The organism is Xenorhabdus vietnamensis (assembly GCF_002127535.1).
Taxonomy (GTDB): domain Bacteria; phylum Pseudomonadota; class Gammaproteobacteria; order Enterobacterales; family Enterobacteriaceae; genus Xenorhabdus; species Xenorhabdus vietnamensis.
Genome location: NZ_MUBJ01000002.1, coordinates 350484 through 408154, shown reverse-complemented (window position 1 = coordinate 408154; position 57671 = coordinate 350484). Strand labels below are relative to the sequence as shown.

Here is a 57671-nt window from a genome sequence, read left to right as displayed (position 1 = left end):
CTCTAAGGGCATGGCCGACGATGACCACTTTATTGGTCTGGCCATTGATGAGGATCGTCAACCAGAATTGACAAGTGAGCGCGTTGGGGCTTGGGTACAACAAATTAAGGTTGAGATGAGCCTGTCAGAAATTCTGGGTGCATAAGGGGAATAAAACCCTTTCATGCAGGATTATTCTTGCATAATGTGTCATGATATCCGGATAGGTATGGTTTTCATTTTGAATATCCATGCCTATAATCAACAACGTGAAACAGAATCATGATTCCCTCACGATACCCCCAAGTATCATAAGTTTACTTAACTCAAGTTACAGGACTGAATCCGCATGACCGACAACAATAAAGCATTGAAAAATGCTGGACTTAAAGTAACACTTCCACGCCTGAAAATTTTGGAAGTGCTACAGGACCCAGAATGCCATCATGTCAGTGCGGAGGATCTCTACAAAAAACTGATTGATATCGGTGAAGAGATTGGCCTCGCCACTGTCTATCGCGTGTTAAACCAGTTCGATGATGCCGGCATTGTCACACGCCACAATTTTGAAGGCGGTAAATCGGTTTTTGAACTCACTCAGCAACATCACCATGACCATCTGATTTGTCTCGACTGCGGTAAAGTCATTGAATTTAGTGATGAATTCATTGAAGAGCGTCAGAAAAATATCGCTGAGCGTTATGGAATTAAACTCTCAAACCACAGTCTTTATTTATATGGCCACTGTACTGTTGGTGATTGTCGCAAAGATAGCGCGTTTCATGATGAAAAAGCATGATAAACAAGCGTAATGAAGTGATTGAAATAGTAATCCACTTCTGCTTCATTTAGTCTGAATAAGCTTCTGCCGATTAGCCTGAGCTAATCGGCAGGTTGCTTTAAGCGTTAAAATTTTACTTCATCCATGCGGCTAAAGCGTTTTCCATCAGTACTGACTGAACGAATTTTCACATTGCTACTGACATGAGGTCGCAATCTATCATTGTAAGCTTGCCATGTTTTTCCATTATCCAATGAGTATTGGATAACAACTCCCGGTAATGCGATATTTGCTTCAAGTGTTTCAGAAACAATTCTGCCACCCGGCACCGGCAGACGATATGAAATGTTGGCTTTATCTAATTTAGCCAATTCACGCTGCCCCATCAGATTGGCAAAGCGTTCCCAGTCATGTTGAAGAAGATCTGCATCAACATAGTGTGTTATTCCTCCTTTATATTCCCTGCCCTGTTGATAATTTTGTTCCCAAGCCGCTTGGTGCCATGCTCTTTCCGCCAACGGCAATAAACGTGGATAAATCATATATTCCATTTGCTCATCAGTACGCACGGTTTCACTCCATGATAGCCCCGATATCCCATAAGCTCCCGGCCAACGTTTATTACTATGGGTGTTAAAATGGTTGCCATCACGATCTACCGAAGTCTCAGCATTTTGTGGCATGTTGTTTGGAGCAAAGCTGAAAATTTTTGCTTCATCATTAAAACGAGTAGCCCAATAGTAACCCCGCTCTTTCGGATGCACTTCATATGGCATATCCAGATAGACATAATCAGGGCTCGAAACAATGACTTGATAGCCCTTATTTGCCCAATCATTGGCGGAATCATAGCCTCCCCAATAAAGAGTATCCCAGAAATTCACCGCAACATGCTTAGTGGCAAAATCGTTTACCGATTTAACGTGTTTCAAACCATCCTGCCATGCCTGCATGGTGCTGATACCGTGGGCATTGATAATTTTACTGACTTCAATGGCAAAGTAACTGTCAAGTTCATCAACATCTTTAATGACTCCTTGCGCAATCATTTTCTGGCAAACCTGAGATTTGGCCCACGGTTTGTCCTCGATTTTTTGGTTGATACTCCCTTTGCCTGGCACTATCGGCCCATCTTTATCCTGATATCCTGCGCCCAAACGGATATTTTTTGCCTCATCCCCCCCAAAATGCCAAGTATTCAACGGCAGTCCGGCTTCTTTGTGCATGGCAGCAACTTCGCTGATAACTTTATCAATAAATCGTTTTGATGAATCCATGCACGGATTAAGATAACTATGGCGATCATAGAACTGGACAGATGTTGTATTTGAGGTATCTGTCGGATCAAGCAAGCGATATTCATTAGCCTCCTGCTCTTTGCCCTGTGCCATGAGTTTCTTATAACGCGCTTCCATTGACACAACTGCGGCACGAGCATGGGCTGGTATATCAATTTCTGGGATAACTTCTATCTGACGGGCTTTAGCATAGTTCAGAATATCAATATAATCCTGACGACTAAAATAGCCACTTCCCATATTATTACTATCTGGCCCTGATCCCAATTGTGGCAACAAACACTGAGTTTCACTTAAATCATGACAACGTTGACTGCCGATCTCTGTCAATTCCGGTAAACCGGGTATCTCCAAACGCCAGCCTTCATCATCACTCAAATGGAAATGGAATTTGTTCAGCTTATAGTTAGACATTTGATCGAGCAGACGCAGAACAGCTTCTTTGCTATGAAAATTTCGCCCAACATCAAGGAATACACCACGATATTCAAACCGTGGGGCATCTTTTGCCGTCAATGTAGTAATCTTGGGAATACCATCAGCGGGAAGCAAGGAAAACAATGACTGTAGGCCATAGAATACGCCAGATTGATCAAACGCGACGATTTGTGTGCCCTTGGTGGTAACCTCCAACGAATATGCCCCTTTGATTCGCCAAGGCCCGGTAAATTGGTTTGCATTTATTTGCGTTGCTACTCGATAACCGCCATCTGTTAAATTAATGTCATGGGCTTTGAAACGTTCCCTGATCACCTTAATAGATTCGCTGCTTAACCCTCCCAACTCTAATTTCACTCCACGGGATAAATCCACATCCTGAGAATGAATGGAAAGCTCTTTCGGTGTCGGGATAATCTGCCCTCGCAGTTTATCTTCATCGATTCTTGCCACCTGCTGGTTTTTTGCAAAACGGTTTTCAGGTGTCATCAAAATATTGTTATCCGCTGTAGTACGTTTCCACTGTTCACCTTCCAGATCAGATAAAAATTCGCTGATGTTTTCAGTATCAGTATTCAACAATATTTTTGGGGTAGCATCACCAGAAGTCGCATACCAACGTGGCATAAAATCTGTACTGAAAATCTGCCAATATTCACCAACAATTGGTAGTACGATTTTTTCATTGGCCTTAATGCCTTTGAAATTCTTCGTCGGTTCCAGCCTATGTAAATCTCCCGTGACATGGGTAATTTTGTACTGATCATTGTCCAGTTTCAGGATTTGGCGAATACTGTGAAAATAAAGTGCCCAATCAGAAGAATTGATCGCCTGATTGCCATTGCTCAAGATAATGTTGACCCGATTACAGGCAGCCGAATCCGCACCAAGAATGGCGCAATCTGTACCATGTGAACCAGCTTGATTGTCAATGACTTTAAAATTGACTTTTAACTGACTCAGTAAATCCACAATTTGCTGTGGTGACATTGATTGCTCTGGTGACATTGATAATGTCGCTTCTGCATGGGGGCTGCCTATAAATCCAACTGCCGTTATGAGTGCTGCCAAGGTACGTAATTTAATGATTTTCATAAATTACCTCGTCCGAATTTATTATTTTTTTCGATGGGCAAACTTTGGGTAAATAATGTACAGATTTGGCTAGCCAATAACCCTACATAATATAGGACTATAAGGCAATTTTTAATCTTAGCAGGAAGAATTAATTTTCATTACGATTCTATTAAGCATAAAAAAAGCGTGAAAATAATCACGCTTTTAGTGTATGGATTAATAGTGCATGGGCTAAATAACCTGAGTCACATTATCTTTGTGAACTTGTTATTCTTGTGAAATTTTTGCCCAAGTATCACGCAGACCAACTGTGCGGTTAAAGACCAGATGTTCAGCACTTGAGAGGCGGCTGTCAGCACAGAAATAACCTTCGCGCTCAAACTGATAGGTTTTTTCTGGCAAAGCACTTGTCAGCCCTGGTTCTACAAACCCTTTACTGACCACCAGCGATTCCGGATTAATAGTAGACAAAAAGTCATCTTCTGCCCCCGGGGTTGCCACACTGAACAGACGGTCATACAAATAGAATTCTGCTGGTACGCCGTGTGCAGCACTTACCCAGTGAATGACACCCTTAACCTTGCGACCATCGGCTGGATCTTTGTTCAGGGTTTGCTCGTCATACTGGCAATAAATCGTAGAAATATTGCCTTCTGCGTCTTTTTCAACACGATCAGCTTTAATCACATAAGCATTACGCAGACGTACTTCTTTACCCAAAACCAGACGCTTATATTGACGGTTTGCTTCTTCACGGAAATCCGCACGGTCAATGTACAGTTCGCGACTGAACGGCACTTCACGGCTACCCATTTCTGGTTTATTCGGATGATTAGGCATCGTCAGAATAACTTCACCTTCCGGCATATTCTCAATCACCAGTTTCACCGGATCAAGAACTGCCATAGCACGCGGTGCGTTTTCATTCAGGTCATCACGGATGCAGGATTCCAATGCCGCCATTTCAACGTTGTTATCCTGTTTGGTCACGCCAATGCGACGGCAGAATTCGCGGATGGAAGCTGCGGTATAACCACGACGGCGTAATCCCGAAATAGTTGGCATACGTGGATCATCCCAACCATCAACGATATTTTCCACCACCAGCTGGTTAAGTTTACGCTTTGACATCACTGCATATTCCAGATTCAGGCGAGAAAACTCGTACTGGCGCGGATGGCTGTCAATTGTGATGTTATCCAATACCCAATCGTACAAACGACGGTTATCCTGAAACTCCAGCGTACAGATGGAATGGGTGATCCCTTCCAGCGCATCAGAAATACAGTGTGTGAAATCGTACATCGGATAGATGCACCATTTATTACCTGATTGGTGATGTTCTGCAAATTTGATACGGTAGATTACCGGATCGCGCATAACAATGAACGGGGATGCCATATCAATTTTGGCACGCAGACATGCTTTACCTTCAGCAAATTCGCCAGCACGCATTTTTTCAAACAGAGCCAGGTTTTCTTCTACGCTGCGATCACGATACGGGCTGTTTTTACCTGGTTCTTTTAAAGTACCGCGATATACACGGATTTCTTCAGGACACAATTCATCTACATACGCCAGACCTTTATTGATTAATTCAATAGCGTATTGATACAGAGTATCGAAATAATCAGAAGAGTAGCGAATATTCCCGCTCCACTGGAAACCCAACCACTGAACATCAGCTTTAATCGACTCAACGTACTCGATATCTTCCTTGACCGGATTTGTATCGTCAAAACGTAGGTTGCATTGTCCCTGATAGTCTTGAGCGATGCCGAAATTCAAGCAGATCGACTTAGCATGGCCGATATGCAGATAACCGTTAGGCTCAGGTGGGAAACGGGTATGTACTGATGTATGTTTACCGGTTGCCAGATCTTCGTCAATAATCTGACGAATAAAGTTTGTCGGGCGGGCATCTGCCTCACTCATCGTTTTTTTCCTCAATGCAAAAAGCGCTTTAACATAACCTTCTATAATCCAATAAGCTGAACCGAGAAACAATACTTTGTTAGTGGGAAATGGTGGAATGGGTAAAGTTAGTGCGGAAAAGCGGAAAATAGCTTTCATCTTATCCGACTGAATAAGTCAAATAATGACAGGTTGAATTTGTCCTCGTGATTGAGTCTCAGGCTATCAATTAACCGATACTTTGTTGGTTGCTCTCACTCACCCCCGATTACCGTTGTTATAAACTTAGAGTTATCTATGTTCTCGGGGATTAGCTCCCTTAACCGCCTCAACGCATCTTGAAATTCATTAGGTATATAAAAGATAACATACATTTTATATATAATATTATTTAATTTTATTGATTACATGAGTATATATTAAAGACATCAAATCCCCAGACACATAATGAATAGAACAGGGAATTGATTAAAGAGAAAAGATCATTATCTGGTTTAATTTCATTCAGAAAATGAATGAGCGGCTACTTGATTTTTATACCTTTCAACATATCCACACGACTGGAAATTTTTCCTTTATATTATCACCCACCAATATCAAAATATATCATATATATCAACAGAGAATGAAAATGAAGAATCTATCATCAGGTAATAAAAAGATGATTATAGCAATAGTCATTAATGAAAAATATATATCAAATCACTATACAGATGGATTTAAGGTAGGAGCAACATCATTCACATTAAAAATGGCCAACTACTTTATTAAACAGCAGGTTTTTGCTGGATTTATCTTATATAAAAGAGATGAATCACTATTGGTTCCCAAAATTGAACAATTAGAGATAAATGAAATAAAATATATAAAAATTTTCTTTAATTTTTCGATGAACTCAGAAGATATCAGAGAAGCCTTAGCTAAAAGCCTATCATTCCTGTCTATAAACAACAACCAAAAATACAATATTTTCGCTTATTATCAAACAGATACAATATTATCTTATCATCCATCAAACATCCCATGTGGTGTAACACATCATGGACCTTTTGTTGAAGATTTTCAGAGGAATTATTCACAAGAAGAAGCTTATCAAGCATTTGAAAATAAAGATAAGGCGGTTCATCTTTATAAGCAACAATCTATAGGAATTAATACCTTAATCGATAAAGGATATTTTGTTATACAACACTCTAAACTACAAGGTGATTATCTAGTAAGCAAAGGCGTTCACCGAGAAAAAATAAAACAGGTTAATCCACCTATGTTCTCCAGTGAAAATAACGAATGTAGTTCATTAAATTCCAATATAAGTAATTTTCTAAACACAAATAAAGATGAAATCTTGTTATTCACTGCTGTTGCTAGATTAGATTATTTTAAAAATATAGAATTCCTGATTAATTCCTCAATTAATTTATTAGAAAAAGGCATTCCAACAAAAATATTAATTTTAGGTGATGAAGAAAAACAGGGCCACAGAAGAGATATACTAAATTTCATGATCCCCGTGGAGTATAGAAAACACTTTTTAATTTCACATAAACTATCGCACAAAAAACTATTTAGAATTTTTAATGAAATAAAAAGAAAAGCTATTTTTGTATGTACGTCACGTTATGAAACTCTGGGAATTACTCCTTTAGAAGCAGCACTAAATGGGATCTATACAATTGTTCCAAATTTAAGCTCAGTGGAAGCTTCAACTTATTTTTCACCGGAAGATAAGTTTAATTATGACATCGCGTCACTGACGAAAAAAATAATTTCCATATACGATAGAAATTTATTTATGTCCGATACACAACAACAAAAACTCAGAGTGTTACTGTCAAAAGATATCTTCGAAGAAAGTGTCGATAAAATTTATAATGAAATTTCAAAAAGTTACATACTCCCACTTCCATCAGCTATCTAAATAGCGTTTACAATAACATGTATAAATAATTTCAAGTAAATGAGCACATTGCGGTGCTCATTTTAATTTTATCAATATCGTTACAATGATCACAATTACTTATTTATCTGTGGCTTTTTCTTATTTTTCAATTAAAAATAAGTCATATCAATTGTGAAAAGTCTCCAATAATATTTACTACAATAGGTGAGAGCCATGGGTATATTTAACTATTTACAGCGTTTGGGAAAAGCACTCATGCTTCCAATCGCTTCACTTCCAGTCGCCGCGTTACTACTTCGGCTCGGTCAACCAGACGTATTCAATATCGCTTTTATTGCTAGTGCAGGTGGAGGAATTTTTGAAAATTTGCCTTTATTATTTGCGCTGGGAATTTCTGTCGGCTTGGCGAAAGATAATGGCGGAGCCGCTGCACTCGCTGGTGTCGTTGGTTTTTTCATTCTGACAAAAGCAACCGCCGTTATTGATCCTAAAATAAATATGTCATTTTTTGCAGGTATTATTTCGGGGATCGTTGCCGGACACTGCTATAACCGCTTTTCCGAAACCCAATTACCCGAATTTTTAGCATTTTTCGCGGGTAAACGTTTAGTACCCATTATAACCGGAATTATTTGCCTTTTCCTTGCCTGGATTTGTGGACATATCTGGCCGTATATACAGCATGGTATTGATCATTTCAGCCTTTTAGTATCAAAAAGTGGTATGGCAGGGTGGTTTACTTATGGTGTTCTTAATCGTGCCCTGATTCCGTTCGGCCTACACTATATCCTGCATTCCGTTTTCTGGTTCAGCTTAGGTGATTGTATAAAAATGACTTACGATCTGGCAGGATCAATACATAACATCTGTTTGGCGCCTGATGTAGCACGCTCTCTCACTATTGGAGCTGCCATACCCGGAATAGAAGGTTCAAACATTACTCAAATAGCGAGTGATCTCGCTCGTGGTGATTTAAATCGCTTCTTTGCTGGTGATCCCAACGCAGGGGTCTATATGGCATGGGCCTATCCAATATTTATGGGTGGATTACCTGGCGCTGCTTTAGCCATGTATTTAGCTGCACCAAAATCACGTCGCCCTCAAATTGGTGGGATGTTATTTTCTGTCGCCTTAACTTCATTCCTGACGGGTATCACTGAACCGATAGAGTTTTCATTCTTGTTTTTAGCACCCGCATTATATGTTTTACATGCAATTCTTGCGGGCGTTAGCATGGTAATTACAAACTCTTTAGGTGTCTTACACGGATTTGGCTTCTCTGCTGGTCTTATCGATTTAGGATTAAGCTGGGGACTGGCAACAAAACCATGGATATTGATTCCACTTATTATTCTATTCTTTGTTATCTATTTCGTTGCCTTTACCTTAATAATTCGCATTTTCAATCTGAATACGATAGGCAGAGAAGAGACAAATTCAGACAAAGCAACTTCTGCATCTCAAGATAAAGAAGCTATTATACATTATATCAGTGCCCTTGGCGGGCCTAGCAATATTCGTACCGTTGATGCTTGTATCACTCGGCTCCGTCTGACTGTAGAAGACAATACCCAATTAAATGAGGCTCAATTGAAGAAATTAGGGGCTAAAGGAGTCCTAAAAATAGGTAAACAAAGTATTCAAGTCATCCTCGGCCCACAAGCTGAAAACATCGCTGAACAAATAAAAGCTCAGTTGAAATTAAGTCACGCAGATAAAACTGAATAATTTATACTGTTCAAGATAAAAAGGAACGTAATTACGTTCCTTTTTATTACTATAAAACACCATATTTATCTGTTTTTTAATGAAAAATAACAAAAAACTTATTTAAATATATAAAAAAACATCCTTATAAATCCTATTGTTTAGTCATAAAATGCACTATAAAAGCTAAAAAACTAGCCATATCACTAATCTTATTTTAAAATAAAAAATATCTTCCTGTATAAAATGGAACTAAGTCCTATACAGGACAAGTATGATGCGCAATTTTATCCTACTGCTATCACGTATCATATTGATATATCAGCTATCGTATGTGCGTGAATAGCCTTACATAATTAAATTATTGAATGATTTTTTAAGAGGTAATCATGAGGCTGATCCCCCTAACTACGGCAAGTGATGTCGGTCGATGGTCTGCTCACTATATTGTAAGTAAGATCAATCAGTTCAATCCGACTAGTGATCGCCCTTTCGTGCTTGGGCTTCCCACCGGTAGCACACCGCTGGCAACCTATAAGGAACTTATTTCCCTATATCAAGCTGGGAAAGTAAGCTTCAAGCATGTGGTGACATTTAATATGGATGAATACGTCAGCCTGCCGGAAGATCACCCCCAAAGCTACCATTCATTTATGTACCAAAATTTCTTTAATCACATTGATATTTCGAAAGAAAATATCAATTTGCTAAACGGAAATGCAGAAAATATTGATGTTGAGTGCCAACGTTATGAAGGTAAGATCAAAACCTATGGCAAAATTCATTTATTTATGGGCGGTGTCGGTAATGATGGACATATTGCCTTTAATGAACCGGCATCTTCTCTTTCTTCACGCACGCGAATCAAAACACTGACCATTGAAACACGGACTGCCAATTCCCGTTTTTTCAATAATGATGTGGAACAAGTTCCCAAATATGCATTAACTGTTGGTGTGGGTACTTTAATGGATGCTGAAGAAGTCATGATTCTGGCAACCGGTATGAATAAAGCACAAGCTCTGCTTGCCGCAATAGAAGGGAATATCAATCATATGTGGACAGTCAGCTGTCTCCAGATGCATCCGAAATCACTTATTGTCTGTGATGAACCCGCCACCATGGAATTGAAAGTGAAAACAATGAAGTATTTCCACCAGTTAGAGGCCGATATTATCAAGGAATTCGCCAGCTAAACTGATTTAGGAGTTAAGATATCAATGTACGCATTAACTAATGGGATTATTTATACGGGATATGACAGGCTTGACAACCATGCTGTCATCATTGCAAATGGTTTGATTAAACAGATCTGCCCGATAAGCGAGTTGCCAGAAGAAATTGAAAAACACGATTTACATGGCGCAAACCTCGCACCAGGATTTATTGACCTACAAGTTAATGGTTGTGGTGGAGTCCAATTCAATGAACGATTGGAAGATCTTTCAGAAGAGACGCTGCATACCATGCAGAAAACTAATCAGCTCTATGGCTGTACTAGTTTCCTGCCTACCCTCATCACCAGCCCCGATGAATTAATGATAAAAGCCATCGAAGTGATGCGCACCTATCTGAAAAAAAATCCCAATCAGGCATTAGGGCTGCATCTGGAAGGGCCTTATATCAATCCAATAAAAAAAGGGACTCACAATACAGCTTATATCCGTAAGCCCACTCCCGAAATGGTTAATTACCTGTGCCTGAACGCTGATGTTATTACCAAGATCACCCTCGCTCCTGAAATGGTAGAAAGCAAATATATTCGAAAATTGGCCGAAGCGGGTATTACTGTTTCTGCTGGTCATTCCAATGCTACTTATGAAGAAGCTCGTCATGGCTTCCAAAATGGCATTACATTCTCTACCCACTTATATAATGCCATGCCTCCGATTTCTGGCCGCCAGCCCGGACTGGTCAGTGCCATTTATGATTCTTCAGAAGTCTATGCCGGCATTATTTGTGATGGAATGCATGTATCATGGCCAAATGTCCGTAACTCCAAGAGATTAAAAAATGAAAAACTTATCTTGGTAACGGATGCTATTGTTCCTGCCGGGCTTTCGCCCGATGCCATGGAGCAATTTACCTTTGCTAATAAAACAATATATTATCGAAATGGTTTATGTGTTGATGAAAATGGAACACTGAGCGGCTCAGCAATCACAATGATTGATTGTGTTAAAAATAGTGTGGAACATGTTGGTATTGCTTTGGATGAAACGTTGCGAATGGTGACGCTTTACCCAGCCCGAGCAATCGGTGTTGATAAATACCTCGGCACGATTGAATCTGGCAAGGTAGCGAATCTAACCGCATTTACTCACGATTTCAAGATCTGCAAAACCATTGTTAACGGGAATGAAGTAAAACTATCGTGAGTATACAGATTGATGAGTAATGAAAACGCACAAAAGCAAATCGGTAATATTGATCTAGTCAAACAGCTAAATAGTGCTGTGGTCTATCGGTTGATTGATCAGCATGGGCCAATATCACGTATTCAGATTGCAGAAGAAAGCCAGCTTGCTCCTGCTAGTGTAACCAAAATTACTCGTCAGCTGTTGGAACGTGGCCTGATAAAAGAAGTCGAACATCAGGCTTCCACCGGAGGAAGACGCGCGATCTCCATCATTACTGAAACACGTCATTTCCATACCATTGGCATACGGCTCGGGCGCCATGATGCAACCGTGGCGCTGTTCGATATGAGCGGCAAAACGCTAGTGGAAGCGCACTATCCTGTGCCGGAAAATACTCAGCAGGAAGTCGAGAAACGGATTATTGATGCTATTGAAAGTTTCATTGCCAAAAACCAGCGTCGAATCCGTGAATTGATCGCAATTTCAGTCATTCTTCCCGGTCTGGTTGATCCTGACCAGGGCGTCATCCGCTATATGCCACACATTAAGGTAGATAACTGGCCCTTGGTTAAGAATCTCAAAGAACATTTCAATACCTTCTGTTTTATTGGACATGATATTCGCAGCCTTGCATTAGCTGAAAATTATTTCGGGGCTACTCGCGATTGTGAAGATTCGATTCTGGTACGTATCCATCGCGGCACTGGGGCTGGTGTCATCGTTAGCAACAATATCCTGCTCAATAAACGGGGCAATCTTGGTGAAATTGGCCACATCCAAATCGATCCTTTGGGTGAACGCTGCCATTGCGGTAATTTTGGTTGTCTGGAGACTATCTCTTCGAACTCAGCCATAGAAGCCAGAGTACAGCATCAATTACGTCAAGGTTTCCCAAGCCAGCTTGCCTTGAACAATTGTAATATCCATGCAATTTGCCTTGCAGCCAATGCGGGTGATCCTCTTGCAACAGAAGTCATCAGGCAAGTAGGAAACTATCTTGGTAAAGCTATTTCAATAGCAATTAACTTATTTAATCCTCAGAAAATAGTTATTGCAGGGGAAATCACAGAAGCAGAACAGGTATTACTGCCTACCATTAAGAGCAGCATCAATACCCAAGTGCTACAGGCATTTCGCGAAGACCTTCCAGTCGTAGTTTCTGAATTAAATCACTGCTCAGCGATTGGCGCATTCGCACTAACGAAACGGGCAATGCTTAATGGTGTACTGTTGCAACATCTTCTTGGAGGATAATTCCAACCATTTTTGCCGAGTTTGTCGACAAAATGATTACGGGACGAACAAACAAACAATTTTGTGCGTATTTATTTAAAAAAGCAGTTGACGCATCTGTCTGATATACGCATAATTCGCCCCGCACCGCCGATGAAGGCAAAGCGAAAAAAGATGGCTACGTAGCTCAGCTGGTTAGAGCACAGCACTCATAATGCTGGGGTCACAGGTTCGATTCCCGTCGTAGCCACCATCTTTGCGGGAGTGGCGAAATTGGTAGACGCACCAGATTTAGGTTCTGGCGCCGCAAGGTGTGCGAGTTCAAGTCTCGCCTCCCGCACCATTTCCTTTGTCGGGTTGTACTTAGAATATGTTTTAGTGATTGTTTTAAGTTTTTGTTTCAGGTGGGGTATCGCCAAGCGGTAAGGCACCAGGTTTTGATCCTGGCATGCCCTGGTTCGAATCCAGGTACCCCAGCCATTTAACCGAAGCAATAAGTTAAAACCGTATAGCCTTAACTAAGCATTCTGAGGATAACAAAGGTTGCAGTGGTAACACTCAGGTGGGGTATCGCCAAGCGGTAAGGCACCAGGTTTTGATCCTGGCATACCCTGGTTCGAATCCAGGTACCCCAGCCATTTAATTGAAAGTTATCGCATTTCTTACGATAATCGTAAATGGCTACGTAGCTCAGCTGGTTAGAGCACAGCACTCATAATGCTGGGGTCACAGGTTCGATTCCCGTCGTAGCCACCATTTGCAAATCCAGTTGGGGTATCGCCAAGCGGTAAGGCACCGGATTCTGATTCCGGCATTCCCAGGTTCGAATCCTGGTACCCCAGCCATATTTGTCAATGTGTTACACAAAATATGTGTTGTTAAAGAATAGAAAAAGAGTATACAGGAAGAATATTTCTGATATAGAGGCCACCAATTAAAGGTGGTTTTTTTGCTTTTGAAATATCCAAAATATCCTCACAAAAACCACGCCAACGATTACCAAGCAAGCATTCAGGTACCTACATTTCCAATGAAGCGGCGTTTAGCCCCATATAGGGGCAGTTTATTTTCAACCCAAGATCAATATCACGTAATCAAACTACACAAATAACAGGGCATTGTTCTACGCAATAAATTGTTCTACCCAATAAGAGGAAACATCAATCACAACCCCAATGCATATTTCAGAGCTAGATTTTTCACCATTCCTGAACGTTGTGCTGCCACCAACACCAGATTTCGGGCCATTTTCAATCCCAGCAAATCATTACTGAACGCTGTATGGAAAAGATCCATCCCCGCTTGCATTACCAAATTGTCCGGCATCCTGCGACGTTGATAACGCAGCAAGACGGTCAAAGAATCCCACTCTTCCAATAACTCTTTAGCATTAGTCAGTACCTTGAGTAAAACATCAACATCCCGATAACCTAAATTCACCCCCTGCCCCGCCAAAGGGTTAATAGTATGAGCTGCGTCCCCCAGTAAAACTAATCCTTCTTGCACATAGCGGTTAGCATGATGGCGAGTCAATGGGAATGAGCCAGCAGCAATCGGAGTAACTTTACCTAAACGAGTAGGGAATGCCTGAAAAATTTCTCGCTCAAGCTGTGCCATCGTCATCGATTGTAATTGGCGAATTCGGGCAGGAGAATCATACCAAACCAATGAAGCCCATTGATCAAACAACGGCAGGAAGGCTCTGGGGCCAGAAGGAAAAAATTGTTGCCATGTTGTATCTTGTTGAGGCTGGTCAGTTTTGACTGTTATCAACATGCACGACTGTCGGTATTGCCACCCTTTACTGCCAATACCTGCCAATTGACGAACTTGAGAATGGGCACCATCTGCACCAATAATCAGCCGGGTATCAATTTCTGTGCCATCAACCAATGCCAACAGCCATGTTTTATTTGCATACTGACGCTGTATAAATTTCAAAGCTGTGGGACAAAATAATGTCAAGTTTGGATAACGCTCAAACTCCTGCCACAATGCCAATTGTAAGACACGATTTTCAATCATGTGCCCTAACTCCGGCAACCCCAAACTTTCGGCGTCAAAAATGACGTTAGAATCATTTTGCTCCCATGTTTCTAACTTTCGATATGGAGCACTGCGCATCCGCAATACGTTTTCCCATGCCCCTAATTGTTTCAATAAAGCCACCGAAGCACAGCTAATCGCAGAAATGCGCACATCGGGTTCACTACCTGCATCGTAAGATGCAGGGAGCTGATGCTCCAATAATGCAACTCGCCAGCCTTCCTGCGCCAATCCCAAGGCTGTCGCAGCGCCAATCATACCCGCGCCCACGACAACAATATCGAATTTTTGTTGTGGATTACTCATCTTCATCACGTCATTAACTTATTGATTAAAATAGTGTACCGGAATTTTCCCTTTCCGGCTGTGAATATCCGATGTTACAGTCTGGTCACTGGTCCCTCAAATGACTACAATAGCCAACAATATTATGCTAAATACACTATGTGCAATACATTGCGCTTTTTCAGTGTTGAAGCATCATTCCACTGGAAACACCGGATACACAAAATGTCGACGATAAAAAAACTGTACATCAAAACCTGGGGCTGTCAGATGAACGAATACGATTCATCCAAAATGGCCGACTTGCTGGAAACCACTCACGGTTATCAGTTAACCGATGTCGCCGAAGAAGCTGATATCTTACTCCTGAATACTTGTTCAATCCGTGAAAAGGCTCAGGAAAAAGTCTTTCATCAACTCGGTCGCTGGAAAGGTCTGAAAGATAAAAAACCTGAAATCATCATTGGCGTAGGTGGTTGCGTCGCTTCTCAGGAAGGCGATTACATTCGTCAGCGCGCACCTAGCGTCGATATTATTTTCGGACCACAAACCCTGCACCGCCTGCCAGAAATGATTAATCATGTAAAAGGCACCCACAGCCCAGTCGTTGATATCAGTTTCCCTGAAATTGAAAAATTCGACCGCCTTCCAGAACCTCGTGCAGAAGGCCCAACAGCATTCGTTTCCATCATGGAAGGCTGCAATAAGTACTGCACATTCTGCGTCGTACCTTACACTCGCGGAGAAGAAGTCAGCCGCCCTTGTGACGATATTTTATTAGAAATTGCACAACTTGCTGCACAAGGTGTACGTGAAGTTAATTTGCTCGGTCAAAACGTTAACGCTTATCGTGGTGCAACGTTTGATGGCGATATCTGCACATTTGCAGAGCTGTTGCGTCTGGTGGCGGCTATTGACGGCATAGACCGAATCCGCTTCACCACCAGCCATCCAATTGAATTTACTGATGACATTATCGCGGTCTACGAAGATACACCTGAATTGGTCAGTTTCCTGCACCTGCCAGTCCAGAGTGGTTCTGATCGCATTCTTACCCTGATGAAACGTGCCCATACCGCACTGGAATATAAAGGCATTATTCGCCGCTTGCGCAAGGCTCGCCCTGATATTTTGATCAGCTCTGACTTCATTGTGGCTTTCCCAGGTGAAACACAGGATGATTTTGAAAAAACAATGAAACTGATTGCCGATGTTAACTTCGACATGAGTTTTAGCTTTATCTATTCAGCGCGCCCAGGGACACCGGCAGCCGATTTGCCAGATGACGTAAGTGAAGAAGAGAAAAAACAGCGTTTGTACCTGCTTCAGCAGCGCATAAATCAACAAGCCATGAGCTTCAGCCGTGCAATGCTTGGCAGCACACAACGCATTCTGGTTGAAGGCCCATCGCGCAAAAATATCATGGAACTCTCTGGCCGTACTGAAAATAACCGAGTGGTTAACTTTGAGGGAGCACCGAACATGATTGGCCAGTTTGTTGATGTCGAAATTGTTGACGTATATGCCAATTCCCTGCGTGGTAAAGTCATCCGTACTGAAGATGAGATGGATCTGCGTATCCATGAGTCACCTGAATCAGTCATTGCCCGTACTCGTAAGGAAGACGAAATCGGCGTTGGCTTTTATCAGCCTTAATAGGCCCTAACATAGAGATAATCAGTGACACAAATAAACCCACAAGTAGCAACACAAGAAATTTTTCTGGAACCTGCGGATAATCAACGTCTGATGAGCCTGTGTGGACCACTGGATGACAACCTGAAACAACTTGAACGTCGTTTGGGCATTGAGATTAGCCGACGCGATAACCGTTTCAAACTGGTAGGTAAGCCACTGTATGTTAGTGCAGCGGCAGGAATTCTACGTAACCTTTATGTCAATACGGCCCCCGTACGCGGCGTGATACCCGATCTTGAGCCTGAACAAATTCATCTCTCCATCACCGAAAGTCGAGTACTGGAACAAGCAGCAGAAAGCGTTCCTGAATACGGTAAGGCCGTGAATATCAAAACCAAGCGGGGTGTTGTAAAGCCCCGTACTCCCAATCAGGCGCAATATATTGCTAACATCCTCGATCACGACATCACGTTCGGGGTTGGGCCTGCAGGCACAGGAAAAACTTATCTGGCCGTTGCCGCTGCGGTTGATGCACTAGAACGCCAAGAGATCCGTCGCATCCTGCTGACTCGTCCTGCGGTTGAAGCCGGCGAAAAACTGGGCTTCTTGCCCGGCGACCTGAGTCAGAAAGTCGACCCTTATCTGCGTCCGCTTTATGATGCCCTTTTTGAGATGATGGGATTTGAAAAAGTTGAGAAGCTGATCGAAAGAAACGTTATTGAAGTGGCGCCACTGGCTTATATGCGTGGACGTACTCTTAATGATGCCTTTATTATTCTTGATGAAAGTCAGAATACCACCATCGAACAGATGAAGATGTTCCTGACCCGCATTGGTTTTAATTCCAAGGCGGTCATTACAGGTGACGTGACTCAGATTGACCTGCCAAGAGGCCAAAAATCAGGTCTGAGCCATGCAATAGAAGTTTTATCCGATGTTGATGATCTGAGTTTTAACTTCTTATATAGTGAAGACGTTGTTCGCCATCCGGTGGTTGCAAAAGTTGTTATCGCCTATGAAACATGGGAAGCAGCGGAGCAAGAACGCAAAAAAATGCTCAATGAGAAACACAAACAGGAAGTAAAATGAGTTCAGTCATATTAGACTTGCAGATTGCATGTGAAAACCCCGAAGGGCTTCCTGAGGAAGCCCTTTTCCAGCGCTGGCTGGAAGGTGTTTTGCCACAATTTCAGGTAGAAAGCGAGGTCACCATTCGTTTGGTTGATGAAGCAGAAAGCCATGATTTAAACCTCACTTATCGCGGGAAAGATAAACCAACTAATGTGTTATCCTTCCCATTTGAAGCTCCGCCTGAAGTTGAATTGCCTTTACTTGGTGATTTAATTATTTGCCGTCAGGTTGTTGAAAAAGAGGCAGAAGAGCAACAAAAAACCGTTGAGGAACACTGGGCACACATGGTTGTTCACGGCAGCCTCCATCTTCTGGGATATGATCATATCGAAGACGATGAAGCGGAAGAGATGGAATCTTTGGAAACAGAGATTCTAAAAAAAATGGGTTATTCTGATCCCTACTTAATAGAAAAAGAATAACTATTTCCAACATTTTTATGTTAAACATAAGAATCTACGATTTTATTAATGAGGAAGTTTCATTAAAACGCCATGAGCGACGACCATCCTTCAAGTAACGATAGCCCTGGCCCTAAAAAAGGCTTCTTTGCGCTTCTTAATCAGCTTTTTCACGGTGAACCCAAAAACCGTGATGATTTGGTTGAACTGATCCGTGATTCTGAGCAGAACGACCTAATCGATCCCGATACCCGAGAAATGCTTGAGGGTGTAATGGATATTGCTGATCAACGCGTGCGTGACATCATGATCCCACGCTCACAGATCGTTACCTTAAAACGCAACCAATCTCTGGACGAATGTCTGGATGTTATTACCGACTCGGCCCACTCACGCTTTCCTGTGATCAGCGAAGACAAAGATCACATCGAAGGCATATTAATGGCGAAAGATCTGCTACCTTTTATGCGTACAAATGCAGAGCCTTTCAGCATTGATAAAGTACTTCGTCAGGCTGTTGTAGTGCCGGAAAGTAAACGTGTTGACCGTCTGCTGAAAGAATTCCGTTCCCAACGCTACCATATGGCGATTGTGATCGACGAATTTGGCGGTGTTTCAGGGTTGGTCACCATTGAAGATATCCTTGAACTGATTGTGGGTGAAATAGAGGACGAATACGATGATGATGAAGATAACGATATTCGTGCTTTAAGCCTCCACTCTTATTCAGTGCGGGCACTGACTCAGATTGAGGATTTCAATGATATTTTTTGCACCAATTTCAGCGATGAAGAGGTTGATACCATTGGTGGACTAGTCATGCAGGCATTTGGGCATCTGCCTTCCCGTGGAGAATCCATCACCATTGATGGCTACCTTTTCAAAGTAGCAATGTCTGATAGCCGTAAAATTATTCAGGTACATGTAAAAATACCTGATGATGCTGACATTCCTAGCCTTGACAAACAATAATAGGATCTGAATGAACAAAGCCTCATTCATGAGTTGCCAGCGACTGCGTGCTGTACTGGCACTTTTCTTCGGAGCCAGCGGAACGCTGGCTTTTTCACCTTTTGATTTCTGGCCAGCAGCACTTATTTCTCTTTTCGGCCTACAAATCCTTTCCTTAAACCGAACAACCCGTCAGGCTTGCTTTATTGGTTTATTCTGGGGCCTTGGCTTATTTGGCAGTGGTGCAAACTGGGTATATGTCAGTATCGCCGATTTTGGAGGTATGCCTACCGCCATTAATATCTTTTTGGTGATCTTGCTCTCTGCCTATCTTGCTCTTTATCCTGCGCTATTTACCGGTTTATTAAACCGCTTTTTCCCAAGCACCAACAGTATCAGACTGGTTATTGTCAGCCCGGCACTATGGCAAGTCACCGAATTCTTGCGTGGTTGGATACTAACAGGATTTCCTTGGTTACAATTCGGCTATAGTCAGATTGATGGTCCGATGAAAGCCATTGCGCCCATTCTGGGTGTAGAAGGTATTACCTTCCTGCTTATGATGATCAGCGGGCTGCTGGTGATTGCCACTGTTCACAAAAAGCTATCAACGGCCATTATTGCCATTCTGCTGCTACTGTCGCCATGGCCAATGAGACACTACCAGTGGTACACTTTACAGCCGGAAAAAACGACCGATATCGCACTGGTTCAAGGCAATATTCCCCAGTCCATGAAATGGGATCCTATCGTTCGTGATGAGACACTGGATATCTATTTAGAGAGCAGCATCCCTTTTATTGGTAAAGTACCAATCATCATTTGGCCGGAAGCTGCCATTCCTGATAATGAATATAATCAACGTTATTTTCTGACCAAATTGGACACCCTGCTGAGGAGGCACAATACTAGCTTGATCACTGGTATTGTAGGTATCCAACCACCGTTGGAAGATAATAAAATCTATAACAGCATTATCGTCTTGGGGGATAAGACACCTTACCAATATCCAGCACTCACCCGTTATGACAAACACCATCTTGTACTTTTTGGTGAATTTGTTCCGCTGGAATCGATATTGCGCCCATTGGCACCTCTCTTCAACTTGCCGATGTCTTCTTTTAGCCAAGGCAATTATATCCAGCCACAGCTTTCTGTTGCAGGACACAATATTACCGCTGCTATCTGCTATGAAATTATTTTGGGTGAACAAGTACGTAATAATTTCAAGATTGATACGGAGTTCCTCCTGACCGTTTCTAATGATGCTTGGTTTGGGCGTTCTATTGGCCCATGGCAGCATTTCCAAATGGCTCGAATGCGCTCCCTTGAACTGGGTCGCCCTCTACTAAGAGGAACAAATAATGGTATTACAGCGGTAATCAACCCAGACGGTTCTATTCAGGCCGAACTTCCACAATTTACCCGGCAGGTATTAGAAGCCAAAGTCACGCCAACTACAGGGATAACCCCCTATTTTCGCTTGGGAAATTGGCCGGTATGGGGAGCAAGTACCTTGTTTTTCATCTTTGCTTTTATAAGAAAGCGTCAAAAAATTTAATTTCCTATAATTGATAAAACGTTAATAAAAGTCAGGGTATATTACTTATACCCTGACTTTATATATTTGTTATCAAATTCCATAGACAAGTTCAGAAAATCCCCCCTAACCATCGCCTTCATCACCGAAACAACGCAATTTTATAATACATATAACCAAAGATAGCGCTAAATAACAGAGAATTATTCCAAAAAGTGCAAAGTGTGAACAGCATTCAATATTATCGCTTTTTAAGCATACATAAATGAAATTGTTTATTTATAGTGCGATGCAAGTCTCGAAATTGAAACATTATGGTTTCAAAAAAGTAACATTATGAATTATTTTTTTACGACATATAAACAAAATAACTCAGAAAATCGTTTCTATAGGCAGCGTTATTCATCCAAATAGAAACACAATTATCTGTAAATAATCCAATCGCACAAAAAAACAACCCGATACAGGAGCTATGTATGCGTAAGTTGATGTTAACCATGATGTTGCTTAGCGCGGTAGGAACTGCTCATGCTGAAGAATTGACTGGAACATTAAAAAAAATCAAAGATAATGGCATTATCGTTGTTGGGCACAGAGAATCTTCTGTTCCATTCTCTTACTACGATAATCAGCAAAACGTCGTCGGTTATTCCCAAGATTATTCCAACTTAATTGTCGATGCTGTTAAGAAAAAACTGGATATACCTAACCTACAAGTCAAGTTGATTCCAATTACCTCACAGAACCGCATTCCCCTGCTGCAAAACGGTACATTCGATTTTGAATGTGGATCTACAACCAATAATCATGAACGACAGAAACAGGCCGCATTCTCCAATACCATCTTTGCCGTAGGTACTCGCCTGCTGACTAAAGAAGACTCAGGCACCAAAGGATTTGATGATCTGGCAGGGAAAAACGTTGTAGTGACTTCCGGTACCACCTCTGAAATATTGTTGAATAAACTTAATGATGAAAAGCAAATGAAAATGCGCATCATTAGTGCCAAAGACCATGGCGATTCATTCCGCACTCTGGAATCAGGCCGTGCTGTCGCCTTTATGATGGACGATGCTCTGCTTGCTGGGGAACGCGCAAAAGCGAAAAAGCCCAATCAATGGATCATTGTTGGTAAACCACAATCAGAAGAAGCGTATGGCTGTATGCTGCGCAAGGATGACCCTCAATTCAAGACATTGATTGATGACACCATTGTCAAAGTACAGACCTCCGGTGAAGCAGAAAAAATGTTTGATCGCTGGTTCAAAAAACCAATTCCACCTAAGAACCTGAATTTAAACTTCGCTATGTCAGATGAAATGAGAACCTTGTTTAAATCGCCAAACGATAAAGCATTGAATTAGGCAAGGAACTAAAAAATCCCGGTTTTATTGGCACGACGGGTATGAGGTAGCCGTTCCCTACCTCATTTTTTTAGATCATTTTTAGTTCAATAAATTACAACAAATGAATCATTTTTAAGTATTACTGCCAACCCCCATGTCAGGGAGTATGATTATGTCTGTTGATTGGAATTGGGGCATCTTTTTACAAGCTGCCCCTTTTGGCAATACCACCTATTTGGGGTGGCTCATTTCTGGCTTTCAAGTAACGGTGGCACTTTCTATCTGTGCGTGGATCATTGCGCTTATTGTCGGCTCATTATTCGGTATTCTCCGTACCGTCCCGAATAAATTCCTTTCTGGGCTTGGAACCTGTTATGTTGAGTTATTTCGCAATGTTCCTCTCATTGTCCAATTTTTTACATGGTATCTGGTAGTTCCCGAATTCCTGCCTAAAAACCTGAGCGATTGGTTCAAAATGGATCTGGACCCCAATATCCAATTTTTTATTTCCTCCGTCATTTGCTTAGGATTATTCACTGCTGCCCGTGTATGCGAACAAGTTCGTGCAGCAATCCAGTCACTTCCAAGAGGGCAAAAAGCCGCGGGGTTGGCCGTGGGCTTAACCCTGCCACAAACCTACCGCTACATTTTGCTGCCAAATGCCTACCGAGTGATAATTCCCCCAATGACTTCGGAAATGCTCAATTTGGTCAAAAACTCTGCTATTGCTTCCACAATCGGGCTGGTTGATATGGCTGCCCAGGCAGGTAAATTGTTGGATTATTCCGCACACGCCTATGAATCATTCACAGCGATCACACTGGCTTATGTGGGTATTAACCTCGTGATCATGCTCGCCATGAGCGTATTGGAGAAAAAAGTACGTTTGCCAGGTAATATGGGAGGGCGATAAGAAATGTATCAGTTTGACTGGAGTTCAATTGTACCAAGTTTGCCCTTTCTTCTAAGTGGGTTGATGATAACAGCCAAAATCACCGTAATAGCTATTATTATCGGTATTGTCTGGGGAACCATTCTGGCGATTATGCGCCTCTCATCCATTAAAATATTGAGCTGGTTTTCCGCCCTGTATGTTAACCTTTTTCGCTCAGTTCCATTGGTGATGGTATTACTGTGGTTTTATCTGATTGTGCCTAACTTATTACAAAATGTTCTAGGTATATCACCAAAAACTGATATCCGTTTAATTTCTGCAATGGTAGCGTTCTCGCTCTTTGAAGCCGCTTACTATTCCGAAATAATTCGGGCTGGTATCCAGAGCATTTCCCGTGGACAATCCTCTGCTGCGCTGGCATTGGGTATGACTCATATGCAAAGTATGCGACTAGTCATACTGCCACAGGCATTCAGGGCAATGATCCCATTGCTACTGACACAAGGCATTGTATTATTTCAAGATACCTCTCTGGTATATGTACTCAGTCTGGCGGATTTTTTCCGTACAGCGACGAATATTGGTGAGCGCGACGGCACTCAGGTTGAAATGGTTCTGTTTGCCGGCTTTGTTTATTTTGTGATTAGTTTTTCCGCTTCTATGCTGGTTAACTATTTGAAGAAAAGGACTGTTTGATGATTTCCCTGAAAAATGTATCCAAGTGGTATGGCCAATTTCAGGTTCTTACTGACTGCTCGACTGAAGTCAAAAAAGGCGAAGTAGTCGTGGTCTGTGGGCCTTCTGGTTCCGGTAAATCCACACTGATAAAAACGGTCAATGGCCTCGAACCTGTCCAGCAAGGTGAAATTCGAGTAAACGACACAAAAGTCAATGACAAGAGCACCAATCTGGCACAATTGCGTTCCAAAGTGGGAATGGTGTTTCAGCACTTTGAGCTTTTTCCTCATCTCTCCATTATTGAGAACCTGACACTGGCTCAGGTGAAGGTACTAAAGCGTGATAAGAAAGAAGCTACTGAAAAAGGTTTGAAACTTCTGGAGCGAGTTGGATTAGCCAGCCATGCGGATAAATTCCCTGCACAACTTTCTGGTGGTCAGCAACAACGTGTTGCTATCGCCCGCGCACTCTGCATGGACCCTATCGCCATGCTGTTTGATGAACCCACTTCCGCACTTGATCCCGAGATGATTAATGAAGTGCTGGATGTCATGGTTGAACTGGCGAACGAAGGTATGACTATGATGGTTGTTACCCATGAGATGGGATTTGCCAAAAAGGTGGCACACCGTGTTATTTTCATGGATGAAGGCAAAATTGTCGAAGACAGTAAGAAAGAAGATTTCTTTGCTAACCCAAAATCAGAACGCGCACGTGATTTTCTAGCAAAAATTCTGCACTGATTTTCCTTCGTCGGCGGATAGCAAAACTACCGCCGACTTTAAATATTCCCACAAAATAAATAATTTTCCACATTCCTCCTTTAACAAGAGTTGTTGCCCCTATCCCTTATCAGCTATGCTATGGAATCTTTGATTTCATAAACAAACTATGCACGCTAAAGGCGTAGCTTTATTACTCACCATAGGATCATCGGTGCCATGCAAGAACAATATCGTCCAGAAGACATAGAACAACAAGTCCAGCTTCACTGGCAAGAGAAGCAAACGTTCAAAGTGACAGAAGACAGCAGCAAAGAAAAATATTATTGCCTGTCCATGCTACCTTATCCTTCTGGCCGACTACATATGGGCCATGTCCGTAACTACACCATTGGTGATGTGATTTCCCGTTATCAGCGTATGCTGGGCAAAAATGTTCTCCAACCTATCGGCTGGGATGCATTTGGCCTGCCAGCAGAAGGGGCTGCTGTCAAGAATAATACCGCTCCTGCCCCGTGGACTTACTCCAATATCGAGTATATGAAAAACCAGTTAAAAACACTGGGTTTTGGCTATGACTGGGATCGTGAAGTCACTACTTGTACACCAGAGTATTATCGCTGGGAACAGTGGTTCTTCACTAAACTGTATGAAAAAGGCTTGGTATACAAAAAAACTTCCGCAGTTAACTGGTGTCCACATGACCTGACGGTTCTGGCTAATGAGCAAGTTATTGATGGCTGCTGCTGGCGTTGTGATACCCAAGTTGAGCGTAAAGAGATCCCACAATGGTTCATTAAGATCACCGATTATGCAGAAGAATTGCTGAACGATCTGGATAAACTGGAAGACTGGCCGGAACAGGTCAAAACCATGCAGCGCAACTGGATTGGTCGATCTGAAGGTGTCGAAATCACATTCAATGTTGCTGACAGTCAAGAAAAACTTACCGTTTATACTACTCGCCCTGATACATTCATAGGGGCAACCTATGTTGCTGTAGCAGCCGGCCACCCTCTGGCACAACAAGCTGCTGAAAATAATCCGGAGCTGACAGAATTCCTCAACGAATGCCGCAATACCAAAGTTGCTGAAGCTGATATGGCAACCATGGAGAAAAAAGGCATGCCAACAGGCATGTTTGTCATTCATCCATTGACCAACGAAAAGATCGCTATCTGGGTTGCCAACTTTGTCCTGATGGAATACGGCACAGGTGCGGTTATGGCTGTACCAGCACACGACCAACGCGATTGGGAGTTTGCTACTAAATATAACCTGCCAATGAAAGCCGTTATTCTCGACAATGATGGCAATGTACCAAACGTTCAAGAAGCTGCAGTCACAGATAAAAATGCACTGGTTAATTCCGGTGAATTCAGCGGACTGAGCCATGAAGAAGGCTTCAATGCTATAGCTGACAAACTGGTTGCAATGGGCGTTGGCCAACGTAAAGTTAACTATCGCCTGCGTGACTGGGGAGTTTCTCGTCAACGTTATTGGGGTGCTCCAATTCCAATGGCAACATTGGAAAATGGTACGGTGGTTCCTGTTCCAGAAGATCAATTGCCAGTTATTTTGCCAGAAGATGTTGTGATGGATGGGATCACCAGTCCAATCAAAGCTGATCCTGAATGGGCAAAAACAACCATCAATGGTCAGCCTGCACTGCTTGAAACTGATACTTTTGATACCTTTATGGAATCTTCATGGTATTACTCACGCTATACCTGCCCGGATTATGATAAAGGCATGCTAGACCCAGCTGCGGCCAACTATTGGCTGCCTGTGGATCAATACATCGGTGGTATTGAACACGCTATCATGCACCTGATGTATTTCCGTTTCTTCCACAAATTGATGCGCGATTCAGGTATGGTCAACTCTGATGAGCCCGCCAAGCGCTTACTGTGTCAAGGCATGGTTCTGGCTGACGCCTTCTATTACACTGGCAATAGTGGTGAAAAAGTCTGGGTATCCCCAGCTGATGTCATTGTTGAGCGTGACGAGAAAGGCCGTGTTGTGAAAGCAACGGATCAAGACGGCCATGAACTGGTTTATACCGGCATGAGCAAAATGTCGAAATCCAAAAATAACGGTATCGACCCACAAATTATGGTCGATAAATACGGCGCTGATACTGTTCGTTTGTTCATGATGTTCGCAGCACCACCAGAGCTGACACTAGAATGGCAAGAATCTGGCGTGGAAGGTGCTAACCGTTTCCTGAAGCGCGTTTGGCGTCTGGTTCATGAGCACAGTAACAAAGGTACAACCCAACCGCTGGATGTCAGCAGCCTATCCACTGAACAGAAAGATCTGCGCCGCGACTTGCACAAAACCATAGCGAAAGTCACTGATGACATTGGTCGCCGTCAGGCATTCAATACTGCCGTTGCAGCAATCATGGAACTGATGAATAAACTGACTCGCGCCTCACAGGAAACTGAGCAGGATCGTGCTCTGATGCAAGAAGCAGTAACTGCGGTTGTACGTATGCTTTCACCTATCACGCCACACGCTTGCTTCGTCATGTGGAAAGCTCTTGGCAATGAAAATGATATTGATACTGCGGCATGGCCACAAGCTGATGAGCAGGCAATGGTAGACGATACTAAACTGGTAATTATCCAGATTAACGGTAAAGTTCGTGGTCGTATTACTGTACCGGCAGATGCAACAAAAGAGTATGTCCAAGAGATGGCGGCACAAGAATACAGTGTGACAAAATATCTTGAAGATGTCAGCATCCGCAAGGTCATTTACGTTCCGGGCAAATTACTGAATCTGGTTGTAGGTTAATAACAGTAGGCTGATAACAGGAGGCCATATTTGTGGTAGAAAATAATCTACGACATCGTATTTTCACGTTGTTGCTCGGGTTGGCGGTGCTAGTTACCGCTGGCTGCGGTTTTCATCTCCGGGGTACAACACAAGTACCAAAAGAGCTTCAAACATTGCAGTTAAGTTCTGGCGACCCTTATGGGCCGCTGGCGCGGGCAGTTCGTCAACAACTTCGTCTGAACGATGTCAAAATTATTGAACATGGCGATGCCTCAATTCCTATCCTGAAACTTGTTGGTTCTAGTGAAAACAAAGAGACAGTTTCTGTCTTTCAGGATGGTAAATCAGCTGAACGCCTGTTGGTACTGAATGTAGATGCTCAAATTCTGATGCCAGATGGCAGTATCTACCCATTGCGGGCAAAGGTTGATCGATCTTTCTTCGATAACCCATTAGAAGCTTTGGCAAAAGATGCAGAAAATGAACTGGTTCAACAGGAAATGCGTGAGCAGGCTGCTCGTCAGCTTATGCGCCAATTGCTGACCGTTCATAGTGCAGAACTCCAGAAAGTCAAAGAAAAACAAAAAGCTGTGGCTATACAGAAACAATGATCCGACTTTATCCTGAACAACTTCTCTCGCAGCTCAATGAAGGGCTGCGAGGCAGCTATCTGTTATGGGGCAATGAACCATTACTATTGCAGGAAAGTCAGGACAGCATCCGCAAAGTGGCTGAACAACATGAATTCCTGGAGCATTTCACTTTCACATTGGATAACCATACCGATTGGGATGAAATCTTTAGCTTGTGTCAGTCACTTAGCCTGTTTGCCAGTCGTCAGTCTCTCACCCTGCTGCTTCCGGAAAATGGCCCGAATGCTGCAATGGCAGAACGGCTGACTAAGCTGTCGGGATTGCTGCATTCAGATATATTGCTGATATTGCGTGGGCACAAACTTACCAAGGCTCAGGAAAATAGCTCGTGGTTCAAAGCGATTGGGCAAAATGGGGCATTCGTCAGTTGCTTAATTCCTGAGCAAAACCGTCTGCCGCAATGGGTAACACAACGAGCTAAAAACATGGGGCTATCACTGGAAGATGAAGCCAATCAATTGCTGTGTTATTGCTATGAGGGAAACTTATTGGCACTGGCCCAGGCTCTGGAACGTCTTTCCCTGCTCTACCCCGATAACAGATTGACACTTCTTCGCGTAGAAGAAGCCGTCAACGATGCGGCTCACTTTTCCCCCTATCATTGGGTTGATGCTTTGCTGGCAGGAAAAATAAAGCGGGCATGGCATATACTAAAGCAACTTCGACAAGAAGATACCGAGACAGTTATTTTGCTTCGTACTATACAGAGGGAATTGATGCTGCTGCTGGTACTTAAGCGCCAGTATACGACTGTCCCTTTGAAGACCTTGTTTGATCAACACAAGGTTTGGCAAAATCGCAGATCATTGCTGTCAATCGCACTACAGCGCCTGTCACAGCAAGAGCTGCAATCTGCCATACATTTGTTGACCCAGATGGAACTGCGTGTCAAACAGGATTATAGCCAATCCATTTGGGCTGACCTGGAAACGCTTTCCATGCTGTTATGCGGAAAACCACTACCAGAGATCTTCTTAAATGCGTGATTCTATTACTCGAACCAATATTGACTACCTCAATATTGACTCAGAAAATACTGATCCAAGAAATAACATTGACTCTGCAACCAATGCGGGCTCTCCAGTTATCCAAGCTATCTTTGGTGGCACATTCGATCCTATCCACTATGGTCATTTACGTCCTGTAGAAGCATTGGCTCAGTTAGCTGGGCTCAAGCGGGTTATCTTGTTGCCTAATCACGTTCCCCCACATCGTCCTCAACCAGAAGCAACCGCCCGCCAACGGCTGGAAATGGTGCGTCTGGCTGTACAGGATAACCCTCTGTTTACCGTGGATACCCGCGAACTGGAGCGACAAACACCATCTTACACAGTAGAAACCCTGAAATCCTTTCGTCAGGAAATCGGTGAGCAATACCCATTAGCCTTCATTGTTGGGCAGGATTCATTACAAACTATCCATACATGGTATAAATGGGAAGAGTTACTCGATATTTGTCACCTACTGGTTTGCTCTCGTCCGGGTTATCAGAATCAACTTTCGGCCCCGGAAATGCAGAGATGGCTTGAAAAACACCAAATTAGTTCTCCATACCCATTGAGCCAAAAACCACATGGTTATATTTACTTGGCAGCCACTCCGTTATTAAACATTTCGGCAACAGATATTCGTCAACGCCACCAGCAAGGAATAAGCTGTGATGATTTGCTCCCTTCATTGATACAAAATTACATCAATTCACAAAGGCTATATAAGAAATAGCGAAATCATGTAGTTATTTACAGCTAACTCGCTTACTTTTATAGAGATTGGCATGCTATTATTCTGCGCTACTTAACCAATTTTATGAAATATAGGTGATCCTTTTGCAAGGCACAGAACTACAACAATTTGTTATTGATAAACTTGAAGATTCCAAAGCACAGGATATTGTTTCTATTGATGTTCGCGGAAAATCCAGCATTACTGACTGCATGGTTATCTGTACCGGAACCTCAAGCCGCCACCTGATGTCTGTGGCTGATAATCTGGTGGATGACTGTCGTCAAGCAGGCATCATACCTCTGGGCGTTGAAGGACAAGGCATTTCAGACTGGATAGTCGTGGATCTCGGCGAAATCATGGTTCATGTTATGCAAGAAGACAGCCGCCGTATGTACGAACTGGAAAAACTCTGGAGTTGAGTTTGAAGTTACAATTGGTCGCTGTAGGAACAAAAATGCCGGACTGGGTACAGACCGGCTTCATGGATTATTTGAACCGTTTTCCCAAAGATATGCCGTTTGAGCTCACTGAAATTCCAGCGGGAAAACGAGGTAAAAATGCTGACATCAAGCGTATTCTGGAAAAAGAAGGCGAACAGATGCTAGCCGCAGTTGGTAAAGGTAACCGTATTGTGACACTGGATATTCCAGGCTCTCGCTGGGATACACCACAATTGGCACAACAGCTTGAACGCTGGAAGCTGGATGGCAGAAATGTCAGCCTGCTGATTGGCGGTCCTGAAGGTCTGGCCCCAGCCTGCAAAGCAGCAGCGGAACAAAGTTGGTCACTTTCTCCTTTAACCATGCCACATCCTCTTGTCCGGGTTCTGGTAGCAGAGAGCCTTTATCGGGCGTGGAGCATCACGACTAACCACCCTTATCATCGGGAATAAATTAGGTAATCTAACACCGTGAATTCTGGCAATGGGATGAAGAATAAGAGAACCCCTTTTCGCGATCACTCTGCTGAATCGGCCTTATTCATACGCCGTGCACTAGTGGCGTTTATAGGCATTATTATTTTAACAGGCATCTTAATTGCCAATCTCTATAATCTCCAGATCACGCGCTACGAAGATTACCAAACCCGGTCAAATGGCAATCGTATTAAAGTTGTTTCCATTGCCCCAAGCCGGGGCATCATTTATGACCGCCACGGCACACCACTAGCAATTAACCAAACCTTTTATCAGTTAGAAATTGTGCCACAAAAAGTTACTGACCTTGATAAGACATTAAATGAGTTACGCTCTATTATAGGGCTCACTGATGAAGACATTGAGACTTTCAAAAAAGAACGTCAACGCGTACGTCGTTTTAGCCCTGTTCCTTTAAAAACCTCACTGACCCCGATTCAGGTTGCTCGGTTTTCCATCAATCAATATCGCTTTACAGGGCTGGAAATCAAAAGTTACCAACGTCGCTATTATCCTTATCAGTCCGCCCTCACCCACGTGATAGGCTACGTTGCTAAAATCAATGACAAGGATCTAGAAAGATTAGAAAAAGAAGGGATTCTTTCAAACTACAAAGCCACTAATGATATCGGGAAATTGGGTATTGAACGTTATTATGAATCCATCCTGCATGGCAAACCGGGGTTTGAAGAAGTCGAAGTCAATAACCGAGGTAAAGTTCTCCGACGGCTGAACGAACACCCACCACAGGCTGGAAAAGATATTTACCTGTCAATCGATTTAGAACTGCAAATATTTATTGAAAAAATACTGACGACCAGCCGAGCTGGCGTTGTTGTTACCGATCCCCGTACCGGGGAGATTTTAGCTATGGTATCCAACCCAAGCTACGATTCGAACCTGTTTGTCAATGGTATTTCGGGCAAAGACTATAAATCCCTGCTCGACGATCCAAATCGTCCATTAATTAATCGGGCCACACAAGGTGCTTACCCACCGGCATCTACGGTGAAACCTTTTGTTGCCGTTGCAGCCCTCAGTAGTAATGTTATTACAGAGAACACCACGACGCATGATCCTGGTTGGTGGCAACTGCCGGGTTCAGAACAACGTTACCGTGACTGGAAACGCATGGGACATGGTAAGCTGAATGTACATAAGTCGATTGTCGAATCAGCGGATACTTTCTTCTATCAGGTTGCCTATGATATGGGTATTGACAGACTGTCTGAATGGATGACTAAATTTGGCTATGGTCAATTTACCGGCATTGATTTAAAAGAAGAAAACCCCGGCAATATGCCCACCCGAGAGTGGAAATTCAAACGATATAAAAAACCTTGGTATCAAGGCGATACGATTTCCGTTGGTATAGGTCAGGGATACTGGACTGCAACTCCCATGCAGATGGTAAAAGCCCTAATGATCTTAATCAATGATGGCGAGGTAAAAACGCCTCATTTCTTGCTAAATACTCGCGTAAATGGCGAAATGCAACCTTACCATCCTCCGGTCAGTGAACCTATCGGAGATATTCATTCCGGGTATTGGGAAATTGCTAAAGATGGTATGTATGGCGTAGCCAATGCTCCAAATGGCACAGCTCGCAAGTCCTTTGCCAATGCACCGTATAAAGCAGCCGTTAAATCCGGCACTGCTCAGGTTTTCAGCTATGAAACCTATAATGCAAACAAACTTGCTGAGCACTTGCGTGACCATAAACTGATGATTGCTTTTGCACCTTATGACAACCCGACAGTTGCCGTTTCTATCATTCTTGAAAATGGTGGCTCCGGGCCGTCTGTCGGTAATATCGTTCGTCAAATTTTGGATCATATTTTACTCAGGGATAACCAAAAAGCTCCTCCTGCGGCAACAGGAGCAAACACGATCCAATCACAAGCTATCAGGACACATGCTAATTGAATAAAGTCATGACAGATTCACAAAACAAGGCTTCTTTCTGGGCCCGACTACATATAGATATTCCCTTACTGCTGGGCATTTTGGCATTACTGGCCTACAGTCTTTTCATTATGTGGAGCGCCAGTGGGAAAGATGTTGATATGATGGAACGTAAAGTCGGACAGGTTATCATGGGCCTTATAGTGATGTGCATCTTGGCCCAAGTTCCTCCCCGCATATATGAAAATTGGGCACCTTATCTCTATGTTGGCTGTGTTATTCTGCTTATTCTCGTTGATGTCTTTGGGCAAATTAGTAAAGGTGCACAACGCTGGCTAGACTTGGGCATTGTACGTTTCCAGCCATCAGAAATTGCCAAAATTGCTGTTCCTTTGATGGTGGCTCGTTTTATGAATCGGGATCTCTGTCCACCTTCACTGAAAAATACTGGCATTGCACTCGTTTTGATCTTTGTCCCTACTCTACTGGTAGCAGCACAACCCGACTTAGGAACATCTATTCTGGTTGCCGCTTCTGGGTTATTCATCCTATTTTTGGCAGGAATGAATTGGAAGTTAATTGGCATTGCCGTGCTGTTACTTGCCTGTTTCATTCCAATATTGTGGTTTTTCCTGATGCACGACTACCAACGTGCTCGCGTTATGATGCTATTAGATCCAGAAAGTGATCCGTTGGGTAAAGGCTACCATATTATTCAGTCCAAAATTGCCATTGGCTCAGGAGGTCTGCCCGGAAAAGGCTGGCTACAAGGTACTCAATCACAATTAGAATTCCTGCCGGAGCGACATACCGACTTTATTTTCGCCGTTCTGGCTGAAGAATTAGGGATGATAGGCGTTCTTATTTTGCTCGGACTCTACTTGCTGGTTATTATGCGTGGTTTGTTTATTGCGACCAAAGCGCAAAATACCTTTGGCCGGGTAATGGTCGGAGGGTTGATACTGATTTTATTTGTTTATGTCTTTGTAAATATCGGCATGGTGAGCGGCATCCTGCCAGTAGTCGGTGTTCCCCTGCCGTTGATTAGTTATGGGGGCTCAGCACTAATTGTCTTAATGGCGGGATTCGGCATTATTATGTCGATACATACGCATCGTAAGTTATTGTCCAAAAGTTTATGAGGAAGAAGTTTCATGCGTCAACAGTGGCTTATACTTAGCATCGTAGCAGTACTGATATCAGGCTGTACCACAACAGGAAACAATCAGACATCTTCTCTTCCCCCAGTTCCAACTCGTGATGTTTTGGGTGCAGAGCCTCAATATGAGCCTTATCATCCAAGTGCGAATCGAGATTATCAGCGGGATGGGCAAACATATCATATAGTGCAAGATCCTTCTCACTTTACCCAAACAGGTTATGCCAGTTGGTTTGGTGAAGAATCCAATGGAAAATTGACAGCAATAGGTGAACGCGCCAGTCCTTATGCTTTAACAGCAGCACACCCGACGTTACCTATTCCAAGTTATTTGCGTGTTACTAATTTAAGTAATGGTCGCATGATGATTGTTAGAATCAATGATCGAGGCCCTTATAATAAACCAGGAAAAATCATCGAATTATCCAATGCGGCAGCTGAACGACTCAATTTGATGCCACAAAGCAAAGTGAAATTGGATGGTATTTTGATTTCATCTGATGGCTCACTTTCCGGTTTGGGAGTAGTAGGCTCAACGATAGTTAAACAGAGCTTTGCTTTACCTGATAGACCCAATATTGGTTCACAATCACCTCTTTCTCCTTCTGCAGTAGGAAATTCTGCTGACGAAAACACAGTGAAACAACCATCAACTGAACAAAGTCTTTCTGGAAATACAACGAACCAGCCTGTCGCACCAGTTTCGGCAGCTACATCACCTGCTCCTGAATCAACAAACAGTTATATGGTGCAAGTAGGAGCCGTCAGCACAGAACAAAAAGCCAAAGACTGGCAACAATCTTTGAGCCAGCGTTTTAACGTGCAAGGACGTATCGTCCAATTTGGTAACGTCTATCGCGTCCAATTGGGGCCATTCAATAGCCACCAGCAAGCTGTGGAACTACAGAAAAAATTAACGGATCAGATGCACCAATCCTCTTTTATTGTTGCTTCATAATATTATTGCCCGCTGATTCATGAAATCCAATTGCGATAAATGGTATCACTGCCTGCTGACAGTAATGATATGCATCAATATCAGCAGGCAGATAAAATCTACAGTGAACAAAAGTCGGGTAAAAAAGTGTAAACCGTCAATCCATTCAATTTTGTTTAATGTCAGCGTTTTTTGCATTTGTTATTATGTCATTTATTATCAATCCCTCTCTCACGGATGTTATTTAATCAATCATGAAATACATAGTTACTAAATACATAGTCACTTCCCGTTTTATTAAAAATACCACCTTAGGCATTGCTCTGGCCGCCAGCGTTTCCACATTCGCCAATGCGGATGATAATTTCAAAACCATGATCCCCGGTGTACCAGAACTGGATTCAGAAGCCTACATTCTGATTGATTACAATTCAGGAAAGGTACTAGCTGAAAAGAATGCGGATATCCGCCGCGATCCCGCAAGTTTGACCAAAATGATGACCAGCTACGTCATTGGACAGGCCATTAAATCAGGAAAAATCGGCCCGAATGATATTGTTACCGTAGGTAAAGATGCTTGGGCAACGGGTAATCCGATATTTAAAGGCTCATCCTTAATGTTTTTAAAACCTGGCGACCAAGTTTCTGTTGCCATGCTCTCCCGTGGTATCAATTTGCAATCTGGCAATGATGCCTGTGTCGCCATGGCAGACTACGTGGCAGGCAGCCAAGATGCATTTGTCAGCTTGATGAATCAATATGTGCAAAATTTAGGGCTGAAAAATACACATTTCCAAACTGTTCATGGCCTCGACGCCCACGGCCAATACAGCTCTGCCCGTGATATGGCATTAATTGGTCAGTCCCTAATCCGCGATGTGCCGGATGAATATTCTATCTACAAAGAAAAAGATTTTACTTATAACAATATTCGCCAACCTAACCGCAATGGCTTGCTATGGGATAATAGCCTGAATGTTGACGGCATTAAAACAGGCCACACTAACGGTGCAGGGTACAACCTTGTTGCTTCCGCCACTGAAGGCAATATGCGCCTGATTTCTGCTGTGATGGGAAGCCCAACCTTTAAGGGACGTGAAACTGACAGCAAAAAATTACTGACATGGGGATTCCGTTTCTTCGAAACAGTCTCACCCCTGCAAGTCGGTAAAGAATTTGCATCAGAACCAATTTGGTTTGGTGATACTGATAAAGTCCAACTGGGCGTTGACAAAAATGTTTACCTAACGATCCCCCGTGGCCGTTTGAAAGACCTGAAAGCCAGCTATGTATTGAACAATACCGAACTGCATGCACCACTCGCTAAAAACCAAGTTGTTGGTACTATCAACTTCCAGCTTGATGGAAAAACCATTGAACAACGCCCATTGGTTGTCATGCACGAAGTAAAAGAAGGTGGCTTCTTCAGCCGCATAATCGACTATATCCGACTGATGTTCCATCACTGGTTCGGTTAATTTCTTGAAAGCCAGATATTGAGTCTTATATTAATTAAATATCGTTAGAAAATTATCATGCCACGGCAAATCAGTCATGATGCCGTGGCAAATATATTTTAGGAGCGCCTATGAAAACCAAATTAAATGAACTGCTTGAATTCCCTTGCTCATTCACCTATAAAGTGATGGGGTTGGCCCAACCTGAGCTAGTGAATCAAGTTGTTGAAGTAGTTCAGCGCCATGCCCCGGGCGATTATTCTCCTGTCGTTAAACCAAGCAGTAAAGGTAATTACCACTCTGTTTCCATTACCATCAATGCAACGCATATTGAACAAGTTGAAACTCTGTATGAGGAACTAGGGGCGTTGGAACTGGTACGCGTTGTATTGTAATTAATCAATCGTATTAATCGCACCAAAGTTATGCAATTGGGCTAATGTGTTGCTGTCGATCAGACAGGTAGCAACACATGATAACATTTATCCTTGAGGTACTTCAGGAATGACTATCTCTCGGGGATTTGGCCCAATACGCCATAAAATTAATTAATGTTCGATCTAAATGACGTTCTTGAAGCAAATAACGGCGTAAATTTTTTACAGCAGATGATTCAGCTGCAACCCAGGCATAAAAATGGTTAGCCTGATTTCCATTTTCAGCTCTTTCCCATAATGTACCATCTGGTGAAGTAGTTTCAGCTAGGAATTGTTCTTCAATAAACGCTGATGCTGGTAGAATAACGTGTTCACGTACAGCTTCTAATAGACGTTCACCATATACATACCTTTCTTTAACATCACGGGGCAACCAGAAGACATTAGCAAATTTAAATTGCTCTGTATTAATACAATCCTCTTGCTTTGGCACTTCAAAGAATGCCTGTATATTGGGAGGATTGTCACATACTGATAATTCTTCCAGAATACCCAATGCTGCTGGCAATGCCGTTTCATCAGCAATCAACAACACCTGACGAACTTGTGCCGGTGGTTTCCATTCACAGCCCTCAGCCCCATTTATTGGGCTATCATTAGAATCAATTTTCGGGGCAACAATCTGTAAAAAAGCTCCGGGGTTAGATTGCTCCAACCAATTAGATACCGGGGTATTTTTACCATGTAAAACAAACTCGACATCCATCTCATTATTTTCAATGCGTAGCGCTCTTAATGTATAAGTTCTCATTAAAGGACGCTCTTCTTTGGGAATCGACATGTAATTACTGTGCCACTCTTCCCCCTCTTTTACCTGTAGTGAAGGGTTATTTTTCAGGGGAAATAGTAACTTTATACGTTGATCCGGTGCATATCGTCGCATTTTATGCACCTCAGAACCTTCAAAAACACAACGCAATATAGATGGTGATATAGTGATTCGTTCTTTCAAGAACAAGTTAAAAATAGAGTAAGTTGAAGACATAATATTATATTAACAAACAGTTTTGTTATTCTCTTTATTGATAATATATTTTATACGCTAGATCAAACAATAATCAAAATCAATATAATAATGATAATTATTATCATTAATGGTGGTAATGGCACTTTATGCCAAAAAGACTTTGTAAGAATGCACAGAATAGTCAAAACTGAAATCCCGGTACCACACCGCCGAACATTCGGATTAAATCATCTCGCTTCGTTCTAAAAAAACATATCCAACCATCTATTTTTATTCTCTTACATTCTGATTTTATTATATTTTTATGCGCTACTCATTCAAAAGCGCCAAAATGCTTTTGAGCACAAAATAAGTATTGGGTAAATTTCCAGTCGCCCCAATAACATGGCGGCACACATCACCCATTTTGCTATAGGTTTAAGATTACCAAAGTCTTGTGCTGTGTCACCGTATCCTATCCCCATGTTATTGATACAAGCAGCAACGGTAGCAAATGAAGTTACCAAATTATAACCAAGCAAGTTTAAGACCCAAATAAAGAAACAACTGAAAAAAACATAGAGAAAGAAAAATCCCCAGACAGAGCGCAGTACTCTTTCCTGAACTACAGATTTACCAATTTTGATCGTTGAGATGGCATTTGGATGAATGAGCTGGTTAATTTCACTGATGCTCTGTTTTGCCAGTATCATGACACGGAGGGCTTTAATGCCTCCACAAGTTGATCCTACACAACCACCAAAAAAACTCGCGGCCAGCAACAGTAAAATCGTATGGGGAGGCCATTGAGCATAATCAGAGGCCGCCAGGCCGTTATCAGTCATCATTGAACTGGTCATGAAAAAGCTGTGAACAAACGCATCTTTTATGTCATACCTTCCCGAACGGTATAATTCTAACCAGATAATGATAATTATCGCGGTCAATACCAATAAAAAAAATCGCAGTTCAGCATTTTTTAGCAGTGGTTTTAAACTCCAGCGTGTCAGTGCAACAAAATAGAGTGTAAAGTTAACTGCCGACAGTATCGAAAAAATTCCTCCTACCATTTCAATGGCAGAGCTATTGTAGTAACCCAGACTATTATTATGAGTAGAAAATCCCCCCAAGGAAACGGTTGAAATCCCATGACAGAGAGCATCAAACCACGACATTCCTGCGACCCAAAAACTGATTGAGCATAGTGCTCCCAGCAACAAGTAGACTATCCACAGACTTTTGGCACTGTCTGCAAGACGTGGAGTCAATCGTTCTTCTTTGAAGGGTCCGGGCATTTCAGATTGATAAAGCTTGGCCCCACCAATTCCCAGTAAAGGCAAAATAGCAACAGCAAGGACGACGATACCCAATCCACCAACAAAATTGAGCTGAGCACGATAATAAAGCACGGATTTAGGCAAACCTGAAACATTATTGAGTACTGTGGCCCCTGTCGTCGTGATACCTGACACTCCTTCAAACATCGCATCTACCAAATTAATGTTTAAATTTGTATCAAATATAAAAGGTAAAGCACTGAGCAACGAGAATAGCAACCAGAATAGTACAATGATAAGAAATCCATCCTGAGTACTGGGCTGTGCCTTAGTTTGACGGGTAAAATACCAACCAATGCCTCCCGTAACCAATCCGATGATAAATGTATCAAAAAAAGCAAAAACACTTTTTTCTTTATAAAACAAAGCTACAAAAATAGGCAGCAACATTGAGAGGCTGTAAAGGAGCACCAGAAAACTACAAAGATGCCCAACAATCAGTAATTGGTTTTTTTTGACCATTTGCTAGCTCAAACAAATATTAAATTGTAATTCATCAAAATATATAACCACGATAATACAAAATAAAAATATATTCGTCTAATGAACAATATTATTGCATTAAGGCATTCTCAAACTGGTGGGAATCATCTTACAGAGTTATACTGGTGGGCACTTTTTGTTAACGAATGATGAAATTCCCATTGCAACTTAACACCGTCATTTTACGCCAGCTAGGTATTCAGCCCTACGAACCGGTTTCTGATGCCATGCACCAGTTCACCGAACAGCGTACTGTGGAAACACCTGATGAAATCTGGCTTGTCCAGCATGAAAAAGTATTTACGCAAGGTCAGGCCGGTAAAGCTGAACATATACTTACGCCCGGTGATATCCCCGTCGTCCAGTCAGATAGGGGGGGACAAGTCACCTATCATGGTCCCGGGCAGCAGGTCATGTATGTTTTGATTGACTTAAAACGGTCAAAAATTGGGGTTCGTCAATTAGTAACTTCAATCGAAAATACTGTGATCGAAACTCTGGCACATTTTGGTGTGGAGGCGTATGCCCGCCCAGATGCCCCCGGGGTTTATGTCGCAGGTAACAAAATATGTTCCCTTGGACTACGTATCCGAAAAGGATGTTCTTTCCATGGTCTGGCACTGAACATTGCAATGGATTTACAGCCATTTTTGCGCATAAACCCTTGCGGTTATGCAGGAATGCACATGATCCAACTCAGTGACCTTACCACCGGAGTGACTATTGAAGATGTACAACCCGTTCTGGTAGAAAAATTCTGTCAGATCTTGGGATTCCAACTACTCAATGAAAGATGATATAATTTTTTAACATTTTTCAAAAAAAATTGAATGGATTTATTTTGCCTTGATATTTTTCTTATAACCATCAGGCAGTAAGTCACAATCTGAAGAATATAACTGGAACCAGCACGATTATGAGTAAACCAATTCAGATGGAACGTGGTGTCAAATACCGCGATGCAGACAAGATGGCTTTAATCCCTGTGAAGACAGTCGCCACAGAACGTGAAGCACTCTTGCGTAAACCTGAGTGGATGAAAATCAAACTTCCTGCGGATTCCAGCCGCATTCAGGGTATCAAGGCTGCAATGCGCAAAAATGGGCTGCATTCCGTCTGTGAAGAAGCGTCCTGCCCTAACCTGGCTGAGTGTTTTAACCACGGAACCGCCACTTTTATGATCCTTGGCGCCATTTGTACCCGTCGCTGCCCATTCTGTGACGTAGCCCATGGTCGCCCGAATGCACCTGATGCAAATGAGCCTATCAAGCTCGCGCAGACTATCCAAGATATGGGGCTGCGTTATGTCGTTATTACATCTGTTGACCGTGACGACTTGCGTGATGGTGGTGCCCAGCATTTTGCTGATTGTATCACCGCGATTCGTGAAAAAAACCCATCAATTAAGATCGAAACCTTGGTACCGGATTTCCGTGGGAGAATGGATCGGGCGCTGGAAATTCTGACCGCAAGCCCTCCCGATGTGTTTAACCACAATTTGGAAAACGTGCCACGGATTTATCGTCAAGTTCGTCCGGGAGCGAACTACAATTGGTCATTAAAACTACTGGAAAAATTTAAAGAAGCACATCCAGATATCCCAACTAAATCCGGTTTAATGGTAGGATTGGGTGAAACTAATGAAGAAATCATAGAGGTTATGCGAGATTTGCGTAGCCATGGTGTCACTATGCTGACCTTGGGGCAATATTTGCAGCCAAGCCGCCATCACTTGCCGGTGCAGCGTTATGTCAGCCCTGCTGAATTTGAAGAAATGAAAGAAGCCGCGTTAGAAATGGGCTTTACTCATGCAGCTTGTGGCCCGTTTGTTCGTTCTTCTTACCACGCTGACTTGCAGGCTAAAGGCATGGAAGTCAAATAATTTGCTGCCACCATCATGATAAACATTGTGTTTGCTGTATTTATCGGTGGTGGCTTGGGTAGCGTGCTACGCTGGTTCATCAGCCTCCGCCTGAACAGCCCCTCTTCCCCAATTGCCGTTGGTACGCTGACGGCCAATTATCTTGGCGCATTTATCATTGGGTTGGGTTTGGCCTATTTTAACAAAGCCACTCATTTCACTCCGGTTTGGAAACTGATGCTCACTACAGGTTTTTGCGGTGGGCTAACAACCTTTTCCACCTTTTCTGTCGAAGTGGTTTATCTATTGCAGGCAGGAAAAATAGGTTGGGCGTTGTTCAATATTTTGGTGAATGTAATCGGTTCATTATTAATGACTGCTTTTGCTTTTACAGTAATGAACAAACTTTAATAATTTTCTCAAATTATGACTGCTCCTCCTCTATTCTACTGTAGTCAAGATTTTAATTTACTTGCCACGCCGGGAAAGGATTTGCGACTTTTTCTGCTAATAGAGAAATTTCTAAAGGCAAATAACATAAAAAAACCCGTTATCAAAACGGGTTTTCAAAATATGAGATTCGAAATTAGATTGCGACAACGTTAGCAGCAGATGGGCCTTTCTCACCCTCAGCAATATCGAACTCTACTTGCTGGCCTTCAGCCAATGTTTTGAATCCATTAGACTTAATAGCTGAAAAGTGTACAAAAACATCTTTACTGCCATCTTGCGGAGTAATAAAACCGAAGCCTTTGGATTCATTAAACCACTTAACGTTACCTTTTACTTTTGACATCAAAACTTACCTTCAATAAAAAAGACACAAACTTAGCGTCACGTACAGTACACCAGATAATTTAGTTCACTGTCTGCAACATAGATCACGAAATATATAACAGAATGTAAAAAAACGTTCTTTTCGCTTAGTTACATTGATTGATTTTATACGCTAATAGTGATTTCACAAATAAATTAGCATTTTATTTCAATTCTGTTTATTTTTCGACTTTCGGCTCTTTTCGTGCTCTAGTAACCATCCTTTGATATCTAGCCCACCGGTATAGCCAACCAATTTACCATCATGCCCAATCACCCGATGACAAGGTACAATCAATGAAATAGGATTGCGTGAATTCGCCATACCGACAGCACGACAATAGTTTACCGACCCCAACGTTAGTGCCAATTGTTTATAGCTCCACATTTCGCCATAAGGGATGTTACAAAGCTGCTGCCAGACGCGCTTTTGGAATTCAGTTCCCTGCATGCTTAAAGGAACTGTAAACGTTAGCCGTTTCCCTTTGAAATACTCCTGTAATTCTTTCGCACACTGCTTAGTAATAACACTTTTAGATTCTAATTTTTCCTTTTCGTTGACGAAATAGATGCTAGTTACTCCTTCATCGTCCGCACTGATATGTACATAGGGCTTGGGAAATCCTTCTGGAGTATTCAGGTAATGATGATACATAAACTACCTCCATTTAATTTATTATTAAAAATTTCTGTACTAGCCTAAATCTCTCATTCATCAATTTGCAATGATGAATTCGGTTACACATCTGACAATTTGATAAAGAAACCATCGCGCCCTCTGATAATTAAAATTATGGCTCTGCCAATAAGTTATGACATTTTATTTTTAATGTCGCCTATTTAAAAAATATAAAAATACAACATATAGATAAAATTAAATAATAAATCCCCACATATAGTATTCATTCCAATATTTAATTATCTCAATATAATATACACATGTTAATTTTTATTATTGTTAATAATATATAACACCAAGAAATTTTACTAGAAGTGTTATCATTTATGGCAAACACTATGGTATATATCCCGTAGGTTTCAAGTTACAGAGCAATAAATCAGGAGGATAAATCTCCCGAAAAAGATACACTACACCGAAACCCGTTAACCTAATGCTGCAAAAAAGCCTGTTATATCCAATCATTAAAAGCGTTCACCACAACCTATGATGGAAATCATGGCTCAACTTATTCTTCTGCGTACTCACACATGGAGACATCCTCAGATTCAGTTTCTAAGCAATAAGATTTTTTTATCTTTCAAAATTTAAAATTACAAATCAGCTCCAATAGACTTCAACTTACAAAGTAGTGACAAGAATGAAAAACCTACCAACAAAATAGAAGATTAGAAGGTAAAAGAAAAAAAATAAAGGATGTATACTCACTCATACAATCGTCTAATTGTGTAATTATAGATAACCTCTGTGATTTTGGCTGATTGCTGCAATTTTTAGCCTATTTTGAATACAGTGAAATACTGAAAAAATAATTCAATAACTACAATGCACTTACTATTTTATCAATTATTAAGGGCTCAGATTAATATCCATTAACATACTGTTTAATATGAAAACACTCTGACAACCTATCAATAAAAAGCAAGAAATAAAAAGCAAGATTCAGAAATAAATGTTGGTCTGTTAATTTCAAATTTACCCTCTCATTAGATGAATCAGAACAAAATAGTAAATATAAAAAATGTATTTCATTATTATATCAACAGTTATGCACCACAAAAACACCATTTAAAATATTGCACATATACTTCCCAAAGCAATTCCTATAAATATATTCAATGATAATTTAAAGTATTAACTTACCATAAACTTAACCTTATTTATCAATGAGCTAAATCATTAAGGAATTGTTATCTTAAAATCAGGCAACAAAGCCTAAAAAATCCATAAAAATCCATGCAATATTATTCTGAACCAAATAAATTAAAATGATTTAAGACCATGGTATTTTTGTTTTACGGAAATAGTAAAATAAGCCAAGATTATTAATAAATAATACTGTGAAATGCAGTTAGATAAACATATTTTTATTAACGATTTTAAATGATGTGTTTTCATCATATTTCAATATGTTAGGGTATATATTGGTGAAATAACGCTGGAGAAATCGAAAAAATATATCATCAACAACAGGAAATATTTATTTCATGATTATAAAACTTGAAGTTAAGAATCTCTATAAAATATTTAGCGATAACCCTGAGCCTGCATTTAGATTATTAGCATCTGGTCTCAGTAAAGAGCAAATATTCGAAAAAATGGGTCTCACCGTCGGTGTTCAGAATGCCAATCTGGCCATTGAAGAAGGCGAAATATTTGTGATTATGGGATTATCTGGTTCAGGTAAGTCCACACTAGTACGTCTTCTCAATCGCCTGATAGAACCAACCAAAGGTCAGATAATTATCGATAGTGAGGATACTTCCACCATCACAAAAACTCAGTTACGGGAAGTTCGCCGCAGTAAAATCAGCATGGTATTCCAGTCATTTGCACTCATGCCACTTTTGAATATTCAGGAAAATACTGCGTTTGGTATGGAGCTTGCCGGCATCCCAAAAAAGAGCGTAATCAAAAAGTATTTGAAACACTGAAACAAGTTGACCTGAAAAACTATGCCCTATCATATCCTGACGAACTTTCCGGTGGTATGCAGCAATGTATCGGGTTAGCCAGAGCTTTAGCTAACAATCCCGATATTCTGTTAATGGATGAAACAATGCGTATCGGCGATCGCATTGCCATTATACAAGGCGGCAGGGGGTGATAACATATTCTATATGTAGGGGAAATTATGTCGTAAATGCAGTTCAAGGGTATCTTATTAATAAAAAAACAGCAGAAAAATACCACATCACCAATATCGCTCAATTAAAAGATCTTAAACTTGCCAAACTGTTTGATAGTAATGGAGATGGAAAAGCTGATTTAACAGGCTGTAATTCTGGTTGGGGATGCGAAAAAGCGATTAACCATCAATTGAGAGCTTATGGATTGAAAAATACCGTGGAACATAATCAGGGCAATTATACTGCCATGATGGCTGATACTATTGCCCGTTATCGGGAAGGTAAACCTATTCTCTATTATACTTGGACACCTTACTGGGTTAGTGATGTACTGAACCCCGGAAAAGATGTCATATGGCTTCAAGTTCCCTTTTCCACCCTCAATGTTGGAGAAAAAATCAACACCCAGTTACCCAATGGTCGTAACTATGGTTTCCCTCCCAGTACCATGCATATCGTGGCAAACAAAGCATGAGCATATAAAAACCCAGCCGCAGCTAAACTTTTTGCTGTCATGGCTCTGCCTATTGCTGATATCAGCGCTCAAAACCAACGAATGCATAGCACTAAAATTTCTGAAGCTGATATTGAACGTCAAGCCGAAGGTTGGATCAAATCACATCAGAAAACAGTAGAGCATTGGCTAAAATCAGTAAGAAAGGCCGTTAATTAATGTAATAAATGGATCTTTTCCTAACCCTGCATTATGTAGCCATGGAAGCATTAACAAAATTCATGGCTATCCATGCATATGCTCTTTCATCATCCTTAATTATTACTAATTCCTTTGCTCTCAATGATATTATTTAAATAATTTATATATTTCATATTTTCACTTTCATCATATTTTGTTAATGTTGCTTTATCTATTAACAAAAAACAAAATACTCCATGTCAATGCCTGATAAATCTGCAACTGATATACCAATATCAGATGCATCAGAATCCGAGACACCTCAATCAAACAGAGCTTCTTCATTTAAAGAAGGTATTTTTGATAGTCTCCCTATCACCATTGGCTATATTCCCATCTCTTTTGCATTTGGTTTAAGCGCCATTAAACTGGAATTTACTCCTATAGAGGCCATATTTTTTTCATGTGTCATTTATGCCGGAGCCAGTCAGTTTGTTATCACAGCCTTACTGAGCGCGGGCATGTCATTATGGATTTCTGCTCTGACCGTAATGGCAATGGATATCCGCCATATTTTGTATGGCCCTGCTTTACGCCATCGCATCAAACAGACACTATCGGAAAAGAAAACCGTGATTTGGGCTTTTGGCCTGACAGATGAAGTTTTTGCAGCAGCAACAACCAAACTGATAAAAGATCAACGGAGTTGGAGTGAAAACTGGATGGTCGCCATTGCAATATGTTCATGGCTCTCTTGGGTATTAGGTACTGTAGCCGGGGCTATATTAGGCAATGGTTATCTGAGTTCTTATCCAGCTATTGAAGCCGCCATGACATTTATGCTTCCGGCTCTATTTTTGAGTTTTTTATTAGCATCATTCAAAAAACAAAATAGCTACTGTGTTACCGCAGCCTTATTAGGCGCTTTAATGGGTATTACATTTTTTTCAATACCCGTCGCCATTCTTGCTGGAATAATCAGTGGATGTTCAGCAGCACTTCTGCAAACTAAAAACGCACAATTGAATACGAGTGCAACTCATGGAAAGTAAATTATATGATTGATAATAAAATACTTTTTATTGGACTCGTTGTAGGCATAGCCAACTTTTTATTCCGCTACCTTCCTCTGCGTTTAGGGAGCAATCGCTCACTTGCAGGAACAACGGGAAAAATGGGAGTCATACTCGATAGCATTGGTATTGCATCAATTTGCTCACTTCTTATCGTCTCAAGCATTCCTGACGTAATGAAAGAGTACAACAAATTTTTTCCGACTTTAATTGGATGCCTAACCATCTGCCTTTTTTTCTACAAAACACGAAGCATCATAACCTCTACACTATCCGGTGCCGTGGTTTTTGGTGTAATATTCAAGGTATTTATGAATTAGGTATCAATATCAAAAGAAATATGATGATAACAAATAACTATAATTGCTAAATTTAACTTTTAATATAGTATTTGTATGGTTTTTAACAGAAGTTACTTTACCGGTTGAAACTAATAAGGTATCTAAACAATGGAAAGTTCATTCACTCCCACAGAAGAGTTACTTAATTGCCGTGTATCACAGCAAAAGAGTTTACCCTATCAAGAGATTTTACTCACTCGCTTATCTATGCATGTCCAGAGTAAACTTCTGGAAAATCGCAATAACATGCTGAAAGCACAAGGAATCAATGAAACCTTGTTTATGGCTCTGATGATTCTGGATACCAAAGACAGTCGTAGCATTCAGCCATCAGAACTCAGTGCTGCATTAGGCTCTTCCCGTACAAATGCAACCCGAATTGCAGATGAATTAGAAAAGCAAGGTTGGATAGAGAGGAAGGAAAGCCATAACGATCGTCGTTGCCTCCATCTTCATCTTACAGAAAAAGGTTCAAATTTCTTGAATGGTTTGCTGCCACCCCAGCATGAATGCCTGGTCAAGCTTTGGTCTATTCTTGATTTTAACGAGAAAGAACAATTAGAGAAGTTAATGAGGAAGGTCTTGGGACAATTAGATAATATTGGGGATTGTTTGGGTAAGTGATTTTTTTCTTCTAAACAGTTTTGAACCCAAAAAGCATGTTATAGCAACATGACCTAAAAAACTTTTCTGCAAGCCTGTATCATCAGATACCCCATATGGCTGACTATTATCTTCAGATAATATTTAAATCCATACCGTTCACCCTTCCAGTAGTGTAAATACGCACTACTGGAGGCACGTTTTATCCCCAGCAGGGGGTATACAAACAATTATCAGTTATGAACAAATACAGGAATTCTCTATGAGTGTTAGTGAGAAAACACCTCTTCCGTCAAACGCAGAGCCGCTTTCTTTGAGCGAAAAACATGATGCTGAAAAACATGATGCTAAAAAAAATAGTGCTAAAAAACGAAAACGCCGCAGCATCATTACGTTATTGACGTTACTATTCCTTTTACTTGGCGCAAGCTATACCGTTTACTGGTTTACCACTTTACGCTATCAACAAGAGACCGAAAATGCTCAGGTTTCTGGCAATAACGTACAAGTAATGTCGCAAATTTCAGGCAGCGTTGTGACTATTAATTTTGACAATACTGATTTTGTGAAAAGTGGTCAGTCCATCATCCAACTCGATCCACGTGACGCCAAATTGGCCTTGAAAAGAGCTGAAAGTGATTTAGCTAATACCGTCAGGACTACTCATCAGCACATGATTGACAATAACAAATATCAAGCCATCATTGAGCTGAAAAAAATTGCCCTCAGGAAAGCCCAGAATGATCTTAACCGAAGGGAAATACTAGGAGCTCGAGATTTAATCGGTAAAGAAGAGCTGCAACATATGCGTGAAAAGGTTGCGGTTGCTAAAGCCGATCTAGATGTTGCAATAGCTCAATATGAAAGCAATCAAGCCATTATTCTGGATACTCCTCTGGAAAAACAACCAGCCGTCGAAAAAGCAGCCTCTGGCGTTCGTGATGCGTGGCTCGCCTTACAAAGAACTAACATTATCAGCCCTGTTGATGGTTATATTGCCAACCGTAAAGTTCAAATAGGTTCCCGTATCAATCCAGGGACACCATTAATCACGATCATACCTGCCGACAATATGTGGATTGAAGCCAATTTCAAAGAAACTCAGCTTGCAAACATACGTATTGGTCAACCCGCTAAAATCACCAGCGATTTACATGGTAGTGATGTTGTCTATACTGGCAAGGTTGTCGGAATTTCTATGGGAACCGGTAGCGCCTTTTCCCTATTGCCAGCGCAAAATGCCAGCGGAAATTGGATTAAAGTTGTACAGCGCGTGCCAGTCCGCATTGAGCTTGATCCTGAACAATTAAAACAGCATCCTCTGAAGATTGAGTCATCCACAAAAGTCACTGTAGACACAGAGAACACCGATGGAATGGTACTAGCAACGATTGAACGCTCTCACCCAGCCTATCACACCAATGCCTTGACGATCGATATGGCTCCTGTAAACAAAATAGTTACTGACATTATTAATAATAACTCAGGAAATCAACTTAAGGGGGGAGCATGGTAACAAGAGAACCGTTTACAGGCGCGAAACTCGCTCTTTTAACCATTACACTTTCAATGGCGACTTTCATGCTTGTTCTCGACTCTACCATTGCCAACGTAGCCATACCGACGATTGCTGGTAATCTAGGTGCTTCAATTTCACAGGGAACATGGGTGATTACCTCCTTCGGTGTCGCAAACGCCATTTCCATCCCAATTACGGGTTGGCTAGCAAAGCGCTTTGGTGAAATAAAATTGTTCATCTGGTCTACCGCAATTTTTACTCTTTCATCTTGGCTGTGTGGTCTTTCCAACAGCCTCAACATGTTGATTTTGTTCCGTGTTATTCAAGGATTAGCGGCAGGCCCTATACTTCCTCTTTGTCAAAGTTTGTTGCTGAATAATTACCCAATAGCCAAGCGCAATATGGCATTGGCGCTATGGTCAATAATGATCGTTGTTGCCCCGATTTGCGGGCCCATTCTTGGTGGCTATATCAGTGACAACTACCATTGGGGATGGATTTTCTTCATCAATATTCCCCTTGGTATCGCAATCATCTTTGTCATCATGCAGCTATTACGAAATCGAGAAACGAAAACAGAAATACGCCCTATCGATATTATCGGGCTGTTTTTACTGGTGATTGGGGTCGGCAGCCTGCAAATTATGCTCGATCAGGGAAAGGAACTTGATTGGTTTCACTCTACTGAGATTATTGTCCTTGCAATTACTGCTATTATTGCACTTACTTTCCTGGTCATATGGGAACTGACTGATGATAATCCGGTGATCGATCTATCGCTGTTTAAACAACGCAACTTTGCCATTGGTACACTGAGTATTAGCCTCAGTTTCATGATGTACATTGGTTCGATTGTTTTACTACCACAGCTCTTACACGAAGCTTTCGATTATACCGCAACTTGGGCGGGACTTGCCGCTGCACCTATCGGATTTTTACCACTGTTACTATCTCCCATCATCGGTAAATTTGGTCATAAGATAGATATGCGCTTGATCGTGACATTCAGCTTCATCACTTATGCTATATGTTTCTATTGGCGAGCTTACACCTTCGAACCGGACATGAATTTTTCCGCCGTTGCATGGCCTCAATTTGTTCAGGGGTTTGCCATAGCATGTTTCTTTATGCCACTGACAACCATTATATTATCAGGGTTAGCACCAGAGCGAATGGCCTCGGCCTCCAGTCTGTCAAATTTTATCCGTATATTATCGGGTTCAATCGGTACATCTCTCATAACTACCATGTGGGCACAGCGTGAATCGATACACCACACTAATTTTGCAGAATATATCAACCCATATAACCCCAATTATCAGCAAACTTATCAGAAACTCAGTGAGTTAGGGATGAATAATGAACAGATCTTAGCTAATCTAGCAAAACAGATCACACGTCAAGGCTTAATTATCTCAGCCAATGAGATATTTTTGCTTTCAGCAGGAGCATTCCTTGTTCTAGTGTTATTAGTCTGGATGGCAAAACCACCTTTTTCTGCTGGTGGCAAAGATTCTGGAGGGGCACACTAAATTTATTACATTGAATATACTGGTTTTAAAGGGAGCATTTGCTCCCTTTACTAAAAAATATTTGAGAAATCCGCTACAATATTCTCATTGTCATAACTCATTGTTTATTAAAAATATATTGAATTTATTAGCAAATTTTTTAACTGGATTCAGCAAATTATCTGCAAACTTTAAGCCTTTGGCAGGATCAGTCAGATCTAGCATCTGGCAATTTGCAGACGATTCAAACAACAGCATTTAATTTCTGGCGTAAGCAATTCATCTTTTTCGGACTATTAACTTTCGCTCGGCTGGCTTTTTCTGGTAATTCTACATCAGGATTCATGACCAAAACTTCTTCTGCCAAATCTTTTATAAAGATATATCGGGGAAGAATGATTTCCAGCTCATTTGTGAAGTTGACGAACAATAGTCTTATGTCGGTAACAACATTTTTTATTACATTATTAAAAATAAACTCGCAAAATCAGAAGAAAAAATAAAGGCTCTGACTAAATAGCCAGAGCCAATTAATAATGGAGATTAAACTATCTCTTTCTGTTTTCAAACCACTCATCTTTAGTCAAATGGCAATTTGAAATTTGTTCTGTATAAAAATTATACCTTGTTCTGACGCCACCATTCTGCCAGCAGAATACCTGTTGCAACAGAAACGTTCAGACTTTCCACTCGACCAGTTCCACCAATGGAAAGACGAATGTCACCATCTTCCCAAGTACTGTCACTTAATCCATCACTTTCTTGACCCAATACTAAAACCATTTTTTCCGGCAATGTTGCCTGTGCCAGGGTTGTGCTGCCTTTATGACTTGAAGTGGTTACAATGGTGTAACCTTCATTGCGGAATTTACTCAGCGTATCTGTGAACCCATCGGCATCAATGCCTTTGATATGTTCAGCACCACCCTCTGCTGTACGAACAGCCGCACCTGATTCCAACATTGCCGTATCCTGCAAAATCACACCATGTACACCAAAATGCGCACAACTACGCATGATTGCCCCAAGGTTATGTGGGTTGCCTACATTTTCCAATGCCAACACACAATCTTTTGCGGGTGCCTGCTGCAAATAAGTTTCCGCATCCAAGCCATTGCGTTTCTTAATCAGGAAACATACACCACCGTGGTGTTCAGTGCCTGATGCCTTAGACAATTCTTCATCATCAACCACATGATAAGCTTTACGATTTGCCGCCATCCATTTCAGAGCATTACGAAAGCGCGGGGTGACTGATTGAACAAACCAAGCCCGAACAATCGCATCAGGGCGGTTCTGAAACATTGCCTGGCAAGCATTTTCCCCATAGATACGGGTTTCTTCTAAACGCTGGCGACGAAGCTGTTCAGGATCAATATAACTTTTACCACTGATGCCACCGTGCTCTGGTTTAAGAGGTTCTCCCTCTGGACGAGAAATCGTTTTCCACGGGGAACGATCGTCTGAACGTTCCGGGCGCTCGTTGTCATGACGACGGCCACCTTGCTCACGCCCTTTGCCAAACGGACGTTTATCATTTTTACGGTTGTCACTATTTTTACGACGATCGCCGCCTTTACGGCTATCGTTGTTGTCCTCATTGCGGACATACATTACTTTGACTTTGCCGCTTTTACCACTATAGGAATCGTTCATTTATTTCTCCAACTACGTTATGGCGCGAAGATTACCCGATGTACGCGCCCGAAGCTACCTCTGGCAACGACAATCCATTAAAATATCCGCTAATTTTTTACTGGTTTATCCACGAACATGTTTTGAGTTCTGAAATGAGAAATAACAACGCCGTTTATCAGCTTCGCCAACTTCGCCTTGCTCGCTCTACTCGTCCTTTCCAAGCAAGGGGCTGCCGGGTGCAGCGTTGCTTGCATTGTTTATTACCCCCAAAAAAATGCCTGTGTGAAATGATTTCACCTGCAAACGCGGCAAGCCGCTTCTGCCTCATCATGTTTGATACTGAGCCAATGAAACCCAGTAATACCGGAAAGTTGATTGCAGATATCCTGCCCGATACACACGCTTTTCTCTGGTCCAGAACCGAACCTGATCAACAAATGCTTGAAGTGTTGTGCGATCCAACCCGACAACCCTATCTGATATTTCCTGACAGTTATGCCACACCTTCCCGAACGGTGTATCAGAAGATCCCTGATAACCGGAAACCGCCCCTGTTCATTATATTGGATGGTACTTGGCCTGAAGCAAGAAAAATGTTTCGCAAAAGCCCATACTTGGATGATATTCCCCTACTATCTATTAATGACATTGCCAAAATGGACTATTTACTTCGAGTTCCTTCCAGAACAGAGCAGCATTGTACTGCCGAAGTCGCAGCTGCAGCACTAGAATTGGCAGGGGATGCTGAAGCGTCACAATCATTATTGAGCCATTTCAATCATTTTCGTGAACAATATCTGGCAGGAAAATCTAATCATCTGTAGGAATAAATCACAGTAATGCTTGACAATCCGCGCTAAAGTGACTGATGGTGGTCAAAGTTATTCATGGTAATTGTTTAATCAATAGTGATTGTTTATTGATGTGATAACTGATGAGGAATCCCGGAAATGAGCCAGCGCGGACTTGAAGCATTATTACGTCCTAAATCTATCGCCGTTATTGGTGCTTCTGAAAAACCAGAAAAAGCCAGCTCAATGTTGATGCGGAATTTGCTGATGGGTGGGTTTACAGGGCCTATTCTTCCCGTCACACCGAACAAAAACGCTGTTCTGGGGGTGTTAGCCTACCCTTCGATCGATAAATTACCATTAACTCCGGATCTGGCGGTGATCTGCACCCATTACAGTCGCAATTTGTCTTTACTGAAACAACTAGCTCAGCACGGCTGTAAAACCGTAATCATTTTATCCTCTCCACCAGCACAATTTACTGAATTGAAACAATGCGGCCAAAAACATCACATTCGAATTCTGGGACCAAATAGTCTTGGCATTCTGGCACCTTGGAGCGGACTGAATGCCAGTTTTTCTCCTATCCCTATTCTTAAAGGGAAACTGGCTTTCATTTCGCAATCAGCTGCAATATCAAACACAATTCTGGACTGGGCAAATCATCGCAATATTGGTTTTTCATATTTTATTGCTTTGGGTGACAGTGTTGATATTGATATCGATGATCTGCTCGATTTTCTGGCTAGAGACAGTAAGACCAGTGCCATTCTGTTGCATCTCGAACACATTAGTGACGCCCGGCGCTTTCTTTCAGCTTCCCGCAGCGCTTCACGCAATAAACCCATTTTGATCGTGAAAAGCAGCCGCACCCGAAAAGCTCAGGAATTACTGGGAGAACAACAAAATTTCGACACTGCTTATGACGCAGCTATTCAACGTGCCGGACTGCTACGTGTACAGGATACGCACGAAATGTTTTCCGCAGTGGAAACATTGAGTTTTATGCGTCCATTGCGTGGGGAACGTTTGTTGATAGTCAGCAATGGTGCAGCACCAGCAGCAATGGCGCTGGATGAACTACTCAGAAGAACCGGCAAACTCGCTATGCTAGGAGAAGAAACGATCAACAGATTGTCTGGCATACTGCCCGATACACTTCTTTTACGGAATCCATTGGATATCGGTGATGACTCTTCAACCGAACAATATATTGCTGTACTCAAGCTTCTTTTAGATAGCCATGATTATGATGCCTTGTTATTAATTCATTCACCTTGTGCCATATCCCACAGCCAAGCTACAGCGGTTCGGGCTATACAGGCTATTAAAGAACATCCTCGTGGGAAATGGATTACTCTTTTTACTAATTGGTGTGGAGAATATTCTTCATTAGAAGCGAGACGTTTGTTCAGTGAAGCCGGTATTCCGACTTATCGGACTCCAGAAGGAGCTATTACCGCATTTATGCATATGGTGGAATATCAGCGAAATCAAAAACAGTTAAAAGAAACACCATCTGTACCAATTGACATTACATCAAATACGGCTCGAGCCCATGAATGTATACAACATGCCCTTGATAACGGGCATGTCCGACTGGATACTCATGAAGTCAAACCTATTCTTGATGCTTACGGTTTAAATACTTTACCAACTTGGATCGCTCATACCAGTGATGATGCAGTCAATATTGCAGAAAAAATTGGCTACCCTGTGGCATTAAAACTCCGCTCACCAGATATTCCACATAAATCAGAAGTCCAGGGTGTGATGCTTTATTTGCGCAATGCTGATGAAGTAAAGACAGCAGCACTAGCAATTATTGAGCGTGTCAAACAAAACTTTCCGCAAGCCAGAGTTCATGGATTGTTAGTACAAAGCATGGCTAATCGGGCTGGCGCACAAGAGCTGAGGATTTCTATTGAGCAAGATGAGATATTTGGCCCCTTAATCATGCTGGGAGAAGGGGGGATTGATTGGGTTCATGAAACACAAGCCGCAGTTGCCCTTCCTCCCCTTAATATGGCATTAGCCCGTTATCTGGTGATTCAGGCAATTAAGAGCCGCAAAATAAAATCCGGTGGCTCACTTCTGCCTCTGGATGTTCTCGCTCTCAGTCAGTTATTGGTCAGAGTATCCAATCTTCTGATCGACTGTCCTCAAATTATTCGCATGAACATCCATCCACTGCTTGCGTCAGGTAATGAGTTAACTCTATTGGATGTGGCAATGGAGCTGACACCAACAACAGGCGATCCTCGCAAAAGACTAGCTATCAGGCCTTATCCCAATGAGCTGGAAGAAACTATCTACATAAAAGACGGGTTTGAATGTTTGCTACGACCAATTTTGCCGGAAGATGAACCTTTACTGAAGGAATTTATCGGCCAAGTGACGAAAGAAGATCTTTATTACCGCTATTTCAGTGAAATCAGTGAGTTTACTCACGATGATCTCGCAAACATGACCCAAATTGACTATGACCGAGAAATGGCATTTGTAGCAATCCGTCATCCCAAAACATCACCTGAAATTATTGGTGTCGCTCGTGCTATGGCTGATCCCGATAATATCGAAGCAGAATTTGCGATATTAGTCCGATCAGATCTCAAGGGAATTACATTAGGCTACCAGCTCATGACTAAGTTGATTCACTACACAAGAGAACATGGTATTCAGACGCTAACAGCCATCACCATGCCTGAAAACCGCAACATGGTTCAACTAGCGAAAAAACTTGGATTTACCATTGATATACAGTTAGAAGACGGCATTGTTAACCTTATGTTGAAACTCTAATTCGGCTTTTATCTCATGATGAGCATGATGAATAATAAATTCCCACTTCGTGATAAATAGCACAGAGTTAAACCAATCATCTCAAGAGAGTTAATTCATACTCACAATAAACCAAACTAATGGTATTATCGTCAGAGCATTTTGATTCATACACCTTATGATGGTATTGACGCCATCTAAACTAAGAGAAAAAACGCACTGTGATGTTGTCCAAATTTAAGCAAGCAAAACACCAACAACACCTTGCACAACTGCCTAAACTACCGCAGTCAGTTGCTGACATAGAAACGCTATATCAATCTAAAGCGTTTCGCAGCGCCTTGCTAGAGCACATTGCAAGCGCCCAAAATCACATTTATATCGCTGCATTATATTTAGAAAACGATGATGCGGGATGGGATATCCTGACTGCATTATATGCCGCTAAAAAAAATCGCCCGGAGCTGGATATTAAAATTCTGGTTGATTGGCATCGTGCTCAACGTGGTCGGATTGGTGTAGCAGCTGCAGCAACAAATGCAGATTGGTACTGTTCCATGACCGAAAGATACCCTGGTGTTAATATTCCTATTCTAGGCGTTCCAGTGAATACGCGTGAAGCCCTAGGAGTCTTACATCTGAAAGGCTTTATCTTTGATGATACGGTTATTTATAGCGGAGCCAGCATTAATAACGTTTATCTGAACCGATATGAAAAATATCGTTACGACCGTTATCATATATTGTATAATGCAAAACTTGCTACAGTCATGAAGCAATTTATTGATGACAGTATTATTAGTGCTGAAGCCGTAAAAAATTTGGTCAACTACAACCGTTCTCGTAATCTTGAAATTAAAAGTTTGATCCGTCAATTTCGTGCTTCCTTGAAAAACTCCGAGTATCACGTTGAAAATCAAGCATCAAATGAAGAATTGGCAGTAACCCCTCTTGTTGGATTGGGAAAAAAGAATTTACTGAACAAAACAATTTACCATCTTATGTCTTGTACTGAAAATAAGTTGGTTATCTGTACACCTTATTTCAATCTACCGGCTGTGTTGGTGCGCGCAATATCTCGGCTACTCCGTCGAGGAAAACAAGTTGAGATCATCATTGGAGACAAAACAGCCAATGATTTTTATATTCCACCAGAAGAGCCATTTAAGATCATCGGTACATTGCCTTATCTATATGAAATTAATTTGCGTCGTTTTACTAGTCGACTGCAAAAATTTATCGATAACCAGCAATTAACTATTAGGTTATGGAAAGATCAGGATAATACTTATCACTTAAAAGGAATCTGGGTTGATAACAAATGGCAATTAATTACTGGCAATAATCTTAATCCTCGCGCATGGGGATTGGATCTGGAAAATGCTATTCTTATTCACGATCCTCATCAAGAAATGAATGAACAACGTGCAGTGGAGTTAGATTACATTCGTACTCATACAAAAATTATTCATGACTATCAGGAACTGGAAAGTATCCAATTCTATCCAATTAAAGTACGCAAACTGATACGACGTTTGCGCCGTATTAGAGTGGATCGACTAATCAGTCGGATACTGTAAAGTAATTTATTGATAAATAATTATCGTTTTTTTGAATCCCCTCTCGCTATTGCCTTAGGGGATTTTTGTATGTTACCTATCAAACAGCTATGATTTAAAAAATAAATCATGGCAGAAACTATGATGAAAAAAAACCTCATCACTTTAATACGAAATATATTAATAATTTATCCTATTCTATTGACTATTTCTTGCTCTAATTTGCGTCAAGCAAATGACAATTGGACAGGAAAAGATAAAGCCCAACATTTCTTATTTTCTGCAATTATCGCTGCCGCAGGAAATGCTTATGGTGAGCGTCAAAATTGGGAACATCGTGGAAGTGCGCAATTTGGTATATTGCTATCGGTCAGCATTGGTGCAACAAAAGAACTCTATGATAGCCGACCATCAGGAACAGGCTGGAGTTGGCATGATATTGCTTATAATATAGCAGGAGCTATAGCCGGTTATAGCTTATATCAATCCATGAAATAATTTTCTGATTTCCCTGCGCCAATGCAAAAAAGCCCCCCGGGGACGGGAGGCTTTCCTGACGCATTGAATGTCTGGCAGTGCCCTACTCTCACATGGGGAGACCCCACACTACCATCGGCGCTACGGCGTTTCACTGCTGAGTTCGGCATGGGGTCAGGTGGGACCACCGCGCTATTGCC

Annotated in this window: 47 protein-coding genes, 6 tRNA genes, 1 rRNA gene and 2 pseudogenes (1 of these 56 only partly in view); 47 read left to right on the top strand and 9 right to left on the bottom strand. The window is 41.7% G+C overall.

The window, feature by feature from the left end; genetic code table 11:
- Window positions 1–145 carry the 3' portion of a flavodoxin FldA gene (gene fldA / locus Xvie_RS04030; protein ID WP_086108057.1) on the top strand. It extends 389 nt beyond the left edge of the window, so only the last 145 of its 534 coding nucleotides appear in the window; its start codon lies off the left edge, out of view; it ends in the stop codon at window positions 143–145.
- 183 nt (window positions 146–328) lie between these two features.
- Window positions 329–778 (top strand): ferric iron uptake transcriptional regulator, encoded by a 450-nt coding sequence (gene fur, locus Xvie_RS04025; protein ID WP_086108056.1) that lies wholly within the window; start codon window positions 329–331, stop codon window positions 776–778.
- Window positions 779–885: 107 nt separating this feature from the next.
- On the opposite strand, the gene Xvie_RS04020 is transcribed toward fur, so the two are convergent.
- Together Xvie_RS04020 and glnS are read right to left on the bottom strand one after the other, a co-directional pair.
- Window positions 886–3591, bottom strand: a complete 2706-nt coding sequence (locus Xvie_RS04020; RefSeq protein WP_086108055.1) for a beta-N-acetylhexosaminidase — start codon at window positions 3589–3591, stop codon at window positions 886–888.
- A 249-nt stretch (window positions 3592–3840) separates the two neighbouring features.
- Window positions 3841–5508 (bottom strand): glutamine--tRNA ligase, encoded by a 1668-nt coding sequence (gene glnS, locus Xvie_RS04015; protein ID WP_086108054.1) that lies wholly within the window; start codon window positions 5506–5508, stop codon window positions 3841–3843.
- 610 nt (window positions 5509–6118) lie between these two features.
- Here glnS and Xvie_RS04010 point away from each other — a divergent pair.
- The 11 genes from Xvie_RS04010 (at window position 6119) to Xvie_RS03960 (ending at window position 13532) form a co-directional block, all read left to right on the top strand.
- Window positions 6119–7405 (top strand): glycosyltransferase, encoded by a 1287-nt coding sequence (locus Xvie_RS04010; RefSeq protein ID WP_167376229.1) that lies wholly within the window; start codon window positions 6119–6121, stop codon window positions 7403–7405.
- Window positions 7406–7600: 195 nt separating this feature from the next.
- Window positions 7601–9115: an N-acetylglucosamine-specific PTS transporter subunit IIBC gene (nagE, locus tag Xvie_RS04005; protein ID WP_086108052.1), complete on the top strand. Its 1515-nt coding sequence runs from the start codon at window positions 7601–7603 to the stop codon at window positions 9113–9115.
- A gap of 368 nt (window positions 9116–9483) precedes the next feature.
- Complete coding sequence (gene nagB / locus Xvie_RS04000) at window positions 9484–10290, top strand: glucosamine-6-phosphate deaminase (protein WP_086108051.1); 807 nt, start codon at window positions 9484–9486, stop codon at window positions 10288–10290.
- A 24-nt stretch (window positions 10291–10314) separates the two neighbouring features.
- A complete protein-coding gene (gene nagA, locus Xvie_RS03995; protein ID WP_086108050.1) occupies window positions 10315–11472 on the top strand; it encodes an N-acetylglucosamine-6-phosphate deacetylase in 1158 nt (385 codons plus the stop codon).
- A gap of 12 nt (window positions 11473–11484) precedes the next feature.
- Window positions 11485–12708, top strand: coding sequence for a DNA-binding transcriptional regulator NagC (gene nagC, locus Xvie_RS03990; protein WP_086108049.1), 1224 nt, complete (start codon window positions 11485–11487; stop codon window positions 12706–12708).
- A 155-nt stretch (window positions 12709–12863) separates the two neighbouring features.
- Window positions 12864–12940: transfer RNA gene (locus Xvie_RS03985), tRNA-Met, on the top strand.
- A gap of 5 nt (window positions 12941–12945) precedes the next feature.
- Window positions 12946–13030, top strand: a tRNA-Leu gene (locus Xvie_RS03980).
- Window positions 13031–13092: 62 nt separating this feature from the next.
- Window positions 13093–13167: transfer RNA gene (locus Xvie_RS03975), tRNA-Gln, on the top strand.
- Between the two features lie 83 nt (window positions 13168–13250).
- A tRNA-Gln gene (locus tag Xvie_RS03970) sits at window positions 13251–13325 on the top strand.
- Between the two features lie 41 nt (window positions 13326–13366).
- Window positions 13367–13443: transfer RNA gene (locus tag Xvie_RS03965), tRNA-Met, on the top strand.
- A 14-nt stretch (window positions 13444–13457) separates the two neighbouring features.
- Window positions 13458–13532, top strand: a tRNA-Gln gene (locus Xvie_RS03960).
- Window positions 13533–13851: 319 nt separating this feature from the next.
- On the opposite strand, the gene ubiF is transcribed toward Xvie_RS03960, so the two are convergent.
- Window positions 13852–15039: a 3-demethoxyubiquinol 3-hydroxylase gene (gene ubiF / locus Xvie_RS03955; RefSeq protein WP_086108048.1), complete on the bottom strand. Its 1188-nt coding sequence runs from the start codon at window positions 15037–15039 to the stop codon at window positions 13852–13854.
- Between the two features lie 204 nt (window positions 15040–15243).
- On the opposite strand from ubiF, the gene miaB reads away from it, so the two are divergent.
- The 20 genes from miaB (at window position 15244) to ybeD (ending at window position 36251) form a co-directional block, all read left to right on the top strand.
- Window positions 15244–16674 carry a tRNA (N6-isopentenyl adenosine(37)-C2)-methylthiotransferase MiaB gene (miaB, locus tag Xvie_RS03950; protein WP_086108047.1) on the top strand — a complete coding sequence of 477 codons (1431 nt, stop codon included), beginning with the start codon at window positions 15244–15246 and terminating at the stop codon, window positions 16672–16674.
- Between the two features lie 93 nt (window positions 16675–16767).
- Entirely contained in the window at window positions 16768–17745 is a 978-nt protein-coding gene (locus Xvie_RS03945) for a PhoH family protein (RefSeq protein ID WP_422645943.1), read from the top strand.
- Window positions 17742–18209 (top strand): rRNA maturation RNase YbeY, encoded by a 468-nt coding sequence (gene ybeY, locus Xvie_RS03940; RefSeq protein ID WP_086108045.1) that lies wholly within the window; start codon window positions 17742–17744, stop codon window positions 18207–18209. The genes Xvie_RS03945 and ybeY overlap by 4 nt, the downstream gene beginning before the upstream one ends.
- A 72-nt stretch (window positions 18210–18281) precedes the next feature.
- Window positions 18282–19160, top strand: a complete 879-nt coding sequence (gene corC, locus Xvie_RS03935; RefSeq protein ID WP_086108044.1) for a CNNM family magnesium/cobalt transport protein CorC — start codon at window positions 18282–18284, stop codon at window positions 19158–19160.
- 10 nt (window positions 19161–19170) lie between these two features.
- Window positions 19171–20700, top strand: a complete 1530-nt coding sequence (gene lnt / locus Xvie_RS03930) for an apolipoprotein N-acyltransferase (protein WP_086108043.1) — start codon at window positions 19171–19173, stop codon at window positions 20698–20700.
- A gap of 455 nt (window positions 20701–21155) precedes the next feature.
- Window positions 21156–22043: an amino acid ABC transporter substrate-binding protein gene (locus Xvie_RS03925; protein ID WP_086108042.1), complete on the top strand. Its 888-nt coding sequence runs from the start codon at window positions 21156–21158 to the stop codon at window positions 22041–22043.
- Between the two features lie 154 nt (window positions 22044–22197).
- A complete protein-coding gene (locus tag Xvie_RS03920) occupies window positions 22198–22938 on the top strand; it encodes an amino acid ABC transporter permease (protein ID WP_086108041.1) in 741 nt (246 codons plus the stop codon).
- A 3-nt stretch (window positions 22939–22941) separates the two neighbouring features.
- Window positions 22942–23616 carry a glutamate/aspartate ABC transporter permease GltK gene (gene gltK / locus Xvie_RS03915; RefSeq protein WP_086108040.1) on the top strand — a complete coding sequence of 225 codons (675 nt, stop codon included), beginning with the start codon at window positions 22942–22944 and terminating at the stop codon, window positions 23614–23616.
- The gene (locus tag Xvie_RS03910) at window positions 23616–24341 is read left to right on the top strand and encodes an amino acid ABC transporter ATP-binding protein (protein ID WP_086108039.1); all 726 of its coding nucleotides are present in this window, start codon (window positions 23616–23618) and stop codon (window positions 24339–24341) included. The genes gltK and Xvie_RS03910 overlap by 1 nt, the downstream gene beginning before the upstream one ends.
- A gap of 198 nt (window positions 24342–24539) precedes the next feature.
- Window positions 24540–27122, top strand: a complete 2583-nt coding sequence (gene leuS, locus Xvie_RS03905) for a leucine--tRNA ligase (RefSeq protein ID WP_086108038.1) — start codon at window positions 24540–24542, stop codon at window positions 27120–27122.
- Between the two features lie 32 nt (window positions 27123–27154).
- Complete coding sequence (gene lptE, locus Xvie_RS03900) at window positions 27155–27715, top strand: LPS assembly lipoprotein LptE (RefSeq protein WP_086108037.1); 561 nt, start codon at window positions 27155–27157, stop codon at window positions 27713–27715.
- Complete coding sequence (gene holA / locus Xvie_RS03895) at window positions 27712–28743, top strand: DNA polymerase III subunit delta (RefSeq protein ID WP_086108036.1); 1032 nt, start codon at window positions 27712–27714, stop codon at window positions 28741–28743. Before lptE ends, holA begins: the two co-directional genes overlap by 4 nt.
- Window positions 28736–29479 carry a nicotinate-nucleotide adenylyltransferase gene (gene nadD, locus Xvie_RS03890; RefSeq protein ID WP_086108035.1) on the top strand — a complete coding sequence of 248 codons (744 nt, stop codon included), beginning with the start codon at window positions 28736–28738 and terminating at the stop codon, window positions 29477–29479. Before holA ends, nadD begins: the two co-directional genes overlap by 8 nt.
- A 95-nt stretch (window positions 29480–29574) precedes the next feature.
- A complete protein-coding gene (rsfS, locus tag Xvie_RS03885; RefSeq protein ID WP_086108034.1) occupies window positions 29575–29901 on the top strand; it encodes a ribosome silencing factor in 327 nt (108 codons plus the stop codon).
- Window positions 29902–29903: 2 nt separating this feature from the next.
- A complete protein-coding gene (rlmH, locus tag Xvie_RS03880; RefSeq protein WP_086108033.1) occupies window positions 29904–30374 on the top strand; it encodes a 23S rRNA (pseudouridine(1915)-N(3))-methyltransferase RlmH in 471 nt (156 codons plus the stop codon).
- A gap of 36 nt (window positions 30375–30410) precedes the next feature.
- A complete protein-coding gene (mrdA, locus tag Xvie_RS03875) occupies window positions 30411–32324 on the top strand; it encodes a peptidoglycan DD-transpeptidase MrdA (protein ID WP_086108032.1) in 1914 nt (637 codons plus the stop codon).
- A gap of 8 nt (window positions 32325–32332) precedes the next feature.
- Entirely contained in the window at window positions 32333–33445 is a 1113-nt protein-coding gene (mrdB, locus tag Xvie_RS03870; RefSeq protein WP_086108083.1) for a peptidoglycan glycosyltransferase MrdB, read from the top strand.
- Between the two features lie 12 nt (window positions 33446–33457).
- Window positions 33458–34420: an endolytic peptidoglycan transglycosylase RlpA gene (rlpA, locus tag Xvie_RS03865; RefSeq protein WP_086108031.1), complete on the top strand. Its 963-nt coding sequence runs from the start codon at window positions 33458–33460 to the stop codon at window positions 34418–34420.
- Window positions 34421–34653: 233 nt separating this feature from the next.
- Window positions 34654–35877: a D-alanyl-D-alanine carboxypeptidase DacA gene (gene dacA, locus Xvie_RS03860; protein WP_086108030.1), complete on the top strand. Its 1224-nt coding sequence runs from the start codon at window positions 34654–34656 to the stop codon at window positions 35875–35877.
- 110 nt (window positions 35878–35987) lie between these two features.
- Window positions 35988–36251: a DUF493 family protein YbeD gene (gene ybeD, locus Xvie_RS03855; RefSeq protein WP_086108029.1), complete on the top strand. Its 264-nt coding sequence runs from the start codon at window positions 35988–35990 to the stop codon at window positions 36249–36251.
- Between the two features lie 103 nt (window positions 36252–36354).
- Here the strand turns inward: ybeD and Xvie_RS03850 are convergent, their stop codons facing one another.
- Window positions 36355–37278: a siderophore-interacting protein gene (locus Xvie_RS03850; protein ID WP_086108028.1), complete on the bottom strand. Its 924-nt coding sequence runs from the start codon at window positions 37276–37278 to the stop codon at window positions 36355–36357.
- A 299-nt stretch (window positions 37279–37577) separates the two neighbouring features.
- The gene (locus tag Xvie_RS03845; protein ID WP_086108027.1) at window positions 37578–39038 is read right to left on the bottom strand and encodes a TrkH family potassium uptake protein; all 1461 of its coding nucleotides are present in this window, start codon (window positions 39036–39038) and stop codon (window positions 37578–37580) included.
- A 170-nt stretch (window positions 39039–39208) separates the two neighbouring features.
- Here Xvie_RS03845 and lipB point away from each other — a divergent pair, with 170 nt between their 5' ends.
- From lipB to crcB, 3 genes are all read left to right on the top strand, one after another.
- Window positions 39209–39856: a lipoyl(octanoyl) transferase LipB gene (lipB, locus tag Xvie_RS03840; protein WP_208612513.1), complete on the top strand. Its 648-nt coding sequence runs from the start codon at window positions 39209–39211 to the stop codon at window positions 39854–39856.
- 119 nt (window positions 39857–39975) lie between these two features.
- Window positions 39976–40941 carry a lipoyl synthase gene (lipA, locus tag Xvie_RS03835; protein WP_086108026.1) on the top strand — a complete coding sequence of 322 codons (966 nt, stop codon included), beginning with the start codon at window positions 39976–39978 and terminating at the stop codon, window positions 40939–40941.
- A 15-nt stretch (window positions 40942–40956) separates the two neighbouring features.
- Window positions 40957–41331 carry a fluoride efflux transporter CrcB gene (gene crcB / locus Xvie_RS03830; protein WP_086108025.1) on the top strand — a complete coding sequence of 125 codons (375 nt, stop codon included), beginning with the start codon at window positions 40957–40959 and terminating at the stop codon, window positions 41329–41331.
- A gap of 175 nt (window positions 41332–41506) precedes the next feature.
- Here crcB and cspE read toward each other — a convergent pair whose 3' ends face one another.
- Window positions 41507–41716 carry a transcription antiterminator/RNA stability regulator CspE gene (gene cspE, locus Xvie_RS03825; RefSeq protein WP_086108024.1) on the bottom strand — a complete coding sequence of 70 codons (210 nt, stop codon included), beginning with the start codon at window positions 41714–41716 and terminating at the stop codon, window positions 41507–41509.
- Between the two features lie 189 nt (window positions 41717–41905).
- Complete coding sequence (locus Xvie_RS03820; RefSeq protein ID WP_086108023.1) at window positions 41906–42391, bottom strand: methylated-DNA--[protein]-cysteine S-methyltransferase; 486 nt, start codon at window positions 42389–42391, stop codon at window positions 41906–41908.
- Between the two features lie 1511 nt (window positions 42392–43902).
- Here Xvie_RS03820 and Xvie_RS03815 point away from each other — a divergent pair.
- The 7 genes and pseudogenes from Xvie_RS03815 to emrB all read left to right on the top strand — a co-directional run.
- Window positions 43903–44513: pseudogene (locus tag Xvie_RS03815) on the top strand (ATP-binding cassette domain-containing protein); the annotation flags it as partial.
- Window positions 44503–45217 (top strand): annotated as a pseudogene (gene proX / locus Xvie_RS03810) (glycine betaine/L-proline ABC transporter substrate-binding protein ProX); the annotation flags it as partial. The pseudogenes Xvie_RS03815 and proX, both read left to right, overlap by 11 nt.
- Before the next feature lie 218 nt (window positions 45218–45435).
- The gene (locus Xvie_RS03805; protein WP_167376228.1) at window positions 45436–46230 is read left to right on the top strand and encodes an AzlC family ABC transporter permease; all 795 of its coding nucleotides are present in this window, start codon (window positions 45436–45438) and stop codon (window positions 46228–46230) included.
- A gap of 5 nt (window positions 46231–46235) precedes the next feature.
- Entirely contained in the window at window positions 46236–46571 is a 336-nt protein-coding gene (gene ygaH / locus Xvie_RS03800; RefSeq protein ID WP_086108022.1) for an L-valine transporter subunit YgaH, read from the top strand.
- A gap of 129 nt (window positions 46572–46700) precedes the next feature.
- Window positions 46701–47216: a transcriptional repressor MprA gene (mprA, locus tag Xvie_RS03795; RefSeq protein WP_086108021.1), complete on the top strand. Its 516-nt coding sequence runs from the start codon at window positions 46701–46703 to the stop codon at window positions 47214–47216.
- A gap of 241 nt (window positions 47217–47457) precedes the next feature.
- A complete protein-coding gene (emrA, locus tag Xvie_RS03790; RefSeq protein ID WP_086108020.1) occupies window positions 47458–48711 on the top strand; it encodes a multidrug efflux MFS transporter periplasmic adaptor subunit EmrA in 1254 nt (417 codons plus the stop codon).
- Window positions 48705–50246, top strand: a complete 1542-nt coding sequence (emrB, locus tag Xvie_RS03785; RefSeq protein ID WP_086108019.1) for a multidrug efflux MFS transporter permease subunit EmrB — start codon at window positions 48705–48707, stop codon at window positions 50244–50246. Before emrA ends, emrB begins: the two co-directional genes overlap by 7 nt.
- Before the next feature lie 597 nt (window positions 50247–50843).
- On the opposite strand, the gene Xvie_RS03775 is transcribed toward emrB, so the two are convergent.
- Window positions 50844–51881: a tRNA/rRNA methyltransferase gene (locus Xvie_RS03775; RefSeq protein ID WP_086108018.1), complete on the bottom strand. Its 1038-nt coding sequence runs from the start codon at window positions 51879–51881 to the stop codon at window positions 50844–50846.
- Between the two features lie 134 nt (window positions 51882–52015).
- Here Xvie_RS03775 and Xvie_RS03770 point away from each other — a divergent pair, with 134 nt between their 5' ends.
- From Xvie_RS03770 to Xvie_RS03755, 4 genes are all read left to right on the top strand, one after another.
- Window positions 52016–52687 carry a tRNA-uridine aminocarboxypropyltransferase gene (locus Xvie_RS03770; protein WP_086108080.1) on the top strand — a complete coding sequence of 224 codons (672 nt, stop codon included), beginning with the start codon at window positions 52016–52018 and terminating at the stop codon, window positions 52685–52687.
- 126 nt (window positions 52688–52813) lie between these two features.
- A complete protein-coding gene (locus Xvie_RS03765; RefSeq protein WP_208612507.1) occupies window positions 52814–55456 on the top strand; it encodes a bifunctional acetate--CoA ligase family protein/GNAT family N-acetyltransferase in 2643 nt (880 codons plus the stop codon).
- Between the two features lie 200 nt (window positions 55457–55656).
- The gene (pssA, locus tag Xvie_RS03760) at window positions 55657–57015 is read left to right on the top strand and encodes a CDP-diacylglycerol--serine O-phosphatidyltransferase (RefSeq protein WP_086108016.1); all 1359 of its coding nucleotides are present in this window, start codon (window positions 55657–55659) and stop codon (window positions 57013–57015) included.
- A gap of 108 nt (window positions 57016–57123) precedes the next feature.
- Complete coding sequence (locus Xvie_RS03755) at window positions 57124–57492, top strand: YfiM family lipoprotein (protein WP_244175431.1); 369 nt, start codon at window positions 57124–57126, stop codon at window positions 57490–57492.
- 69 nt (window positions 57493–57561) lie between these two features.
- Here the strand turns inward: Xvie_RS03755 and rrf are convergent.
- Window positions 57562–57671: ribosomal RNA gene (rrf, locus tag Xvie_RS03750) — 5S ribosomal RNA — on the bottom strand.

Bases quoted from the DNA above. Each gene is read 5' to 3' on its own strand.
- miaB (WP_086108047.1), top strand. From the start codon at position 15,244: ATGTCGACGATAAAAAAACTGTACATCAAAACCTGGGGCTGTCAGATG.
- mrdB (WP_086108083.1), top strand. From the start codon at position 32,333: ATGACAGATTCACAAAACAAGGCTTCTTTCTGGGCCCGACTACATATA.
- mrdA (WP_086108032.1), top strand. From the start codon at position 30,411: ATGAAGAATAAGAGAACCCCTTTTCGCGATCACTCTGCTGAATCGGCC.
- Xvie_RS03920 (WP_086108041.1), top strand. From the start codon at position 22,198: ATGTCTGTTGATTGGAATTGGGGCATCTTTTTACAAGCTGCCCCTTTT.
- nagB (WP_086108051.1), top strand. From the start codon at position 9,484: ATGAGGCTGATCCCCCTAACTACGGCAAGTGATGTCGGTCGATGGTCT.
- Xvie_RS03775 (WP_086108018.1), bottom strand. From the start codon at position 51,881: ATGAACGATTCCTATAGTGGTAAAAGCGGCAAAGTCAAAGTAATGTAT.
- Xvie_RS04010 (WP_167376229.1), top strand. From the start codon at position 6,119: ATGAAGAATCTATCATCAGGTAATAAAAAGATGATTATAGCAATAGTC.
- crcB (WP_086108025.1), top strand. From the start codon at position 40,957: ATGATAAACATTGTGTTTGCTGTATTTATCGGTGGTGGCTTGGGTAGC.
- Xvie_RS04020 (WP_086108055.1), bottom strand. From the start codon at position 3,591: ATGAAAATCATTAAATTACGTACCTTGGCAGCACTCATAACGGCAGTT.
- corC (WP_086108044.1), top strand. From the start codon at position 18,282: ATGAGCGACGACCATCCTTCAAGTAACGATAGCCCTGGCCCTAAAAAA.
- nagC (WP_086108049.1), top strand. From the start codon at position 11,485: ATGAGTAATGAAAACGCACAAAAGCAAATCGGTAATATTGATCTAGTC.
- ybeY (WP_086108045.1), top strand. From the start codon at position 17,742: ATGAGTTCAGTCATATTAGACTTGCAGATTGCATGTGAAAACCCCGAA.
- ygaH (WP_086108022.1), top strand. From the start codon at position 46,236: ATGATTGATAATAAAATACTTTTTATTGGACTCGTTGTAGGCATAGCC.
- Xvie_RS03845 (WP_086108027.1), bottom strand. From the start codon at position 39,038: ATGGTCAAAAAAAACCAATTACTGATTGTTGGGCATCTTTGTAGTTTT.
- Xvie_RS03805 (WP_167376228.1), top strand. From the start codon at position 45,436: ATGTCAATGCCTGATAAATCTGCAACTGATATACCAATATCAGATGCA.
- nagE (WP_086108052.1), top strand. From the start codon at position 7,601: ATGGGTATATTTAACTATTTACAGCGTTTGGGAAAAGCACTCATGCTT.
- emrB (WP_086108019.1), top strand. From the start codon at position 48,705: ATGGTAACAAGAGAACCGTTTACAGGCGCGAAACTCGCTCTTTTAACC.
- ybeD (WP_086108029.1), top strand. From the start codon at position 35,988: ATGAAAACCAAATTAAATGAACTGCTTGAATTCCCTTGCTCATTCACC.
- Xvie_RS03765 (WP_208612507.1), top strand. From the start codon at position 52,814: ATGAGCCAGCGCGGACTTGAAGCATTATTACGTCCTAAATCTATCGCC.
- mprA (WP_086108021.1), top strand. From the start codon at position 46,701: ATGGAAAGTTCATTCACTCCCACAGAAGAGTTACTTAATTGCCGTGTA.
- ubiF (WP_086108048.1), bottom strand. From the start codon at position 15,039: ATGAGTAATCCACAACAAAAATTCGATATTGTTGTCGTGGGCGCGGGT.
- Xvie_RS03850 (WP_086108028.1), bottom strand. From the start codon at position 37,278: ATGTCTTCAACTTACTCTATTTTTAACTTGTTCTTGAAAGAACGAATC.
- Xvie_RS03925 (WP_086108042.1), top strand. From the start codon at position 21,156: ATGCGTAAGTTGATGTTAACCATGATGTTGCTTAGCGCGGTAGGAACT.
- lipA (WP_086108026.1), top strand. From the start codon at position 39,976: ATGAGTAAACCAATTCAGATGGAACGTGGTGTCAAATACCGCGATGCA.
- glnS (WP_086108054.1), bottom strand. From the start codon at position 5,508: ATGAGTGAGGCAGATGCCCGCCCGACAAACTTTATTCGTCAGATTATT.
- leuS (WP_086108038.1), top strand. From the start codon at position 24,540: ATGCAAGAACAATATCGTCCAGAAGACATAGAACAACAAGTCCAGCTT.
- nadD (WP_086108035.1), top strand. From the start codon at position 28,736: ATGCGTGATTCTATTACTCGAACCAATATTGACTACCTCAATATTGAC.
- emrA (WP_086108020.1), top strand. From the start codon at position 47,458: ATGAGTGTTAGTGAGAAAACACCTCTTCCGTCAAACGCAGAGCCGCTT.
- Xvie_RS03820 (WP_086108023.1), bottom strand. From the start codon at position 42,391: ATGTATCATCATTACCTGAATACTCCAGAAGGATTTCCCAAGCCCTAT.
- lnt (WP_086108043.1), top strand. From the start codon at position 19,171: ATGAACAAAGCCTCATTCATGAGTTGCCAGCGACTGCGTGCTGTACTG.
- holA (WP_086108036.1), top strand. From the start codon at position 27,712: ATGATCCGACTTTATCCTGAACAACTTCTCTCGCAGCTCAATGAAGGG.
- fur (WP_086108056.1), top strand. From the start codon at position 329: ATGACCGACAACAATAAAGCATTGAAAAATGCTGGACTTAAAGTAACA.
- dacA (WP_086108030.1), top strand. From the start codon at position 34,654: ATGAAATACATAGTTACTAAATACATAGTCACTTCCCGTTTTATTAAA.
- Xvie_RS03910 (WP_086108039.1), top strand. From the start codon at position 23,616: ATGATTTCCCTGAAAAATGTATCCAAGTGGTATGGCCAATTTCAGGTT.
- Xvie_RS03770 (WP_086108080.1), top strand. From the start codon at position 52,016: ATGAGAAATAACAACGCCGTTTATCAGCTTCGCCAACTTCGCCTTGCT.
- gltK (WP_086108040.1), top strand. From the start codon at position 22,942: ATGTATCAGTTTGACTGGAGTTCAATTGTACCAAGTTTGCCCTTTCTT.
- Xvie_RS03755 (WP_244175431.1), top strand. From the start codon at position 57,124: ATGGCAGAAACTATGATGAAAAAAAACCTCATCACTTTAATACGAAAT.
- cspE (WP_086108024.1), bottom strand. From the start codon at position 41,716: ATGTCAAAAGTAAAAGGTAACGTTAAGTGGTTTAATGAATCCAAAGGC.
- rlpA (WP_086108031.1), top strand. From the start codon at position 33,458: ATGCGTCAACAGTGGCTTATACTTAGCATCGTAGCAGTACTGATATCA.
- lipB (WP_208612513.1), top strand. From the start codon at position 39,209: ATGAAATTCCCATTGCAACTTAACACCGTCATTTTACGCCAGCTAGGT.
- Xvie_RS03945 (WP_422645943.1), top strand. From the start codon at position 16,768: ATGAGCCTGTGTGGACCACTGGATGACAACCTGAAACAACTTGAACGT.
- nagA (WP_086108050.1), top strand. From the start codon at position 10,315: ATGTACGCATTAACTAATGGGATTATTTATACGGGATATGACAGGCTT.